Raw genomic sequence first — 57,671 nt, 5'->3', positions numbered from 1 at the left:
CCTTGGTAACGGCGTTGAGCCCGTCTGGCGTACCGTCGACACCGGCGACTAAAACGCTGCCTTTAGCCACATCCACGCCTGCCTGCTTCAGCGCCATCGCCGCGCCAATGGCCATTTCATCGTTGTTGGCCAGCACCGCGTTGAATTTACGGCCCTGGGTAAGCCAGTCGTTGGTCAGGTCCATGCCCTTCTGGCGTAGCCAGATGCCGGTCTGCTCCTGATCTATCTTGATGTCCGGGTACTTGGCCAGCACCTCTTTGATGCCCTTGGTGCGGTTTTGCGTGGAGTTGTTGGCCAGGTCACCCAGAAGAATCATGACACTGCCCTTGCCTTTCATTTTGTCGGCGATGTATTGCGCCTGAAGTCGACCTGCCTCCATGTCATCCGACGTAACGGTGGCGACGCCTGCAGGCAGTTTCGGATCGTCAGGGCGGCGGTTGACGTAGACCAGCGGGATGCCGGCGGCGACCGCGTCCTTGGTGATCCGCGCAGTGGCAGCGGTGTCGACAGGATTGACGATCAGGGCGTCGACTTTCTTGTTGACCAGGTCCTTGACCTGGTCGAGCTGTTTGTTGACGTCCGCGCGGGCATCGACGAACTGCAGGTCCACTTTCTCGGTCGTGGACATGGCTTTGGCCTTGGCATTCATGTCGTCACGCAGGTAGGTCAGCCAGGTGTCATCGAACTGCGACATGGCCACACCGATCTTGATATCGGCCAAAGCTGCACCGCTGCCCAACATCAGCGCAATGGCCAATGAGGTCAAAGCAATCTTGGTCTTCATGAGGATCTGTCTCCAGATTATTGTTGTTCGGATGCAGCGAATCAGCGTGACAGGCGGATCCCGGTTGCTCCGGGAATGCAGAACAGTTGCGCGTCCTTGTGTTGCACGCACATGCCACGGGCAACGATTGTGAGAAATCGCTCCATGGTCCGAATCCAGAATGAAGAGGTGGCAGAACGCTTGGCGGTGAGGCCAGAGGTAGGGGTTTTCATCGACAGTACCTATCTTTTGTTTTGTTTTTGTTGGTGTGCATCTCGTGACTTGAAAGACCTTCAAAGCCCGAGTGATTCGATAGTCGGTAACCTGAAAAAGACTCTATTGGAAAATATTTTCCAATTCAACTGGTTTTAGAATTTTATTCCATTTCATTTTTATTCGGCTGCAGATACGACAAAGCCCGACGCTTGTCAGGCGTCGGGCCTTGTCCGATGGCAGGCTTTTATATGCAGCGTGGCACACGATGATTACAGCACCACAACCCGCCCTTCACTGGCGCTCAAGCGGGCTGCATCCATGACCTGTGCCGATGCAATGGCATCATGAGGATCAACCGGATTACCGCCCTGCTCGTCAACGGCGCTCTGCAACAGGCGGTAGAACTCAAGCCAGCAGCCGCGCTCCGAAGGCACACGCTCGCGGTGCTCACCCTGCTCGAACCAGCCCCAGCGCCGATGCTCTTCGACACCCCAGCGCTCGCCCTCGGACCGTGGCGTGAGGCCGGCAAACGCAGCCTCCTCCTGACCGTCCAGCCCTTCGACGCTGTAACAACCCTTGGTTCCACTGACCCTGAAACGCGGCTTGGGGGTATTTTGCAGACAACTGCCTGACAGGTGCGAAGTCACACCGCTGGCATGACTCAAGGACACGAAGAACGTGTGGTCCAGTACGTCTTGCGGCGTAGCGAACTGCAATTCTGCGTACACCCGCTCGACCGGCCCGAACAGTACCAGTGCCTGATCCACCAGATGACTGCCCAGATCACGCAGCATGCCACCACCGCTGGCCTTGCCGACAGAGCGTGGCGAATAGCGCTCGATACTGGACTCGAACCGGCTGATCTGCCCCAGCGCCTTGTTGTCGATCAATTTGCGCACGGTGAGGAAGTCGGAATCCCAGCGCCGATTCTGATAAACGCTAAGCAGCACGCCCCGCCGTTCGGCCGCTTCCACCAGCTCGCGCGCCTGGGCGGCGTCGCTGGCAAAGGGTTTGTCGCTGACCACCCCGACGCCCAGCTCTATCGCTTCAAGGATCAACGCTCGGCGCGAAGCCAGGGGCGTGGAAATCACCACGACATCGACCCCGGCAGCGACCAGCTCAGCCAGCGTGTCGAAGGTTGCCACGCCGGGATGATCGTTGGCCACTTCCTGCTTTCGCTCGGGTGAACGGGTGACAACGCCTGCAAATGTGGCACCGGGCAAACTCGAAATCAGCGTTGCATGAAAGTAACGCCCGCCTTTGCCGTAGCCCACCAGCCCTGCTCGCATGGATATCTCCTGTAGTCCATGAACCTCATGGCCGCAGCCCTCGGTCGTGTATTGGATGCCGCCGTTTCAACGAAGCAGCTCGCTTTTGACCCGCTCCAGCATGAATCGGCTCGATTCATCTGCGCGCTCCTCCCAGGCAAATACGGCCACTGTGGCAATACCGTCGAAATTGATGTCCCGCAATGTCGAGAAGAACGCGTCCCAGTCCACCTCGCCCTGCCCGATGTCCAGATGCTGATGCACCGTTGCCGTGACGCCAGGCGGGTTAACGATGTAGCGCAGGTTGGACGAAGCCCGGTGATTATAGGTATCGGCAATGATCAGGTGGGTGAGCTTGTCACCTGCGTACCGCAGCATGGAGGCAATGTCCCCGACGCCATCATCGTAGAAAAAGGTGTGTGGCGCGGCATACAGGTAATTGATCCAGTCCCGGTCCAGGCCGCGAATGATATCGACTGACTCGTTGTTGCGTTCGCAGAAGTCATAAGGATGGGCCTGGATATCGAGCCGGATGCCTTCTCGCTCGAAGTGCGGCATCAGTTCATCCATGGATTTCATGAACTGGTTTTCGCACACCAGTGCATGATCGGATTGCCCACTGAACTCGGTGTTCATCAGGTCGCAGTCCATTTCCACGGCCACCTGAATGGCGCGTTTCCAGTTGCGCACCGCTGCAATACGCAAGTCTTCATCCGGCGCGGCCCAGTGGTACAGCGGCAGCAGCGAGGAGAGTTTCACACCGGCATCGCTCAGGGCTTTGCGAAACTCCCTGATCCGCGCACGATCCACGCGCGGGTAATTGTAGAACGGCATGAAATCTTCGCGCGGTGAAAGCTCTATATAGTCGTAGCCCAGTTCCGCGGTCTTATCGACCATCGCACCCAGCGACAGGTGGCGATACATGTAAGGATCCAGTGCGATGCGCATGATGCCCTCCTTTTTATTGTTTGAAAAACAACCCGACTCCAGACACCTCTGTCAGTCATAAAACGCGGGACGCATCTCCAGGGCAATCGGTACGACCGCTCCGCTGTTCTGCGCCTGAACACAGGCATCGGCGGCCACCGCAGCGGCATAACCGTCCCAGGCAGAAGGCCCGTAAATCGTGCCCGCGTTGACGCCATCGATGAAGTCCTGCAACTCGACGTCATAGGCAGCAATGAACCGGTCTTTCCAGTCCATCAGGATCGCGTTGGACAATTTCGCTTCGCTGCGCAACTGCACCTGAGAAGGCTCGGGCAGTTTGGCAATGCCGCTCTCGCCGACCACTTCACACTGGATGTCGTAGCCGTACTGGCAGTTGACGAACACTTCGACGTCGATGCGCGTGCCTCTGGCCGTTTCCAGCATCACGATCTGCGGGTCTTTCATGTGCGCGAGGGCCTTGCTGGTCTTGCGCGGGAACACCACCTGCACCGACACATAGTCATCGTTAAGCAACCAGCGCAGCACATTGAGTTCATGAATCAGCGTGTCGGTGATGGCCATGTCGGTCTTGTAGTTCTCGCCGACCCGAGGGTTGCGGTGCGCGCAGTGGAGCATCAGCGGTTCGCCGATCCGGCCGCTGTCGATCACCGATTTCAGGGCGCGATAGCCCTGATCATAGGGGCGCATGAAACCCACTTGAACCAGACGCCTGCCGCTGGCGATCTCGGCCTCGACGATGTGTCGGCAACCTTCGGCGGTTACGGCCAAAGGCTTTTCGCAGAACACCGGCTTGCCTGCGGCAATGGCCGCCAGCACGTACTCTTCATGGCTGGGGCCCCAGGAACAGACCAGCACCGCTTCGACGTCGGGCGCGGCAATCAGCGCGTGGCCGTCGGCATACACTTCGGCACCGATGTCCAGCTCGCGCACCACTTTGGCTGCCTGCTCCAGGTTGATGTCGGTGACGGCTACCACCTGACTGCCAACCAGCGTCTTGCTGCAACGCCGGATATGATCCTGACCGATTGCGCCTGTACCGATCACACCGAGTTTCAATGCCATTTTCATGTTCCTTTTTTTATTGGATGTTGCCGTGAACGGGTCACGGGCGCTGAACGATAAAAAGTGATCAGTACTGACGAGCCTTGGCCAGTTCGCGGTTGAGTTTTTCGTAAACCTGGGCCGTGGTGCCGGTCGTTGATACTTCGGCAACGCCGACACGCCACCACGACAGGTATTTGTGAATCATGGTCTTGGGCAGGACCTTGATGTCGATCAGCGTCGATACCGTTTGACGTTGCGCATCGACAAGCGCCTGGCGCAGTTGTTCGGCGGTGCTGACCTTGTAGGTCTTGCAGCCATAGGCGGCAGCGCTCATGGCGAAATCCACCGGTACAAAGTCGCCGTCGAGCTTGCCTGTGTCGGAATTGCGAAAACGGAACTCGGTGCCGAAACTGTCCATGCCGTGTTCCATCTGCAGGTTGTTGATGCAGCCGAAAGTCATGTTGTCCAGCAACACCACGTTGATCTTGCGCCGCTCCTGAATCGAGGTCGCCAGCTCTGAATGGAGCATCATGTAAGAGCCATCACCGACCAGCGCGAAGACCTCGCGGTGCGGCGCAGCGAGCTTGACGCCCAGTGCCGCATTGACCTCATAGCCCATGCATGAATAGCCATATTCGACGTGATAGGTGTCGACCCCGGTACTGCGCCAGGCACGCTGCAGGTCACCCGGCAAACTGCCCGCCGCCGCAACGATCACTGCATCGGCAGGCAGGTTCTGGTTAAGAATGCCCAGTACGCCGCTCTGGGTCAGACACGAGCCGGTCAGCTCGATGAACTCGCGTAGCACGGCCGGGTCCAGGTGATCGTTGATTTCCGGGACGAAATCCTCGCTCTGGTACTCGACCGCATACAGGCGATCAACCTCGGCATCCAGCTGCGCACGGGCTGTCTGCGGCGCATCGCCCCAGGCAGCACGGTAACCGCTGGCTTGCAGGCTTTCAGTCAGTGCCTGCAATGCCACCTGCGCATCGGCCAGGACCTGCACGCCATCCAGCTTCTGCACATCGAAGGCGCCGACATTGAGGTTGAGAAATTGCACATCCGGGTTCTGGAACAGCCATTTCGACGCGGTGGTGAAATCGCTGTAGCGGGTGCCGACGCCGATGATCAGGTCCGCCTCTTTCGCCAGCTGATTGGCCGCCACCGTGCCGGTCTCGCCGATGCCGCCCATGTTCAGCGGGTGCGCCGAAACGATGGCACTCTTGCCTGCCTGGGTTTCGGCGAACGGGATATCGAAGCGCTCGGCAAAGGCTTGCAAGGCGTCGGCTGCGCTGGAATAACGCACGCCACCACCGCAGATCAGCAGCGGTTTGCGCTTGCCGGCCAGCAGCTTCAACGCATCGTCAAGCATGGCCTTGCTGGGCGGGCGGCGGTCGATACGGTGCACACGTTTTTGCAGGAAGCTGTCCGGGTAATCGTAGGCCTCGGCCTGCACATCCTGAGGCAGCGCCAGCGTGACGGCACCGGTATCAGCCGGGTCGGTCAGTACGCGCATGGCATTGAGCGCTGCGCTCATCAACTGCTCGGGACGGTTGATACGGTCCCAGTATTTGCTCACCGCCTTGAACGCATCGTTGGTGCTGATGCTCAGGTCGTGAAACTGCTCGATCTGTTGCAGCACCGGGTCAGGCTGGCGGCTGGCATAGACATCACCCGGCAACAGCAGCAACGGAATGCGGTTGGCCGAGGCGGTTGCGGCGGCGGTGATCATGTTCGCCGCGCCTGGCCCGACCGAAGAGCTGCACGCGTAGATCTTGCGCCGCAGATGCTGCTTGGCAAAACCGATGGCGGCGTGGCACATGCCCTGCTCGTTACGGCCTTGATGAACCACCAGGTCGCCGCTGTCCTGTTCCAGCGCTTGCCCAAGACCCAGCACGTTGCCATGCCCGAAAATGGTGAAGATGCCAGCGACGAATTTGCTCTGCACGCCGTCGACTTCGACGTACTGGTTATCGAGAAACTTCACCAGGGCCTGGGCCATGGTCAGTCGGGTTGTACTCATGTTCGCACCTTGTTGTTGTTTGAGGTGGCCAGGGTTTGAGGCGGCCTGACGGCTGACGTCAGTGACGCTGCGAAACGGCTCGTGACAGGTGCGTCATGCTCGCCGCTATCGCCTGAGGGATGTCGGCCAGCGCATGGACGCTTTCGGCGAATGGTTCGAACGACAGATGGCCCTCATAGCCGCTGTCCAGCAAACGCTCGATCTGCGATGCATTACCCAGAATGTCAGCTTCGCCGACCAGCACGCGATGGCCATCGCGAATGCTGTTGAGCGGTGCCTGCGCATCCTCGACACCGGAGATATGCACCAGCCCGGTCAACTCTGGAAACAGCTCGACCTCACCGGCCAGGTGGTGGTGAAAGGTGTCATGAACCAGCCGATAAACGTCCAGCCCGCCCACCGCCCGGATTGCCTCGACAGCCTGACGTTTGAGGCGCAACGAGCACTCTTCGAAGCCCAGCGGTTCGACGAAGCCGAGAATTCCGTGCTCACGAAGAATGGGTGCCAGCGCAGTCAAGGCGCTGCGCAACCCCGAAGCGCGCTGCGCGCCGTTACGCGGATCTGCACGGTCATTGAGCGGACATAGCACCAGACCGCGCGCACCGCAGTCGCGAGCGTACTGCGCCAGCTTCGTCGCCTGGGCTGCGCGCTCTTCATTCCAGACATCGAATGGGTACAGGGCGTTGATGGACAGCACCTTTACCCCCCGGGCAGCGCAAAGGTCACGAACGACCTGGGGTGCAGTGCCGTCCTCGATCTCGATACCCTTGAGGTCGTTGCGAATCTCGATGGCATCGGCACCCAGCTTCACCGCCAGATCGACGAAACCTTCCAGAGACAGGCGCGGCGCGACCATTCGATTAAGGGCGAAACGCAGAGGTTGGTTCATTGTTCTTGTTCTCCGCAACATTCCATTGATGAAGGCTATTTGGCAGTCGGCATACTGAACTCGGGGCCTTTGGCAATACTGTCCGGCCAGCGCTGCATGACACTCTTGTAGCGACTGTAAAAGCGCAGGCCTTCTTCGCCGTACGCGTGGTGATCGCCAAACAGTGAACGTTTCCAGCCGCCAAACGAATGCCAGGCCATGGGCACCGGGATAGGCACGTTGATACCGACCATGCCGACCTTGATGGTCCGCGCAAACGCACGGGCCACTCCACCATCGCTGGTAAAGCACGACACACCGTTACCGAATTCGTGTGCGTTGATCAGCTCGACGGCGCTGGCGAAATCCGCGACGTGAACGATGCCCAGCACCGGGCCGAAGATTTCCTCCTTGTAGATCTGCATATGCGGCGTGACGTGGTCGAACAGCGTCGCGCCGACGAAAAAGCCCTGCTCGGCACCCGGCACCTTGAAGTTGCGGCCATCGACAATCAGCTTCGCGCCCTCTTTGACGCCCTGATCGATGAAACCCTCGACCTTGGCCTTGTGCACGGCGGTGACCAGCGGCCCCATGTCCGAATCGGCCTGCATGCCGTTGCCGACCTTGAGCTGGTCGATGCGCGGCAGCAGCTTGTCGATCAGTTGCTGGCCGACATCGCCCACCACCACTGCAATGGAGATGGCCATGCAGCGCTCACCCGCCGAACCATACGCCGCCCCGATCAAGGCATCAGCGGCTTGATCCAGGTCCGCATCGGGCATCACGATCATATGATTCTTGGCCCCACCCAGCGCCTGCACGCGCTTGCCGTGGGCCGTGCCCTGCTGGTGAATGTACTCGGCAATCGGCGTCGAACCGACGAACGAAATGGCCTCGATGTCAGGGTGTTGCAGCAACGCATCGACCGCCACCTTGTCACCCTGCACCACATTGAATACGCCATCAGGCAGACCGGCTTCCTTGAGCAGGCGCGCCATCAGCAGACTGGCAGACGGGTCGCGCTCGGAAGGTTTGAGGATGAAACAGTTGCCGGTCACCAATGCCATGGGGATCATCCACAGCGGCACCATGACCGGAAAGTTGAACGGCGTGACCCCGGCGCAGACGCCCAGAGGCTGACGCAGGTTCCAGTTATCGATACCACCGCCAATGTTGTCGCTGAAATCACTTTTCAGCAGGCTGGGCGCACCGCAGGCAAATTCGACAATCTCGATACCGCGCACCACTTCACCACGCGCATCAGACAGCACCTTGCCGTGCTCGCGGCAGATGATCTGCGCCAGCTCGTCGTGGTGCCGGTCCAGCAATTCCTTGAACTTGAACATGACCCGCGCCCGGCGCAGCGAGGACTGATCGGCCCAGCCGGGAAAAGCAGCCTTGGCCGAAGCGACCGCTTCATCCACGGTTTTCACGCTGGCCAGCGCAACGCGCGCTTGAACAGTGCCGATTGCCGGGTTGAAGACATCGCTGTAACGCTCACCATCGCCGTCATTCAGGTGTCCGTTGATGTAATGGCCGATCACCGGTGACTCGTTCATCTCATGCCTCCAGAGTAAAAAGGGGAAATCAAAGATCCAGCAGCCAGCTGTGCTGCGGGTCGTTATGGAACTGCCAGGCGCGCGTCGGACCGGCCATCACGTTCAGGTAATACGATTCGTAACCGTAGGGCACGGACACTGGGTGATAGCCTTTGGGCACTGTCACCAGATCATTGTTTTCCACGGCCATGGCCTGATCGATACTGCGGTCATCGGTGTAAACCCGCTGGAAAACGAAACCCTGCGGCGGGTTGACCTGGTGGTAATAGGTCTCTTCGAGAAAGCTTTCGTGGGGCAGATTGTCCCGGTCGTGCTTGTGTGGCGGGTAGCTGGACGAATGCCCTGAAGGAGTCCGCACCTCGACCACCAGCAGCGAATGCGCCGGTTCACTGTCCGGCAGGATGTCGCACACGTAACGGGTGTTGGCCCCTTTGCCGCGTACGCTGCGTTTCATGCTGCCCGGCATGATCAGCCGTGCCGCAAGCTGTTTGCGCGCATCGCCCGGTGCCGTGCATACCGCCAGGTGCAGCGGCCCACGCGCAACGAACTCTGCCTGACTATGCGGTGGCAGGTAGACCGCAAACGGCGATTTTTCCTCGAAAACTGATTGCCGGTCGCCGATGTTTTCCCAACTGAAAGCGCCCTGCCCCGGTGCTTCGCCATTCACGCTGGCGTGCCCGGCCAGCAAGACCACGCACAGTTCGTTTTCTTCGGCACCGAGAGGCAGGCGCTCTCCGGCTTCCAGACGGTAGGCGGCAAAGTTCACGTACTCGAGCGAACCGGGCGCCAGCGCCACGATGTCACGGCCCTGGGGTTTGCTTTTGGTCAGCAGATTCATGGATAGATCCTCCTTATCGCGCATCGGCCAGCAGTTGGCGCAGGGTGTCATAGCCCTTTTTGGCATACACATAACTCGGCGCTACCGCTGGGTCCTGTTCGGCCTCGACCACCAGCCAGCCGCTATAGTTGGATTGCAACAACACCTTGAGCAGCGCTGAAAAGTCGATATCACCATCACCTGGCACCGTGAACGTGCCATTGATGATGCAGTCCGGAAAGCTCCAGAGATTGTTGCGTGCCAGTTGCACCACAGGTTTGCGCACATCCTTGAAATGCACATGGCAGACACGCTCGATGTGCTTGCTCAGCACCTGCAAAGGCTCGCCGCCGCCCATGTAACAATGCCCCGAATCGAACAGCAGCCCGACTTCCTTGCCGGTCAGTGTCATCAGCCGATCAATATCCTGTGGCGACTCGACGTAAGCGCCCATGTGGTGGTGATACGCCAGGCGCACGCCTCGGGATAGAGTGAAACGCGCCAGTTCGGTGAGTTTTTCGGCATATTCATGCCAGGCTGCATCGCTGTGAAAACGCGGGCGCTCAACCAACGGAATGCGCTGCCCCTGAATCGAGTCAGCCACTTCACCGTACACCAGCACCGACGCGCCATTCTCGGCGAGCAATTGCACATGCGGGGTAATGGCTTCGATTTCTTCGGCCACCGAGCGCCGCGCCAGACGGCTTGAATACCAGCCGGACACCAGCGCCAGATCATAGGGCCGCAGCACATCACCGACCCCCTTGGCATCTTTCGGAAACTTGCCGTTGAGCTCAAAGCCTTCGTAACCAATGGCTTTGCCTTCGCTCAAGGCGGTGCTCAGAGGCGTCTCTCCGCCGAGGGCCGGCAAGTCATCGTTGCTCCAGGAGATCGGGTTGATGCCGATGCGGATCCTGGGTGTGGAAATGGAAACGGGCATGGCTGCACCTTTTTTGTTGTTATCGCGACGTCAGATCAAGAAAGAGTCAGGCGCGGCTTTCGCGCCAGGACTCGATCAACCAGTTGAAGGTGCTCTGCACCCGACTGACCAGCGCCGCATCGTCTATTTCCCCGGCCATCCAGGCCCGGCTTGGCTCGCGGAATATGGTCCGGCCCACGGCAAAACCCTGGCAGACGCGGCTGTGTCGTGCTTCGGCAAAACCGGCAGCGAGGTCTTCGACAGGCGCATTGAGCCCGAGCAGTACCACGCCACGGCAATACGGATCGCGCTGCTGGATCAATTCGTCCAGTTGCTGCCAGACCTGCGCACTCTGCGCCTCGATCTTCCACCACGCAGGGTAGATGCCCAGGTTGTACAAACGCTTCAGCGACCGAACCATCACGTCGGGATGAGACGAGGGGTGATCCTTGGGCGGAATGATTTCCAGCAGCAGTTCGTGACCACTGACTTTCGACGCGTCGTAGAGCGCCTTGATCTGCGCTTCCTGCTCCAGGCGCAGCATGGGCTCGTCATCGGGGTGATATTGCACCAGGCACTTGATGATCTGTTCTTGCGGCCAGGCGAGCAGATTGCTGCCGATGGAGCGGCCATGCTCGAACGCCAGCGGTCTTGAACCCTGCACTTCCACCGGACGCGCCACCCACCAGCCGCGACCGGTCGCAGCGTTGAGCGAATCCTGACCGAAGCGCTGGTCGGCAAGCAGCCCGACATCGGCGTCGATGCCGCGCTGGCGCAGGCCGGCTTCGACCCGCTCAACCGCCTGCACGAACAGTTGCTTGAGCTGGCTGATGCTGCTCAGATCACGCCCGGCCTGCTGGGCCAGCTCGACCAGTTGACCGCGATGATCGAAGGCGAAGATGAACAACTGCCGCCACTGCTTGCGCGGCACGCTGACCTGATGCAGCCGTTGCAGGGCGACATCCTGATCAGGCCGGGTAATGGGGTGTGGGCTGTTGAACAGGTAGTCGAGTTCTGCAGGCGTCGGCATCGCGGGCGCACAGGCATGCCGCGACACCACCAGCCCGCCACAGGCATTGGCCAGCTGGCAGCAGCGCTCGTCGCTGGCATCCTTGAGCCAGCCGCTGAGAAAACCGGACATGAACGCATCGCCAGCGCCCAGCACGTTGAGCACTTCCACCCGCACGCCAGGGTAGATTGCGCCGTCTTCAAGCCGGGCAGGAATGGCGCCGTGAATCACTGTGCAACCTTGCGGGCCGAGCTTGACCACAAGCGTCGCGGCAGTCAGTTCGCGCACGGTACGCAGGGCCGTGAGCAAATCGGTAGAGCCGCCGGCAATCTGAAATTCTTCTTCAGTACCGACAATCAGATCAAAACGCGGCAGGATGCGCTGCACATGCTGGCTGACCTTCTGATCGGCAACAAAACGTGTCTCGCCATCAGCCTTGCCCGCCAGGCCCCAGAGCACCGGACGATAATCGATATCCAGCACGCGTTTGACGTCATGTTTTTCGGCGTAGTCGAGTGCCTGGCTGCTGGCCTTGAACACTTGATCGGTAGAGAAATGCGTGCCGGTGATCAGCAGCGCCTTGCTCGACGCGATCTGCTGTTCGTCGATGTCCTCGGCACGCAAGGCCATGTCGGCGCAATTTTCGCGGTAGAACACCAGGGGAAACGTTTCACGATCCTTCAGCCCCAGCAGCACCATGGCGGTCAGGCGCTCGGGATCGCGCTTGATAGCGCTGACATCACAGCCTTCGCGGGCCAGCGACTCGACCAGAAAGCGGCCCATGTGGTCATCACCTACCCTGCTCAGCATGGCTGACCTGAGCCCCAGCCTGGCAGTGCCGAATGCGATGTTGGCCGATGAGCCGCCCAGGTATTTGGCGAAACTGGAAACGTCTTCCAGCCGCGCACCTACTTGTTGCGCATAAAGATCGACGCCCAGGCGTCCGAGGCAGATCAGATCCAACTGACGCCCAGTGGCAAAGCGTGTCTGGCCCATGGTGGCTCCTGTTATTTTTATCAGCCTGCAGCGCCTGCATCATGTGTACACGCTGCTTTGTGAATGCAGCGTAAAACGTCGAGCCTCATCAATCAATATTTATTCTATAATTATTTTTTGTGGAATATTTTTTCCATACTGCTATTCAAGTGCTGGCACAATGTACAGGCGGGTAAGCTATAGTCGTCCCCGCCCAAGGCAGCCCAAATCGTCGGACGCACAACTGCGCTACCCTGAAAGACGTTGCGCTGTAAGAAATTGCCCTGAAAGAACATGTGCCCTGAAAGAACAAGTAGAAAGGATTTGAATATGACCAGCGCCGATCAGCCCACTCTGCCCGAGACGAGCGTCGACATGCCGCCGACCAATGCCGAAGGCCTGCTAAGGCTGATCACTGATGAGTACGACGGTTTACCGCGTCAACTCAAGCGCATCGCCAGCTATATGAGCCAGCAGAGCGACCGGATCATGGTTGACCGGATCAGTGACATTGCCCGCGAGTGCGAAGTCCACCCGTCGGCCATCGTGCGCTTTTCCCAGCGTTTCGGGTTTAGCGGCTTCAGTGAGATGCAGGCGTTGTTTCGCGAGGCTTACACGCACAAGACCACGCCGGTGCAGAACTACCAGCAACGCATCCGCAGCATGATCGCCAATAAGTCTCAGAAGGCCCACTCGGGTGATCTGGCACGCGAATGCGTGAGCGCAACGCTCTCCGGGCTGGAGCGTTTGAGTGCAGAGCTGGACGACGATGAGTTCGAAAAGGCTGTAGATCTGGTGGTCAACGCCGACAATATCTACGTGGTGGGTGTGCGCCGCTCATTTGCCGTGGCGGATTATCTGGTCTACAACCTGCAACACACCAACAAGCGTATTCACTTGATATCGGGCCTGGGGGGCAGCTATCGAGAGCAGATGCGCAGCGTGCGTGCCAACGATCTGGTGATTGCCATCAGCTTCACGCCCTACGGCAAGGAAACCCAGCATTGCCTGCGCATCGCCCAGCATCATCAGGCCAAGACGCTGATCATCACCGACAGCAATCTGTCGCCGCTGGCCAAGCGTGCCAACTCGGTGTTGCTGGTCAATGAAGGCAGCTCGTTCGCCTTCCGCTCGCTGAGCGCCACCCTGTGCCTGTGCCAGGCACTATTCATTGCAGTGGCGTATCGGCTGGAGCTGAAAGTCGACGAGATCCACGAGCAGGTCGGGTTTGATGATTGAGGGCTGAGATTCCCGGCCCTCAGGTCTTCGCTTCCTGCCCCATTCGCTGCTGGTTCTTCTGGCCCATTTTCTTCGCGCGTTTTTCCAGCACCAGATACACCACCAATGCAATCAACAGCGGCAGCAGGAAGTAAATGGCGCGGTAGCCAATCAGAGCTGCCAGCAGACTGCCCTTGGAGAACTGGTGAGCCAGCAAGGTAATGAATACAGTCTCAAGCACGCCCAGCCCGGCTGGAATGTGAGTAATGACACCCGCGATGCTGCTGATCAGCAACACACCGAGAATCGCCGGGTAAAACGCCTTGTCGGGCAGCAGCGTGTAAATCACCGCAGCCATCAGCGACCAGTTCAGAGCCCCCAGGCTGGCCTGCATCAAGGCCTGCTTCATCGACGGTAGATTGAATTCCTGATCACGAACGGTCCATGAGCGCTTTTTGGAAAAGCGGCAGGCCAAGAGGTAGGCAAAACACACTGCCAGCAGTCCGAAACCGATCAATTGCAGGGTCGTGGTGCCGATCGACCATTCCTCTGGCAACTCCAGAAAACGCATCGAAAACACGAAACCGGCCAGCAGCATGTAACCCAGCCAGTTGGTAATCAGGCTGAGGCTCAGAATCCGGGTAATGGTCGAAACGTCCAGCCCCAGCCGGGAATACAACCGGTAACGCAAGGCGATGCCGCCAACCCATGAACTGAGATTGAGGTTGAATGCGTAGCAGACAAAGGTCACAGGCACGATCTGTTTGATCGACAATGTGTGGCGGGTGTAATACCGCGCCAGTACATCAAAGCCGCAATAGGTCGCGTAACTGGCAAAGGCCACAACGGCGGCAATGGCCAGAGTGCTGGCCTTGTAGGACGACAGCGCCTGCTTGACCTCTTGCCAGTCAAGGTTCTTGACCAGCAGAAACAACAGGACCGGTACGGCGATAAAGAAAAACAGATTGAATATCCGCTTTGCCCATTTCCATTTGGCTCCCTGCGCACTTCGCGGCGCTGCACTTGCGGCCTGAGTCATGAAGTTTTCTCCTGGTCCATGTCGTGGTTGTTCTGCTGCTGTTCGATGACTTTCGCTTCCGGCACCACGTCACCGGCCCGTAACGGCTTGAGGCGCACACCGTGAACCGGGAACAGACCGGCAATGGCCGGAAAACGCCGCAGGAAAAAGAAGCTCAAGACGATCATCGGCGCACGCCACCACTGACCACGCGCCGCGCCCTTGAGGCTCATCTGCTTACTGTGCGCAGCGGCAAGCTCCATCAGATGGTTTTGCAGATGCTCATTGAGCCCGCGATCACGGATGAACAGATTGGCCTCCAGGTTCAGCGCCAAGCTCAGCGGGTCTAGATTGCTGGAGCCCACGGTGGACCAGTCCTGATCGATCAGCGCGACCTTGCCGTGCAATGCACGTTGCTTGTACTCGTGAATGACCACGCCGTCGCGCAGCAGGTAGGTGTAGGTCAGCCGCGAGCAGACCCGCACGAACGGCATGTCGGGCTGACCTTGCAAAATCAGGGTGACCTTGACGCCCCGCCGTGATGCATTGCGCAGCTCACGCAGAAAGCGGTAGCTGGGATAAAAATACGCGTTGGCCAGGGTGATCCGTTGCTTCGCAGCGCGAATCGCCTCAAGGTACTGCTCTTCGATATCGGTACTGTGCTCGTCATTGTCGCGCTCGGCGAGCAGCATGCTGGCGTCACCGGCACGGTCCAGCTTCAGTGCAATGGGCGGCAATTTGTCACGAACGACCTTGCTCAGCATATTCAGCGCGCTCTGGTGGATATCGCCAACAATCGGGCCACGGACCAGAACGGCATAGTCCTGTTTGGCCGTCACCCCCGTGTCAGTCATGTGATCAACGCTGTAGTTGATGCCGCCGATAAAGCCCAGTTCGCCGTCAATGACGACCACCTTGCGGTGCAGACGGCGGAACAGGTTGGTGCGCATACCCATGAATCGCGGACGCGGGTCGAACAGCTGAATCTGAATACCGGCATCGATCATGGTTTTGACAAACACCGAACTCAGGTCCGATGTCCCGTAGTCATCTACCGTGACAACCACTTTCGCGCCGTTGGCCGCAGCTTGGAGCAATGCCTGTTGCAAGCCCTCGCCAATCCGGTCTTCAAAGATGATGAAAGTCTCGATCAACACCTCTTTGCGCGCGGCCCGTATGCACTCGAACACCCGGGCGTAGAAGTCTTCACCGTTGATCAGCAGCTCTACCGAGTTGCCATCACACCACTGCCCTGTCGTATTGCTCATAAGGTCAACTCCACCGCCAGCGGTGCATGATCGGAAAGATGAGACCACGGGCGGCTGGACAATACTTTCGGCCTGTGGGAAGTCGCGTTGCGGACATAAATCCGGTCCAGCCGGAGCAACGGCCAGCGGGCCGGAAAGCTTTTGGCCGGCGCGCCGAAGCGCTCGACAAAAACCTCGTGCAACCCGGTGCCCTCCAGCAAAGCATCGGCGCGCTGACGCCAGTCATTGAAATCACCGGCAACGATCACCGGCTCACCCTCGGGAAGACGCTCCATCAGCTCGGCGAGCAGGTTGAGCTGCTGACGCCGATGGCTTTCACGCAAGCCCAAGTGAACACACACCGCATGCACCCGACCGGCGTATGGCACCTCCAGGATGCAGTGCAGCAAACCGCGCTGCTCGGTGCCATGAATGGAAATGTCGAGGTTCTCGTGCTGGATGATCGGGTACTTGGACAGCAGCGCGTTACCGTGATCGCCATCCGGGTACACCGCATTACGACCATAGGCAAAGTCGTTCCACATGCTGTCGGCGAGGAACTCGTACTGGGAAATCGTCGGCCAGTCCTTGACGCTGCGCGCATGGCTCTGGTGCTCGCCGTGCACTTCCTGAAGAAACACGATATCGGCCGATACAGTACGCACAGCTTCACGCAACTCCGGCAAAATGAAGCGGCGATTGAAAATGCCAAAGCCCATGTGCATGTTCATGGTCAGTACATTCAATGAAACACTGGCGGACACTGGCGTTGCAGGGCCGACAGGCGGATTGGCACTGGTCAAGACTCGCTCCCGGGTGAATATTCACGTCATATGAAGCCACCCATCGGCACAGGTTCCGTCCCGTGTCGCCTGTGCTGCGTATTTGCCATATTCAGTCGGGCATATTCAATGGCACTGATCTGACGCTGAAAAAAACGCGTACAAATGAAACGCAGGATCCTGGCAACTGCCTAAACTGCTTACCGGACCTGTAAAAAAGCGACAAGGAATCCAACCGTGGATGCACCGACCTCTCAACGCTACACCGCACGAGCCAGATGGCTGCACTGGGTCATGGCCCTACTGATTGTGCTGGCGTATACCCTGATTCTGAGCCGCAGTCAGTTTGGCAAGGGTTCTGAATACCGCACACTGGTCGTGCAGAGCCATTTCTGGGTGGGGATTGTGATTCTGGCCATGGCGTTTTTCCGCGTCGCCGAGCGTCGACGGCATCGTCCGCCCGGCATAACGCCGCCGCTTGAAGGCGCGTTGCGCTTAGCCGCGACACTTACGCATTACGCGCTGTATGCGTTTCTGTTCGCTCAGCCTTTATTGGGCCTGCTGACGGTGATGGTGGAAAAAGGCGCGTTACCCATTCCCCTCACCGACCTGCAGATACCCTGGCCCCTGCCGACCTCGGACCGCAGGGCCGAGACGTTCGAAGATGTGCACAAGCTGCTGGGCTCGATCTTCTACTACGTCATCGCCCTGCACGTAGTCGCCGCGCTCTGGCATCACCTTGTGCGCAAGGACAATACCCTCAAGCGCATGCTGTAGGTCAGGAGGCGGAAAGAACCCGGGCAAGTGTGGCTTTTACCTTGCCCATGCCATCGCGCAGGGCCTGTTCGATTTCTGCCATGGTTATGACAGTGGTCGACTTGCCCGCTGCCGGATTGACTACCAGCGCCAGGCAGGCGTATTCAAGCTCCAGCTCACGGGCCAGAGCGGCCTCGGGCATACCGGTCATGCCAACAATGTCGCAGCCATCGCGCTCAAGGCGGATGATTTCGGCGACCGTCTCCAGGCGCGGCCCCTGGGTACAGGCATAGACACCCCGATCAGAGAACGCGCACCCCTCAGCGGCCAGTGCTGCAACCAGGCGCGCCCGCAGCGCTTCGCTGTACGGATAGCTGAAGTCAATGTGCGTGACCTCTTCCAGATCATCGGCAAAGAATGTGTGCTGGCGACCACTGGTGTAGTCGACCAGATCATGCGGCACGCAAAAGTGCCCGGTGCCCATCGCTGGATGTATGCCACCCACCGCATTGACCGCCAGAATCGCTTCGGCACCGGCCTGCTTCAAAGCCCAGATGTTGGCCCGGTAGTTGACCTGATGCGGTGGCAAACGATGCGGATGGCCATGCCGCGCCAGAAACATCACTTCGCGACCGGCATAATCGCCGATCTGGATTTCGCCGGAAGGTGCGCCATAAGGCGTGTTCATCGGCAAGGACTGCCGAATGTTCAGGCCTTCCAGCTGGGTCAGGCCAGTACCGCCAATAATCGCGTAAACAGTCATCGCAAATCCTTAATCGATCAGTTGAGCAGCGCGCAGGGCCTGAAGCGCGGCCTGCCAGCGCGGGTGTTGCCGATAATCGGTACTGGCTGATGTCTGACCGCGCATACGCGCGATGCGCGGCGAAGGCCTGACTTTCAAGCGCTGGGCCGCACCGAGGGCCAGTTCTGCCGCAGCACGGTCATTGCATACCAGACCCATGTCGCAACCCGCCGTCAGCGCAGCCTCGATACGGCTGGCGGCATCACCGACCACGTGGGCACCGGCCATCGACAGATCATCACTGAAAATAACACCGTCAAATTTCAGTTCGTCGCGCAGGATGTCCTGCAGCCAGCGCTTTGAGAAACCGGCGGGCTGCGAATCGACTTTCGGGTAGATGACATGAGCTGGCATCACTGCGGCAAGCTGCCCGCTCAGGCGTGCGAACGGCACCAGATCGCTGGCGCGAATCTGTTCCAGGCTGCGCTCGTCATTCGGGATAGCCACGTGAGAGTCGGCTTCAGCCCAGCCGTGGCCGGGGAAATGCTTGCCGGTCGCAGCCATGCCGGCCGCGTTCATGCCACGAATAAACGCCCCTGCCAGCAATGCCGCACGCTCCGGGTCGCCCTCGAACGAACGCGTCCCGACGACCGCGCTGCGCTGGTAGTCCAGATCCAGCACCGGAGCAAAACTCAGGTCCAGGCCGACAGCCAGCACTTCGGTAGCCATCAGCCAGCCGCAATGCTCGGCCAGCAGCACGGCATCTGGCTTGTCGGCAATGGCGCGCATCGGCGGTAGACGCACGAACCCCTGCCGCAGGCGCTGGACCCTGCCGCCCTCCTGATCCACTGCCAGCAGCAAGTCCGGGCGAACGGCGCGAATCGCCGCACTCAGCTCACGAACCTGACGGGGATGCTCAATGTTTCGGGCAAAGATAATCAAACCGCCCACTTCGGGCTGACGCAGAAACTGACGGTCTTCGCTGGTCAGCCAGGTGCCGGCGACATCGACCATCAGGGAGCCTTGCAGGCCAGAACTCATAGAAAAAACCCTTACACACCAGTGCCCATTTGCAATCCGGGCATGGTGCTTGATCCTGAAGCCTGACGCAATGCGATGCGCCGGTACATTAAGAAGGCTTTGAGCGTCAGGCCTTGGCGACCGCAGGCGTGCCGGTGCTGCTCTTGCTGCGCGGCCTGAGTTGAGCGGCGATCATTGTCGGGTCACTGACGCCTGTGTCAGCACGCATGCCTGCGGCCAGAAACGGCACCATCAGGCGCATGACCTGCTCGATGGAGGTATTGACGCCAAAATCGGTTTCGGCAATCGCACGCAAGGCCTTGATGCCGGACATGCTGAATGCAGCGGCACCGAGCATGAAGTGCACGCGCCAGAACAGCTCGATAGGCGGAATACGGGGGGCGGCTTCGTTGACCAGCGTCATGTAGCGACGGAACACCTTGCCGTACATGTCTTCAAGATAACGGCGCAGGTGGCCTTGGCTCTGACTGAAGGCGAGCCCTAAAAGACGCATGAAGATCGACAGGTCATTACCGCTTCGCGGTTGCACGACAAGCGCCTGCTCGACGAGGATCTCCAGCAGCTCTTCAAGGCTTGGCTTGTGTTCGGGTTTTGCCTGACGGCGCTCCAGCTCGCGATCGAGACTGATGCAGAACGGGCCGAGAAAGCGCGAGAACACCGCCTGAATCAGCGCCTTCTTCGAACCGAAGTGATAGTTCACCGCAGCCAGATTGACCGAAGCCTTGCTGGTGATGAGACGCAAGGAAGTTTCAGCGAATCCTTTTTCTGCGAACAACTGCTCGGCAGCATCAAGAATGCGTTCAACGGTTTCCGACTGGGCCATGGCTCTCTGCCTAACAAACGAACGTTTGAAACATACGTATCAGGCGCCCTGCTTGTCAAGCGGACCCGTTCATTTTGTGGCCGAACAGTCACGAAAATGGATGTTAAATGACAACAGACAGCTTATGCAGCGCTTTTTGAAGCAAGGCTCCGCAGCCATCCGCTGCACCGCCTGGCGGCGAAAGTAAAAAGGATGATTGCCAACGCGCGTTCACTGTATATAATCCCAGTCACTGTATAAAAAGCCAGAGCGCCCATCATGATCAAACTGACGCCACGCCAGGCTGAAATCCTGGGTTTCATCAAACGCTGCCTGGAAGACAACGGCTTTCCACCTACACGTGCGGAAATCGCCCAGGAGCTGGGTTTCAAATCGCCCAACGCAGCGGAAGAACACCTCAAGGCATTGGCTCGCAAAGGCGCCATCGAAATGACCCCTGGTGCCTCACGCGGCATCCGCATTCCCGGCTTCGAAGCTCGGCCGGATGACAGCAGCCTGCCGGTCATTGGCCGCGTTGCAGCTGGTGCGCCGATTCTGGCTCAGCAACATATCGAAGAGTCCTGCAACATCAACCCTTCCTTCTTCCACCCCAGCGCCAACTACCTGCTGCGCGTTCACGGCATGAGCATGAAGGACGTCGGGATTCTGGATGGCGACCTGTTGGCGGTGCACACCACTCGCGAAGCACGCAACGGCCAGATCGTGGTTGCCCGGATCGGCGACGAAGTCACCGTCAAGCGTTTCAAGCGCGAAGGCAGCAAAGTCTGGCTGCTGGCCGAAAACCCTGATTTTGCCCCCATCGAGGTCGATCTCAAGGATCAGGAACTGGTGATCGAAGGTTTGAGCGTCGGCGTCATTCGCCGCTAAGGAGGCGTTATGCAGTTCCATCAAGCACCGCATTCACAATTGCCACTGTTCGAGGCGTTTCTGGCTCAGCCCATCGCCCCGCTGCTTGCCGATGCAGTCGAAACACCCTGGGGCAACGAGCCAGAACTGTTCAGTGAACTGTCTTTGCGCGGTGCCGCCGGGAACTGCCTGAGCCTTCTGGCCCCTATCCTTCGGGAACTGAGCGAAGAAATCAACGCACGCTGGCTGACGCTGATTGCGCCACCCTCAAGCCTGACCCAGACCTGGTTGCGCGATGCAGGACTCAACAGGGAACGGATTCTGCTACTGCAGCCGCGCGGCACACAAAGTGTACTGGAGCTGACTCGCGAAGCACTCAGACTTGGCCGTAGCCATACGGTTGTGAGCTGGATCAATCCACTTGGCACCGCAGCGCGTCAGCAATTGATCAGTGCTGCAAAAATCGGGGAAGCACAGAGCCTGAACATCCGGCTGGGCTAAAAAGCCCGCTCGTCGATCAGTGCAGGACGTGGGGCACGTCATCCTTCTCGACTTCGCCCTCAGCCAGACGGCCAGCCATCTGTACGCCCACACTCAACATGGCCTTGGCGACTTCAACATGCTGACCTTGCATGAACGCTTTGGCATCCGCAGAGAAATCAAGCGTAACCAGAGAACCCTCGTCATCGGCACGACGCAGTTCAATACGTCCGTCAGGCAGTTCGACAATTTCCAGGAAAGAGGTAGGCATTACAGTTACTCCGCAAGAGGCGGGCATTGTAACAGCCTGCCAGCCTGCACTTCATTGGTTTTCAGCACTCGCTCAGGCCTTCACGAAAACGGATGGCCAACCCTTTGAGTTGTTGACGCCAATTTTCAAGCTCTTCACGTGTCAGTTCAGACTCCGGCTCGGCGTCCAGGTTCACTGCCTGTATCATCGGCTGCGTAACATCACCCTTGAGCTTTTTCGGTGCCCGTGGCGGCTCGTACAACGCGTTATAGGCCGTCAGCAACTGCGCCAGCCATGTCTGGCGGTTCTGGGCAAGCTCTACCAGCTCGGCCATTTCGGGAATTGCGATGGCGTTCAGCACTTCCGGAGTCAACAAGTCCTCCGCACGACGCGCGCCAGCCTGCGGCAGGCGGTAGAACCCTGCAATCTCGTGGCACAAGCCCAGCAGCGCGCCATACAGATGAAACAGAGCCGACTCACGCTCGGCCTGCAACAACGCAGGGGCGTTGACCGCCTGCCCCTTCTCCGCCTTCCCCAACGCTTCGAGCGCAAGCCCTGCGAAATAGATCTTCTGGTTGGTACGGGTATAGAGCTCATGAGCCATGGCGAGACTCTCCATAACAATGGGATAGAGAACAGCATAGCCTGTGGCACCGGAACATTCTGGCACCGCAGGCCGTACCTATCGAAAACAGCGCCCGACCCGTTTGCGTCGGACGCTTGCGATCAACGCTTGTCTTCAACCTTCCAGGCGCTGCCGTCGTAGAACGCACGCCAGCCCGTAGGCTTGCCCTCTACTTCGGTCTGGACATACTGCTCTTTGGTCTTGCGACTGTAACGGATCACTGTCGGACGACCGTCCGGATCCTTCTTCGGCGCTTCGCAAAGGAAGTGGTACTTGGGATCGATTTCGTCCTTGTGCGGCGCGATTTCGATAACCAGCGGGGCGCGGGTTTCACGGTTTTTCGGGAACTGGCTGGCAGCCAGGAACAGGCCCGAAGCGCCGTCACGCAGAATGTAGGTATCGTCGACCTTGTCGCACTTGAGCTCCGGCATCTTCACCGGGTCCATTTTCGGCGGTGCTGCGTCGCCGCTTTTCAGCAATTTGCGGGTGTTCTTGCACTCGGGATTGGTACAGCCGAAGAACTTGCCAAAACGACCGGTCTTGAGCTGCATCTCGCTGCCGCACTTGTCGCATTCCAGACTCGGGCCTTCGTAGCCTTTGATCCGGTAAGTGCCTTCCTCGATCTCGTAACCCGTGCAATCGGGGTTATTGCCGCAAATGTGCAATTTGTGCTTTTCGTCGAGCAGATACGCGTCCATCGCCGTGCTGCAGATCGGGCAGCGATGCTTGCCACGCAGAACCCGCGACTCGGACTCGCCCTCGTCATCGTCGGCAATCTCGTCGCCGGGGGTCAGATTGACAGTCGCCTTGCAGCGCTCCTTGGGTGGCAGGCTGTAGCCGGAGCAACCCAGAAACACGCCCGTCGAGGCGGTACGGATCTGCATCGGGCGGCCGCACACCTTGCACGGGATATCGGTCATTACCGGCTGGTTGGCACGCATGCCGCCATCAGCGGCCTCGGCCACGTCGAGCTTTTTACGGAAATCACCGTAGAACTCGTCCAGGACGTTTTTCCAGTCGCGCTCACCCTGAGCCACGTCGTCGAGGTTTTCCTCCATCCCGGCGGTAAAGCCATAGTCCATCAGGTTGGAAAAGCTTTCGGACAGACGTCCGGTGACGATGTCGCCCATCTTTTCCGAGTAGAAGCGGCGATTGTGCAGCGCCACGTAGCCACGGTCCTGAATGGTCGAAATAATCGCGGCGTAGGTCGACGGGCGACCGATACCGCGCTTTTCCATTTCCTTGACCAGACTGGCTTCGGAATAACGCGCTGGCGGCTTGGTGAAGTGCTGGCTGGGGTCGAGCTTGTTCAGCTTCAGCGCTTCGCCCTGCGCCATGTCCGGCAGAACGTCGTCATCGCCCGGCTTGGCCATCTGTGGCAACGCACGGGTATAACCGTCGAACTTGAGAATGCGACCCTTGGCACGCAGCTCGAAGTCGCTTGCGGCGACCGTGACGGTGGTCGACAGGTATTGTGCAGGCAGCATCTGGCAAGCCACGAACTGGCGCCAGATCAACTCGTAAAGGCGCTCCGCGTCACGCTCCATCCCTGCCAGCTTGGTCGGGTGGGTGTTGACGTCGGAAGGTCGAATCGCTTCGTGAGCCTCTTGTGCGCCTTCCTTGCTGCTGTAGACATTGGGCGATTCCGGCAGGTACTTCTTGCCGAACTCGGTTTCGATGTAGTCACGCGCCATGCTTACCGCGTCGGCCGATAGATTGGTCGAGTCGGTACGCATATAAGTGATGTAGCCAGCCTCATACAAGCGCTGTGCCATCATCATGGTTTTCTTGACGCCGAAGCCCAGGCGATTGCTCGCCGCCTGCTGCAGGGTCGAGGTGATGAACGGCGCCGATGGCTTGCTGCTGGTCGGCTTGTCTTCACGCTTGACGATGCTGTAGCTGGACGCCTTGAGCTTTTCAAGGGCCGCCATGGCCTGGGTTTCGTTCAGCGGCTTGAACGCTTCGCCGTTTTCACGCGCCACTTCGAACCGCACATTGGCGCCCTTGGCGGTGCCCAGATCGGCGTGGATTTCCCAGTATTCTTCAGGGTTGAACGCGCGAATTTCGCGCTCACGCTCCACCACCAGCTTCACCGCAACCGACTGCACGCGACCGGCAGACAGACCACGGGCCACTTTCTGCCAGAGCAACGGCGAGACCATGTAGCCTACGACGCGGTCAAGGAAACGACGCGCCTGCTGAGCGTTGACCCGGGCAATGTCCAGTTCGCCTGGCTTGGAAAACGCTTCCTGAATGGCTTTCTTGGTGATCTCGTTGAACACCACGCGCTTGTAGCGGCTGTCATCCCCGCCGATGGCTTCGCGCAGGTGCCAGGCAATGGCTTCCCCTTCGCGGTCCAAGTCCGTCGCGAGATAGATGGTGTCGGCATCCTTGGCGAGCTTGCGCAGCTCTTCAATGACCTTTTCCTTGCCAGGAAGGATCTCGTACTTGGCCTTCCAGCCATGTTCCGGATCGACTCCCATGCGCGAGACCAGCTGGCGCTGCGCCTTTTCTTTAGGCGTCAGTACCGGGCCCTCGCCTGCAGCAGCCTTGCCACGCTTGGCGGCAGGGTCTTTGGCGGCACTAGCCGAACCGCTGGTGGGCAGGTCTCGGATATGGCCGATACTCGACTTCACCACGTACTGGTTGCCCAAATACTTGTTGATGGTCTTGGCCTTAGCCGGGGATTCCACGATGACCAGCGATTTGCCCATGGATCAGAAAATTCCTGAATAACTAGATGAAAGACAGTGAGGAGCTTGTAAAGGCCACGCTATATATAGTGGCTACAAGGTGAGGTCAAGCACAGCCTGTTGTGCAATTCCCTCTCACGTTCGTGAAAACAGGCTGGGTTCAGCCTCAACCAGAGCAAAGCGCGGGACGTGCTCGCCGTCAACCTCGACCGACTCCAGAAACATGCTCAAGGGACGCACCCACATCCCGAAATCGCCGTACAGAGCCTGATAGAACACGACTTCCTCTTCGGTTTCGGAATGCCTGGCAACACTGAAAACCCGGTAATGCGGGCCTTTGTAATGGCGATAGAGCCCTGGTTGCAGTTGCATGCTGCGGTCCTCTTGTAACACGTTCAAAAAATTTGGCTGAAAACCTTTTTTTCAAAAAACAAAAGCCGGGGCACCAAGCCCCGGCTCGCATCACACACAGGAATCAGACGCGTTCGAAAACGGTCGCGATGCCCTGCCCCAGACCAATACACATGGTAGACACGCCGAAGGTGCCGCCATTTTGCTTCATGACATTGAGCAAGGTGCCGGAGATGCGCGCGCCGGAACACCCAAATGGATGCCCCAGAGCGATGGCGCCGCCGTGAAGGTTAACCTTCTCGTTCATCTTGTCGAGCACTTTCAAATCTTTCAACACCGGCAAGGCCTGTGCAGCGAAGGCTTCGTTGAGCTCGATGAAGTCGATATCGGCGATCGTCAGGCCTGCACGCTTGAGCGCTTTCTGAGTTGCCGGAACCGGACCATAGCCCATGATCGCGGGGTCGACACCGGCCACGGCCATCGAGCGAATCACCGCCAGAGGCTGGATACCGAGGTCCTGGGCGCGCTGCGCAGACATGACGATCATGCACGATGCACCGTCGGTAATCTGCGACGACGTACCGGCAGTCACGGTGCCGCCTTTTGGATTGAACGCCGGCTTTAGCGCGGCGAGACTTTCCAGGGTGGTGTCCGGACGGATGGTCTCATCGTAGTCAAAGACCTTGAGGAAGCCGTTCTCGTCATAACCCTGCATCGGGATGATCTCATCCTTGAACTTGCCTTCCAGCGTCGCCTTGTGGGCCAACTGGTGGGAACGCAGGCCGAAGGCATCCTGCTGCTCGCGGGTGATGCCATGCATTTTGCCGAGCATTTCGGCGGTAAGGCCCATCATTCCGGAGGCTTTGGCAGCGTGCAGGGACATGTGCGGGTTCGGGTCCACGCCATGCATCATGCTGACGTGGCCCATGTGCTCCACGCCACCAATGACAAACACGTCACCGTTGTTGGTCATGATCGCCTGTGCAGCGGTGTGCAGCGCGCTCATGGACGAACCACACAGACGGCTTACCGTCTGCGCAGCCGAAGTGTGCGGGATCTGGGTCAGCAACGACGCCATGCGCGCAATGTTCCAGCCCTGTTCGAGGGTCTGGTTGACACAGCCCCAGATCACGTCCTCGACTTCCGCCGGGTCAACCTTGTTGTTGCGCTCGAGCAATTTGCTGATCAAGTGCGCGGACATGTCTTCAGCACGGGTGTTGCGGTGCATGCCGCCCTTGGAGCGACCCATCGGGGTACGACCGAAGTCGACAATCACGACGTCTCTTGGATTAAGGCTCATTCGTTCATTCCTCGGAAGACGCTTGACCGAAGAAGCTCTGGCCTTTACTGGCCATTTCACGCAGCTTCGCGGTCGGTTGATACAGGGCACCCAGCTCGGCGTATTGGTCAGCCAGGGCAACGAATTCGGCAACACCGATGGAGTCGATGTAGCGCAGCGCACCGCCACGGAATGGAGGGAAACCAATACCGTAGATCAGGCCCATGTCGGCTTCGGCAGCGGTTTCGACGATGCCGTCTTCCAGGCAGCGAACCGTTTCCAGGCACAACGGGATCATCATCCAGTTGATGATGTCTTCATCACTCACTTCACGCTGTTCGTAGACGATCGGCTTGAGCACATCCAGCACAGCCGGGTCATTGACCTTCTTGGGCTTGCCCTTCTTGTCGGTCTCGTAGGCGTAGAAACCCTTGCCGTTCTTCTGCCCCAGACGATTGGCTTCGTACAGCGCATCAACTGCAGAGCGGCGATCATCCTTCATCCGGTCAGGGAAACCTTCGGCCATGACATCACGGCCATGGTGGCCGGTGTCGATACCGACAACGTCCATCAGGTAGGCAGGCCCCATCGGCCAGCCGAATTTCTCCATGACCTTGTCGATGCGCACGAAGTCCACGCCTGCGCTGACCAGCCTGGCGAAACCGCCGAAGTACGGAAACAGCACGCGGTTGACCAGAAAGCCCGGGCAGTCGTTGACCACAATCGGGTTCTTGCCCATTTTCCTGGCGTAGGCAACGGTCGTAGCGACCGCTTCTTCGCTGGACTTCTCGCCACGAATCACTTCCACCAGCGGCATCATGTGCACCGGGTTGAAGAAGTGCATGCCGACGAAGTTTTCCGGACGCTTGAGGGCCTTGGCCAACAGGCTGATCGAGATGGTCGAAGTGTTGGACGCCAGAATAGTGTGCTCACCCACATTGGCTTCGACTTCCGCCAGTACCGCCTGCTTGACCTTCGGGTTTTCGACAACCGCTTCGACCACCAGGTCGACGTTGCCGAAATCGCCGTAGGAAAGCGTAGGACGAATCGCGTTAAGCGCTTCGGCCATCTTCGCCGCAGTCAGACGGCCTTTTTCCAGACGACCACCAAGCAGTTTGGAGGCTTCGTTCAGCCCCAGCTGAATGGCTTCTTCGCGGATATCCTTCATCAGAATCGGCGTGCCCTTGACTGCCGACTGATAGGCAATGCCGCCGCCCATGATCCCGGCGCCCAGTACGGCGGCCTGTTTCACGTCCTTGGCGACTGCGTCGTAGCCCTTGGCTTTCTTTTTCAGTTCCTGATCGTTCAGAAACAGACCGATAAGGCTCTGCGCAGCAGATGTCTTGGCCATTTTCACGAAACCGGCGGCTTCGACTTCCAGCGCCTTGTCACGACCGAAATTGGCGGCTTTCTGGATGGTCTTGATCGCCTCGACCGGTGCCGGATAGTTCGGTCCGGCCTGACCTGCGACAAAACCTTTGGCGGTTTCGAATGCCATCATCTGCTCAATGGCATTGAGCTTGAGCTTGTCCAGCTTGGGCTGGCGCTTGGCCTTGTAGTCGAACTCGCCGGAAATAGCGCGCTGAATCAGGTCAAGCGCTGCGGCCTGAAGCTTCTCGGGTGCAACTACCGCATCAACGGCACCAACCTTCAGAGCATCCTCTGCGGAGCTTTCCTTGCCTGACGCGATCCATTCGATTGCGTTGTCAGCACCGATGATGCGCGGCAAACGCACAGTACCGCCGAAACCAGGGTATAGGCCCAGCTTGACTTCGGGCAGACCGATGCGAGCACTGCTGGAGATGACCCGATAGTCTGCGGCCAGGCACATTTCCAGACCGCCGCCCAGCGCAATACCGTTGATAGCGACAACGGTGGGCACGCCCAGATCTTCGAAATCGCTGAAAATCCTGTTGGCTTGCAGATTGCCCGCAACCAGTTCGGCTTCCGGCAACTTGAAGTTGTCGACGAACTCGGTGATGTCGGCACCGACGATGAACACGTCCTTGCCACTGCTGACGATCACGCCCTTGACCGAGGCATCGGCCTTGATTGCATCGACTGCCTGACGCAATTCATTGAGGGTGAGGCGGTTGAACTTGTTGACGGACTCACCCTTGAGATCGAAATTCAATTCGACGATGCCACTTTCAAGAGCCTTAACCGTGATGGCTTTACCTTCGTAAATCATCAACTGATCTCCACAATATGGAAGCTGAACAATACCCGCCGGACATTAATGTCCGACGGGGCTACGACGTCGCCGTCGATGAACTCGCCAAATCACACGTTTACCCGCCGCGACGTGGTAGCCAGGATTCTGTCAGAGCCTTCTGACGACCAAACGATCATTTCATACGCCCGTTTGATTTGGGTACGCACACCATCAGGCATAACCGAGAGATTGTCAATTCGACAAAACACTCGAAAATATTCGTTTTCGCAGGAATATGCAGGCACTCCATAATGCCCACGCCTGTGTGCGATCCGCCATCATTCGCCAGCGTGATAGTAGCCGCACTCAGGTGCTGTAGCCCGATTTAGAGAACGTGGCATGAGGCAGTTGTAGGCCAGGAAAGTCAGGTGCGGACGCACCGCCTGAGGGCATGTACAAAAAATATTTGCAGGAATCGCGACAAAATGGAGCAAAAGGGCTAGAGTCGCAACACTGCGCCACAAGAGGCTCGCAATGCAGCTGATTTGCGGGTGCGCAACAGCGAAGGCCGACATGGCAGCGAAAGCCTGTCGGCACGCGACGAATTATCGGCCTGCCTGGCCAACCCCGGCCCGATGTTGTTATCGGGCTTTTTAATGCCTGCGATTTAATGCCTTTGATTCAGGCTCAGGCCAATTCCTTGAGCAGCTTATCAATACGCTGCAACACTTCTGCCTCGCCCCGCTCCGCCCAGTACACGGCAACCATCTGCCCGTCAGCCTCGACCTTGTAGGCATCTGCGGGTAACGTCTGCAGATGAGGCAGCAGCTTTGGATCTTCGCAGACCTCACGCCAGCTGTTGCGCCAGACGCCCGGCTCGCTCTGCCAGTAAACCCAGGCATCTGCATGCGAGCCCAGCCGCGGGCGATGGTACTGCGCGCAAGGGCTTGGCGGCTCTTTCGTCAGCCAGTGCGGCCACTCTTGCGGGGCAAGCTGCATACCCATTCCCAGACGGCGCGCCTCCATGCGCAATGCCATCCTGCCGCTCTGATGACGCGACGGGCGCAACCACACAAGCGGGCTCAGCATCACACCAATGATTGACAGGACTATCCAGACCGTCATATTTCTTGCCCCCCACCCGATCTCGGACTTCTCACAACATTTTTGAAAACAATGGCTTGCACAAGGGTCTGCCCAGATGCGAACGAAAGAGCCATACTCCCACCATCGCAATGTTCCCGGAGGACACCCTCATGCCATACGAACACATTCTGGTTGCTATTGACCTCACCGATGAGTGTGACCCGGTCATCCGTCGCGCCAGCTTGCTGGCCAAGGCCAGCGAAGCAAAACTGTCGGTCGTGCACATCGTCGAACCAATCGCCATGGCGTTCGGCGGTGACGTCCCGATGGACCTTTCGCAATTGCAACAGCAACAGATGGATCAGGCCCAGGAGAAGCTCGAAAAGCTCAAACTCAAGTACCCGCAGCTGAAAACCAGCGAAAACCACATAGTGATTGGTCAGCCACGGCAGGAAATCCACAAACTCGCCAAGAGCAAGGCTTGTGACATGATCGTCGTCGGCAGCCATGGCCGCCACGGCCTGGCCTTGTTGCTTGGCTCCACTGCCAACGACGTCCTGCACGGCGCACCATGTGACGTGCTGGCAGTGAGCCTTAAAAAGCCCGAGTAATCTGGCCTGCTACAACGAAAAGCCCGGTTACCCGGGCTTTTTTGCATCACACGAACGCGTCAGCGATCACTCGTCCAGTTCGGCCCAGCGCTCCAGCAGCTTGTCCAGCTCGGCCTGCAGGTTTTCCAGCTGCGCCAGCACGGCAGCAGTCTGTTCCGCAGAACGCTGGTAAAAGCCCGGCTCGGCCATTTCTGCAGTCAGGACGGCCATCTTGCCTTCAACCTCATCGATCTGTGCAGGCAGCGCCTCCAGCTCGCGCTGAAGTTTGTAGCTAAGCTTCTTCTTGGCGACCGGCATGTCCTGCGCGGCAACCGGTGCGGCCTGCACCACAGCGCTGGCCAGTTCGGCCTTGCCCGACTTGGTGTCGGCAACACCCAGAAGACGCGGCGAACCGCCCTGACGCAGCCAGTCCTGATAACCGCCGACGTATTCGCGAACCTTGCCTTCACCTTCGAACACCAGAGTACTGGTGACGACGTTGTCGAGGAATGCCCGGTCGTGGCTGACCATCAATACGGTGCCCTTGAAGGTCAGCAGAACCTCTTCGAGCAGCTCCAGAGTTTCGACGTCCAGGTCGTTGGTCGGTTCGTCGAGCACCAGCAGGTTGGCAGGCTTGCTGAACAATTTGGCCAGCAACAGACGGGCACGCTCGCCACCGGACAGCGCCTTGACTGGCGTGCGGGCACGTTGCGGGCTGAACAGGAAGTCACCCAGGTAACTCAGGACATGACGGCTCTGGCCATCGATGTCGATGAAGTCACGCCCCTCGGCAACGTTGTCGATCACGGTCTTTTCCAGGTCGAGCTGGTGACGCAACTGGTCGAAATAGGCCACATCGAGACGCGTACCGACTTCAACCTTGCCACCGGTCGGCTGGAGGTTGTCGAGCATCAGCTTGAGCAATGTGGTCTTGCCGGTGCCGTTCGCGCCGAGCAGACCGATACGGTCTTCGCGCTGCAGGACCATGGAGAAATCCTTGATCAACATCGGGCCACCCGGATGGGCAAAGCTGACGTTGTCGAGAACCATGACCTGCTTGCCGGATTTCTCGGCAGTATCGAGCTGGATATTGGCCTTGCCGGTACGTTCACGGCGCTCGCTACGCTCTACACGCAGCTCCTTCAGGGCACGCACGCGGCCCTCGTTACGGGTACGTCGAGCCTTGATGCCCTGCCGGATCCAGACCTCTTCCTGGGCCAGACGCTTGTCGAACAGTGCGTTGGCAGTCTCTTCGGCTGCCAGTGCGGCTTCCTTGTGGACCAGGAAACTGGCGTAATCGCCGTCCCAGTCGATCAGTCCACCGCGGTCCAGCTCAAGAATACGGGTCGCAAGGTTTTGCAGGAATGCCCGGTCGTGCGTGATGAACAGCACCGCACCCTGGAAATCCTTGAGGGCTTCTTCAAGCCAGGCGATAGCGCCGATATCCAGGTGGTTGGTCGGCTCGTCGAGCAGCAACAGGTCGGGCTCGGAAACCAGCGCCTGAGCTAGCAGAACACGGCGACGCCAGCCACCGGACAACTCGGCCAGGGTCTTGTCGGCAGGCAACTGCAAGCGGCTGAGAGTGCTCTCGACCAACTGCTGCAGGCGCCAGCCATCACGGGCTTCGAGGTCCTGCTGAACATGCATCAGCTTGTTCAGGTCTTCCTCGGTGACGCAGTTCTGCGCCAGATGGTGGTATTCGGCCAGCAACGCACCGACGCCATCCAGACCTTCGGCTACCACGTCGAAGACAGTCCGTCCGTCGGCTACCGGCAATTCCTGGGGCAATTCGCCGATCTTGAGGCCGGGCGCACGCCAGACAGCCCCGTCATCAGGCTTCTGAACGCCTTTTACCAGCTTCAACATGCTGGATTTGCCTGTGCCGTTACGGCCGATGATGCACACCCGCTCACCACGGGCGATCTGCCAGGACACCTTGTCCAATAACGGCATGGCGCCGAAAGCAAGGGACACATCGCTGAATTTGAGCAGGGTCATGAGCTTCTCCAAAAACCGGGCGCGCATTCTACCTGAGATAACCGGCGGATGTCGGGAATCGTGGCACCCGTGACAACTTCCACATACCCTTCATAACCGACAATTATTTCCATATGAGACAAGCTCGTCGGCAATGCTTTCACCATGAGCTGGCAAAAGGCTAAGCTAGCAATACTTTTCACGACTCATCTGCTCGGAAGTCTCATGCGCAGTCGTTTGTTCAGCTTTTTATCGTGCCTGCTCCTCTCCACTACCGCCATCCAGACTGCTCATGCGGTAGACCTCAACCAACAACGCAAGTATTACGACGAAGCCAAGCGTGCGCTGGCCAAGGGCGATTCAGGCCCGTATCAGATGTACAGCACGGCGCTGGCCGATTATCCGCTGGAGCCTTACCTCGAATACGACGAGCTGACGGCTCGCCTGAAGACTGCCAGCAACGCGGAGATCGAGAAGTTTCTTGCCGAGCATGGTGACCTGCCGCAGGCCAACTGGATGAAGCTGCGCTGGTTGCGCTGGCTGGCGGAACGCGGTGACTGGCAACCGTTCGTCAAGTACTACGACCCGAAAATGAATTTCGTCGAACTGGATTGCCTGTACGGGCAATACCAGTTGAGCAACAACAAGCGCGCCGAAGGCTATGCCAGCGCAGAAAAACTGTGGATGACCGGCAAGACACTGCCAGCCGCCTGTGACGGCTTTTTCGCACAATGGGCAGCCGCAGGCCAGTTGACGGAGCAGAAACGCTGGCAACGGGCCAAACTGGCCGCTCAGGCACGCAATTACAGCCTGGCCAACACGCTGGTCAACAGTCTCAATTCGCTGGCCCCGCAAGGTCGCCTGCTGCTGGCTGTCGCCCAGAAGCCGGAAATGATCAACAACCCCGCACAGTTCGCGCCGGTGGATGAAGCCATGTCCGATGTGGTCGGCCTTGGCCTGCGCAGACTGGCCAAGGAAGACCCGCAGAAGGCCCTGTCGATGCTTGATGGCTACGCGGCAACCATGCACTTCTCCCGCGAAGAGCAGGTGGAAATTGCCAAGGAAATCGGCCTGACCCTGGCACGTCGTTATGATGACCGCGCCCTGGAGGTCATGACCCGATACGACCCGGAACTGCGCGACAACACGGTTACCGAGTGGCGTATGCGTCTGTTGCTGCGACTGGGTCGCTGGGAGGACGCCTACGAACTGGCGCGCCGACTGCCCAAGGACCTTGCTGCGACCAATCGCTGGCGTTACTGGGAAGCCCGCTCTCTGGAACTGGCGCAGCCCAACAGCCCGCTGATTGCCGCTCTGTACAAGGACGTGGCCAAAGAGCGCGACTTCTACGGTTTTCTGGCGGCCGATCGCACACAAAGCCCCTATCAGCTCAACAACAAGCCCCTGGTGCTCAGCCAGGCGCTGATCAACAAGGTACGCAATACACCCGGGGTGCGTCGTGCGCTGGAGTTTCATGATCGCGGCGAAATCGTCGATGGACGACGCGAGTGGTATCACGTCAGCCGCCAGTTCAACCGTGACGAAATGGTTGCCCAGGCCAAACTGGCCTACGACCTGAAATGGTATTTCCCAGCCATTCGCACGATCAGCCAGGCGCAATACTGGGATGATCTGGACATCCGCTTCCCGATGGCCCATCGCGACACACTGGTACGCGAAGCCAAGGTGCGTGGGCTGCACTCAAGCTGGGTATTCGCCATTACGCGCCAGGAGAGCGCCTTCATGGATGACGCTCGCTCGGGCGTCGGTGCCAGCGGGCTGATGCAGTTGATGCCTGCCACCGCCAAGGAAACTGCCCGCAAGTTCAGCATCCCGCTGGCATCGCCGCAGCAGGTGCTGGACCCGGACACCAACATTCAGCTGGGCGCTGCCTACCTGAGTTCGGTGCATGCCCAGTTCAACGGCAACCGCGTGCTTGCTTCAGCCGCCTACAACGCCGGGCCAGGCCGCGTACGCCAATGGCTGAAAGGTGCCAATCACCTGGCCTTCGATGTCTGGGTAGAGAGCATACCGTTCGATGAAACCCGCCAGTACGTACAGAACGTGTTGTCCTATTCGGTGATCTACGGCCAGAAGCTCAACTCGCCTCAGCCGCTGGTTGACTGGCACGAGCGGTTTTTCGACGATCAGTGACCGGTCGGCAGGAGTGCTTCTCAGAGCACTCCTGCCGCCACGCAACACCTATTCCAGCACTTCGACCGGCATACCCACTTCAAGCTCGCCCAGCCCCTCGTTGACCACGTTCTGGCCAAACAGCACGTTACCCTCCACCTCCCGATAGGTCTTGAGTGTGGCGAAGGGCTCGCGATCCGCGCTGCGCTCGCCGGTAGCCGGGTCGATAGTGGTGAGAATGCAGCGCGCGCAAGGCTTGAGCAGCTGGAATTCGATGTCGCCGATACGGATACGCTTCCAGCCATCCTCGGCAAAGGCCTCAGCCCCTTCAACCACCAGATTGGGCCTGAAGCGCAGCATTTCCAATGGCCTGCCCAGGCGCGACGACAGGTCATCGAGCGAGCCCTGACCAATCAGCAGCAACGGGAAGCCATCGGCAAAACTCACCCGGTCGTTAATCGTCTGATAGCCCCCGGGCAGCCAGCGCGCACGCTCCACCGGCAGATAGACCATGCGGGTGGGCTTGCCAATAAACCGGCTGACCCATTCGGCAGCCACATCGCCAGCGTCCGGCACCTGCAACGAATCACGCCAGACTGTCACACCGCGCAGGTTTGACTCGATATCCAGCGGAACCGCGACGTCCAGAGGCTCGAAACCGGGTGCCGAAAGGGTTACACCGCCGCGGGCATTCCACAACACCGTCAGTTGGGACATGTGCGACAGGGCGCGCTGGGTGAAGAACCGACCGTTGCTTTCGTCGACCAGCATCCAGCGTCGGTCCCCCGCCAACCCCAACTGGTCGAACGACGCGCGTTGCAGCGTCTCCGCCTTGCAGGATTTGAGAGGGAAACGATAGAGAGAGCTGAGACGCAACATGAGAGCCGGTTCCTTTGATGGCGGGATAAGCTTTGACGAAGACATCGAAGCTTATCCGAAGCCGGAGCGGCAGGCATCCGCGATCAACAATCGCGCAAGGTATCAGCCAATCATCAAAAGACGTTCGCGCACTACTTCGACCAGCTTGTCGGGCTGGAATTTGGAGAGGAAGTTGTCGCAACCGACCTTCTTGACCATCGATTCGTTGAAGCTGCCGGACAACGAGGTGTGCAGAACGATGTACAGACTGCGCAAACGCGGATCGTTGCGAATCTCGGTGGTCAGGCGATAACCGTCCATTTCCGGCATTTCGGCATCGGTGAATACCATCAGCAGCTTTTCATGGACGTTCTCGCCCGCGTCCGCCCAACCCTTGAGCATGTTCAACGCCTTGAGACCATCACTGGCCACGTGCAGCTTGAGGCCCAATTGAGACAGCGTGTCGCGCAACTGCGCCAGCGCCACCTTGGAGTCATCGACCAGCAACACCTCACGACCACGGGCATTTTCCAGTACCGGGTCTTCGAGCTTCTCGCGGGACACCTTGGCGTTGTACGGCACGATCTCGGCAAGTACTTTTTCGACGTCGATGATTTCTACCAGTTGGTCATCGACCTTGCTGATCGCCGTCAGGTAATGCTGACGACCGGCGCTGGCCGGCGGAGGCATGATCGCATCCCAGTTCATGTTGACGATGCGGTCCACACCACCGACCAGGAAGGCCTGAACCGAGCGATTGTACTCGGTGACGATGATCGTGCTGCCAGGCCCCGGCACCAGCGGCCGCATACCGATGGCCTGGGAAAGATCGATCACCGGCAGGGTCTGGCCACGCAGGTTGACCACGCCGCAGACGAACGAGTGGCGTTGCGGCATGAGGGTCAGCTTGGGTAGCTGCAATACTTCCTGGACCTTGAACACGTTGATCGCAAACAATTGCCGACCGGCAAGGCGAAACATGAGGATTTCCAGGCGATTCTCGCCCACCAGTTGTGTGCGCTGATCTACTGTGTCGAGAATGCCTGCCATTATTAGCTCCTGAAGCAATGGTCACGATGAGTCTGTTGAGCCTGTATCGGCTGAAACCAGCCGGACCTTAATAGCGATGAAAGGCTATCCTCAGCATTGATGTCACTTTACCATCATGGTTTACTGGTGTCGCTTTCCAGCCAGACAAATACGACGATGGGCGCGTCCTGAAAAAGCCTGAACATACCCAGTCGCTCAAGGTAAAAATCAAAGAACCACAAAAAGTCAATCGGGGATAACCTGATATGATCGACATCTAATTGCCACTATTGTGACGCCATTCTCAATACAAGAATGGCGTCAGGTTCGTGTCCGCTTTTCAAACCTTGTAATCAAGCGGCGCTGGCAACATTCAGAAATGCCCTACATACTTTTGTTTGAAATCGACATTAACTGTCAGCCATTCGCCGCGGGCGGAAGTTCGCTATCCATGATCAGTGGAGACACAGGATGCTGAGCAACAACGATTGGCAGCATAAGCACGACCAGTTCCTGAGCACCTCTCAGGCACTTCTGTACAAGTCGGAAGAATGTCTTTCGCACCTGGAGTTGATCCCCAACGACGAGGACGCCACCGGCTGCCTTCTGACCACCCTGCGCACTCTGGCCCAGGAGGCGGAAGCCGCGCCTGTGCCGTGCATTGCCGAGTTTTCACGTCAGCTGTGTCAATTATTGAAAAGCGGTGGCCAGGCCAACGAACTCTCACAGGAAACCCTGCTGACCGTTAAAAACTGCCTGATGCTCATGTCCTGGCAGGTCGAGCTTCTCGATCCGCAAACGGGTGAGTTGACGATGGACAACAACGAACAGCTGGAGCTGTTGGAAAAACTGGCCAGCGCCTCCTCGCAATCGGCACTGACGAAGGATGCAACCCAACGATAACGCTCGACTGTCGGGCATTACACCGCAATGTCAGTGAAGTGATGTTGTCACGTCAGCGTTTTCCGTCCATTGTCTTCACTGCTTTCAAATCGTCTTAAAGGTTGACCAGGGACTGAACGCACGCCTCGGCGGTCCCATCTACACAAGAAGCCACAATGACCTGCAATCTGTTACTGGTCGACGACCACTCCCTGATCAGAGCCGGCGTGCGAGCGCTGGTTGCAGACATGCCGGGCTATGCCATTCTCGGTGAAGGGGCGGACGGCGCGCAGTTGTCGAGCCTGGCGCAGCGACTCAAGCCCGATATCATCCTGCTCGATATCTGGATGAAGAGCGTCGACGGCCTTGAGGCGCTCGAGCAACTATTTAAAGTACAGCCACATTGCAAGGTCTTGATCCTGTCGATGCACACCGATCCGGACATGATCATGCGTGCGCTCGACATCGGGGCTCGCGGCTATCTGCTCAAGGACACCACCGCGACCGAACTGGAACAGGCACTGGAAGCGCTGCGCAACAACGAACGCTATCTGAGCCCGGCCATCGCTCATACCGTTATCGAGCGCGCCCTGCGCGGAACACGCTCGGACAGGGCCCAGGCGGCCAAGGAGCGGTATCACCTGACCGCTCGCCAGCTGGAAATCCTGCGTCTGATCGTGCGCGGCAAGTCCACGCGTGAGATTGCCGTCGGCCTGGGACTGAGCATCAAGACCATCGAGACCCACCGCTCCCAGGTCATGAAGCGGCTACAGATATTCGACGTCGCCGGGCTGGTACTGTTTTGCGTTCGCGAGCGGATTATCAGTCTGGACGATTGAGCATCGGTGCACGGCTCAGCACCGGTGAATCCGTCGGCAAATGCACCTGTAGCGCGCCCGGTCGTGCTTCGAAGCGCAGATCCTCGCCAGACAACGGCTCACCATCAAGGTTGATATCCAGGCCCTGAGCCGACTTGAGTTCTACCCAGGGCAAACGCGCGCGAATGAACATGTTGTCGATGCCCAGCCCGCCTTCCAGCAGACTCCTCAGCGTGCCGACCACTTCCTGAGGCGCGGGCAGGATACTGATGTCGAGCAGACCGTCATCGGCCAGTGCGGTCGGGCACAGCTCGTGTCCACCGCCTGCCTGCCGGCCATTGCCGATACCCAGCGCCAGCAGGTCTCCACGCCAGTGGAAATCCGGCCCGGTGAGTTCGCCGTGGGCAGCATGCAGCTCGCTGAACCTTGTCAGACCGGTAAACAGATAGGCCGCGCCGCCCAATACCTTTTTCAGGTCTTCGGATGTGTTGGCGGTTACCTGACTGCCAAAACCGCCGGTAGCCATGTTGAGGAACAGCTTGCCACCAACTTCACCCAGATCAACGGCACGCGGTGCTACGTCCATCAGTTGCAGAGCCTTGGAGACCTCAAGAGGCACCCCGGCTGCGCGGGCAAAATCGTTGGCAGTGCCCAGCGGCAAAATAGTCAGGCTGGCTTGTGTTTCAGCCAGCGCCAGGGCCTCGGCGATATCTCGCAAGGTACCGTCACCACCGCCCGCCACGATATGCCGATGCCCGGCGGCCAGCGCTTCGCCAACCAGGCGTTGGGCATCGCCAGCTTCCCAGGTGAGCCTCACGTCCAGCTCCCAGCCCTGCTTGCGCTTGTCTGCAACGGCATCACGTACGTCTTCGTTGAGCGCCTGTTTACCGTGAAGAATGAGCATTGCCCTGCGTTGTGTCATGACACCTCCTCTGACGAACCCTACGAATTGAAGCCTGCGAGCGACGCTCTTTCTGTAGTCAGCGCCCGCATACATTTCGCACGACGCATGACTGTGACCCCGCACATGTCAAAAAGGCCCACCCGTCACAGAAATTTTTTTCACGTCACCAAGAACAGATCAACCCCCGCCAATACTGGGCAAAACCCGGAAGCAGAAGCTCTGGAGCAACGATTGCATCAGAGTTGGCACACTTTTGTACTGACGCTATTTGTTTCATGAGCTTTACTGACAGCAGGACCCTCACTTGAGGGAAGTTTCATCTACAAATGGTTGAAAAGTCTTAAATAAAATTCGGAACAGGACGACATATATAAAGTGATATTCACAAAAGACAGTCCGGATTCGTCATGACCTCGACACGTAACTGGCTACGCTTGGACACTATCTGTGAACAGATGCCTATTTGAAGCTGCAAACGCGTCATCGCAAAACGCCCAGGATCAGCAGGATCCAGACGCATACAGGGAGTAAGGGAGTTCTATGAGGTTGCAGCCGGTCGACAGTCTTTCGCTCACCCGCACCAGTCTGGTCGAATACTTTCTTTTCGGTATTCGGCTGGCCCATGGCATTGCCTGCATTCTGCCCGGCCTTGCAATCATGATGCTTATCAAGCATGACGGCCCGGAAACACAGCAGGGTTATATGACCATGCTGCTGTTTTTCGGCTTTGTCGGCGTGTTGGTGTTTCAGGCCATGGGCGTCTATTCCGAAGCGTTGTTCAGCAACGATCTGCGCATGGGCGCGCTGGCAGTTGCCTGGACCGCAGCCTTCGGGCTATTGCTGTTCATGCAACAGGCAATGGGGCTGTTCGGCTATCTCTCCCCTGAAGAATCGCTGATCTGGTACCTGACCAGCCTGGCGCTGTTCGGCATCATTCGTCTGCTGCTGTTGATGCTGTTCAAGCGTCAGATGCGCAAGGGGGTGTTCCTGCAACATGCCGTGATTCTGGGCGCGACGGAAAATGGCCTGCGCCTGGCCGAGTACCTGCTGGAACATCAGGACATCCGTTCGGGTGTCACCGGTTTTATCGACGACCGGATCGGTCGCATGCCCAAAACCGTGGCCAACCTGCCCCTGCTGGGCAATACCAGCGACCTGGAACGGCTGATTCGCGAAGAGAAAGTGACCCAAGTGCTGGTCGCCCTGCCCTGGACGGCGGAAAACCGCATGGATTACATCATTCGCGAACTGCGCAGGCTACCGGTCAACGTATTGCTGGTGCCGGACATGATTGCCTTCCGGCATACCCACAACCGCATTACCGAAGTGGCCCGGCTGCCGATGTTCAATGCATCGGATCTGCCGCTCAGTGGCTGGTCTCCATTCATCAAGCGCGCCGAAGATATCGTTCTGTCGTCGCTCGCGTTGCTGGTGTTGTCACCGGTAATGCTGCTGGTCGCACTGGCGATCAAGCTCGACTCCCCAGGCCCGGTGTTTTTCCGCCAGAAGCGCTACGGCTACAACAATCGCCTGATCGAAGTATTCAAGTTCCGCTCCATGCATCAGCACCAGGCCGATGCAACAGCCGAGCGCCAGACCACCCGTGGCGATGCCAGAATCACGCGGGTCGGGCGCTTCATTCGCAAGACCAGCCTGGATGAATTGCCACAGCTGTTCAACGTAGCGGCAGGCAGCATGTCAATGGTCGGGCCACGCCCACATGCGACGGCCACCAAGGCTGCAGGGATTTTGTTCGAGCAAGCGGTGAAAGAATACACGTCGCGGCATCGCGTCAAACCGGGGATCACCGGGCTGGCGCAGATTAACGGCTATCGTGGTGAAACCGACACCGTGGAAAAAATCGAAAAACGCGTCGAGTTTGATCTCGAGTACATCGAAAACTGGTCTGTCTGGTTCGACCTGTACATCCTTATGCGCACTGTGCCTGCAGTGCTATTCACTCGCGAGGCTTACTGATGAGCACGCTTATTCCCTGCATCATCGCCGGTGGCTCCGGCACCCGTCTGTGGCCGGTCTCGCGAGAAGCCATGCCCAAGCCGTTCATGCGCCTTCCCGACGGCCAGAGCCTGCTGCAGAAGACCTTCCTGCGTGCGGTCGGCCTGCCCGGAGTCGACCGCCTGCTGACGGTTACCAACCGGGAGGTGTACTTCCGCACAGTGGACGACTACCGCCAGTTGAACAAAGGCAATGCGCGTCTGGATTTCATCCTCGAGCCCTTCGGGCGCAACACCGCAGCCGCGGTCGCCGCCGCTGCGCTGCATGTCAGCCAGCTGTATGGCGATGACGCGCAGTTACTGGTATTGCCTGCCGATCACCTGATTACCAATGTCGAGGAATTCTCCAGAGCAGTGACTGCCGCGCAGAAGCTGGCCTCCGAGGGCTGGCTGGTGACCTTCGGCATCGTCCCGACCGCAGCGGAAACCGGTTTTGGCTACATCGAAAAAGGCCCGGCACTCAGTGCCGACGCCTGTCAGGTCGCCCGTTTTGTCGAAAAACCCAATGCAGTTACCGCCCAGGGCTATGTGGACGGTGGTCTGCATTTCTGGAACGCCGGGATGTTCTGCATGCGTGCCGATGCCGTGCTGCGCGAGCTGCGCACCCACGCGCCTAATGTGCTGAACGCGGTCAGCAACTGCCTGGAATCGAGCCCGCGCAAGGAAGGCAATCGTGAACTGCAGGTCGAACTGGACAGCGAATCGTTTGCTCTGACCCCGGACATTTCCATCGACTACGCACTGATGGAGCGTTCCGAAAAAGTTGCCGTGGTGCCCTGCCAGCTCGGCTGGAGTGATATCGGTTCCTGGCAGGCGGTGCGTGAACTGTCTCCGGTCGATGCTCAAGGCAATTACTGCAATGGCGAAGCTGTGCTGCATGACGTCAGCAATTGCTACATCGACTCGCCCAAACGCCTGGTGGGCGCTATCGGCCTCGACAACCTGATCATCATCGACACCCCCGACGCCTTGCTGATCGCAGACGGACGCCGCAGTCAGGACGTCAAGATCATCGCTCAGGAGCTCAAGCGCCAGGGCCATGACGCCTACCGTCTGCACCGTACCGTCACCCGCCCGTGGGGCACCTACACGGTGCTCGAAGAAGGCAAGCGTTTCAAGATCAAGCGCATTGTCGTTCGCCCGCAAGCGTCACTCTCGTTGCAGATGCACCATCACCGCAGCGAACACTGGATCGTGGTCAGCGGCATGGCAACCGTCACCAATGGCGAGCGTGAATTCATGCTCGATACCAACGAGTCGACGTTCATCAAACCGGGGTTCACGCACCGGCTGGTCAACCCGGGCGTCATCGACCTGGTGATGATCGAGGTGCAGAGCGGTGAATACCTGGGGGAAGACGACATCGTGCGCTTTACCGACATTTACGGACGCGTGCCCGACAAGACGGTGAAGAGCTGATTCACGAGCGGCAGACGCCGCTTGATTCACTCGGTTTTCAATTGATAGCAACCGGAACAGGCAGTACCCGCCAACATGAATTTATTACCCGCAAGGGAGCCGTATTTGTGCTCGACAGGAGTTCAGGACCAATGAAAAGCATGATGCTGATCGCAAGCTTATTGCTGTTGAGTGCATGCAACACCCCGTCCAGGGTGGGCTTGCCGGATGACCGCGCGCAAATTGAAGCCGGTCAGGCGGCAGGTCGCGCACTGGCGGGCAAACCGCTGCCGCCGGAAAGAATCCGTCCTGGCGATACCTTGCGAATCGTGCGCAACAGTGGCGAAGCTCCGTCGATTTCGGCGTTTACCGCCAACTCTATCTACGAGCTGACGCTGTTTCAGGTGCTCAACGACGGCACCTTTTCCTACCCTTACATCGGCACGGTCAAAGCAGCGGGCCTGACACTCCAGCAGTTGAATGACCTGCTGGAAAGCAAGCTGCAGAATGTCTACCGCGAAACGGCACTGACCATCAACATTTCCCAGTCACCGGGCAACACCGTGTTTGTCGGCGGCGCCGTACGTAACTCGGTAACGTTGCCGGTCAACGTTGCTACCAATCTCGATCAGGCGATTGTCGGCGCGGGCGGTGTGGCGCTGGATGCCGATGCCGGTCAGGTCGCGCTGCTGCGTCAGGAAGAAAACGGGCTCTACAAGACCTATTTCTTTGATTACAGCAAGTTTCTCTGGGCGGGCGGTGCGGGTGGCCCTACAGCGCCGGTGCTGCTCAAACGTGGCGACATCGTGTTCGTTCCCAAATCATCGGTCGGCAACAAGGTTGACGGCGTATCCCTGTATTTCAACCAGCTGATTCCCTTCGCGAAGTCGATCGGCCTGGGCATGAACTACGAGCTGCGCAACAACAATTAATTGTCAGGGAAACAGACATGATCAACATCCGCTCATTCCGCGACCTGCTGCGCCTGCTGTTCATTTTCAAGCGCGAAGTCAGGATCACCGTGGTGGCGACCTTCGTCATCATCCTTCTGGGCGCTTTTTTGCTCCCCAACCGCTACGAGTCCACAGCTTTGCTGCTGGTCAAGCCCGGCCGTGACAGCAGCACTGTGCCTATCGAGCTGTCCGACCGTCAGGCTATCGTTATACCGAGCGGCCTGCGTGATCCGCTGCTCGACGAAGAGCGCATGCTCAGCGGGCGGCCGATCATGCGTGCCGTGTCCGAAAAATACCTCGCCGAGCTGTCTATGGTGCCGCCTGAAACCGGCGTTCTGGCGTCGGTGAAAAACGGCCTCAAGGCAGTCGTCGGGGCAGTCGTCAACGGCGTACGCAACGTTCTGCAATTTATCGGTCTGGTGGAGCATCGCTCGCAGGCCGAACGCCTGGCCGAGGATCTGGAGAAAAACTTCAAGGTCAGCCACGAACCGGGCTCGTCGGTGATGGAGCTGAGATTTACCTGGAACGACCCGGACATCGCCCAGACCGTGCTCAGGACCTGGATCACCGAGTACCAGTTGCAACGCACAAAGACACTGGGCCGGGTCAGCCTGTACGCGTTCTATGAATCGGAAGTGAAAACGACCGGCGCGAACATCATCGAGTACAAGAAGCAAATCCAGAATTACCTGAACCAGTTGAGCGCAGTGAGCATTTCCCAGCGCCTGGCGGATACCTCGCAGGGGCTCAACGACCTGCGTACCGAGCGCAACAACACAACCCGTTCCATTGCGTCTACCAAGGCCGGCCTGGACCTGCTGAAAAAGCAGTTGGCAGAGCAGCCCAAGACAGTCTCGGCAGGTCGCGAACTGGCGTTGAACCCCAATCGCCAGGACTTGCAGAACCGCATCAATGGCAAGGAAGTGGAGCGTCAGGAAATGCTCCGCTCGTTCAAGGAAGAGGCGCCGCCAATCCGGGCGATCAATGAGGAGGTCAACAACCTCAAGAAGCTGCTCAAGGAACAGGAAGCCACCGTCCAGCGCTCTGAAAGCATCACTCCCAACCCCATCTACAACCGCATGCAGAACGTGTACGCCGATCAGCAGACCAGCTACGCGCGCCTGCAAACCCAGCTCGTTCAGCAAAATGCGCAGATCGCGCAGCTGGAAAGCGACCGCCAGCAGGCATTGAATCTGGAGCCGGAGCTTTCGCGCCTGCAGAACGAGCTGGATGCGGCCGAGAAGAGCTATGCGCTGTACAAGGACAGCCTGGAAAAATCGCGTATTGACCGTGAGCTGGACAACAGCCAGATCAGCAATATCGCGACCATTGAAGACGCCACCTTCAACCCCAGCCGGGTGTTCCCGAAAAGCCTGCTGATGCTGCTGCTGGCTTTTCCGCTGAGCCTTGTTGTGGGCGCTGTGGCGCTGTACTTCTTCTACCTGCTGGACCAGCGCATCCACGACGGCGACAAGATCGAGAGCAACTTTGGCGTCCCGGTCTGGACCAGTCTGCCCGACCTGGAGCGCGCTCAGGAGCGCAGTGCAGCCTTCACCTCCAATTTGCACCGGGTATACGGTATTTTGCCGCTCGATCAGGTAGATGAGCGCGGCCTGACCATCGGCTTCACCTCAGTCAAGTTCGGCGCAGGCGTGTCGTTCGTGATCGAGCGGCTGAGCACATTGCTGACCGAGCAGGGTCATCGGGTCCGCACCGAAGGCCGCGGCCCGGCCAGTCCTGGTGAAATCGTGCTGATCAACGCCTCGGCACTTTCCGCCAATCAGGATGCCTTTGTGCTGCTGCGCAAGGCTGACCTGATCGTGCTGGTGGTGCGTGCCGAAGACACCACCGTGCCGATGCTTGAGGACACCTTGAATAACCTCAATACCGCATTCAAGAAAGTCGACGGCATCATTATCAACCGCCGTCGTTTCGAGGTGCCGGAGCAGGTATTGAACTTCCTCAAGCGGATCGGGAGCCGAGGCTGATGCGCATTGCCCTGCTAGCGCCGCTGCCACCCGAGCAGAACGGCATCGCCGATTATGCCGGGCACCTGCGGCATGCGCTTGAAGGCATCGGCCTGCAGGTCAGCACACCGCTGCTGGGTGTCGGCAACGATCCACGTGCCGCAGAACAGCGTGTTGCCGAAACCGACTGGAGCGAGATCGATCTGGTCCATGCCGAACTGGGCGGCGGACGGCTGGCGGAGTTTCAGGCCCTGCGAGCCTTGCGTCGACGCTTCCCGAAGCTGCCGTTGACCGCGACAGTGCACGATCCCGAGCGACTGGTGTGGCGGCGCGAGAAACTGCCCTGGCCCTTATCGATTGTCAGCGGCATGCGCTCACCGCTGCCGGAAATGGCGACGGTGCTGGCCGACCCGCTGTGCCTGCGTGAAGAACGGCAATTGGCGCAGCACATGACCCGCCTGGTGACACTGACCCAGGCGGGCAGCCAGAGCCTGCGTCAGCGCATGGGGCTGAAAACCGCACAGATGGCGGTGATCAGTCACGGCAACGTCGCCATCGCTCCCGCCCCGTTGCCACCCTTGAAGCCCTTGCGTCTGCTGTATTTCGGCTTCATTTATCGCGGCAAGGGAATCGAAGACCTGCTTGATGCGCTGGCCAGCGTTTTCACCGCACAGCCTGCGTTGCGGTCGACCGTACGCCTGACCCTGGCAGGCGGCAGCGAGCCGGAAATGGCCTTCGGCCCGTCCGGCAGCTACCTGGAGCAACTGCGCCTGCGCATCCGCCAGCTAGGCCTTGTCGATCTGATCGACTGGCAACTGGACCTGCCTGCCGAGCAGATCCCGCAGGTAATCCAGGCTCATCACGTGATGGTTCTGCCTTATCGCGAATCGAGCAAACTGAAGATTCTCGGCAAGCTGCGCGGCACCAGCGGCGCGTTGTCATGGGCGGTGGCGTGTGGCAGGGGCGTGATTACTTCTGATGCACGCTCGTTTGCCGAAGAAGTCTCGCACGGCAACGGCATGATCTATCCGCAAGGCGATGTGGACGGACTGGCAAAGGCTCTGACGCAAGCTTGCGCGGATCCGGAGCTGGTCAAACAATGGGCCGAAAATGCCTCGCACATGGGCAAGGCCAGAGTCTGGAGCCACACCGCAGAGCGTTTTCGGGATGTATTCCGCCAGGCGTGCGAGGAGAAGTGACATGCAGCGTCCATCCAGATTCCGGCAAATCGTCGCGAGCGCACTGCTCAGCGCAGCAATGTGCGGCGCGGCCCACGCGGCAACGGTCCTCAAGGCACCTCGCGAGGTGGTCTGGGCGGACTTTTTGGGCGTCAATGTGCAGTTTCAGTATTTTGCGCCTGACATCTATCAACAACAGATGAGCCGCCTGGACGAACTGGGCCTCAACTGGGTGCGCCTGACCATTCACTGGCCGGTGATCGAGCCGCAAAAGGATCACTACGCACTGACCGAGCTGGATGCCGCCATGGCTGCAATCAAGGCGCACAACTACAACACGGTGGCTTATCTGGTGGGCTCGGCGCCTTTCGCCAGCAGTGCGTCGGCCGGTGCGAAAAGCCGCGATCAGTATCCGCCCACGGATTTCAACGTATTTGCCGCACGCATGACCGCCCTGGCCCAGCGCTATCCGCAGGTCAACAACTGGCAGGTCTGGAACGAGCCGAACATTGTCTGGCTGCCCAAGGAGGACCCTACCGCCTATGGACGCCTGCTGACCACCACTGCCAACGCGATTCGCGCCGCCCTGCCGGACAAGACCATCGTCACTGCGGGCATGGCCTATTACAGTCAGATGCACAGTACCTCTGGCTACATGCTACAGACGCTGCTCGATAATGGCCTGGGCCAGCAGAATATCGTGGCGGCATACCACCCATATTCCGAGTACCCCGAAGGCGATTCACTACCGGACCGCGATTTTCTGGTGCGCGCCAATGCCATGAACCAGTTGCTGCACAGCAATGGCGTCAAGCAGGTGTGGGCCACTGAATGGGGCTGGTCAAGCTATGCAGGTCCGGTCGAGATGCAACATCTGATTGGCACTTCAGGCCAGGCCGACTATACCCTGCGGCGTCTGGCGCTGATGAGTGCGATGGATTTCCAGCGCATCTTCCTGTTCAATCTCAGCGATCTGGATGAGCGCGCCTCGGCCCGCGATCAGGGTTACGGCCTGCTTGACCTGCAAGCCAGCCCCAAACCGGTCTACACCGCACTGCAGAATTTTCTGAAGATCACCGGCCCGCGACTGCAACCCGCCGAACCGCCGGCAGTGAGCCGTGTACCGGACGATCTGTACGCAGTGCCGTGGACCCGTGAAGATGGCACTCATCTGCTGATGTTCTGGAGTGCGACCGGCACCTCGTTGAACTTCCCGAACATCACCGACGCGGTCGTGCATGACCCACTGAGTGGCAGCCGCACCCCATTGTCCGCCAGCCAGGGCGTCACCCTACTGCTGAAGCCGACTCTGCAAATTCTGGAATGGAAGCCCTGAGTATGCGAATTCTATGGACGCTCCCTTACCTGCCCTGGCCTACCACCAGCGGCGGCAAAACCCGGGAATACCATTTGCTGCGCAATCTGGCAGCGCGCGGCCATCGCATCACCCTGCTGGTGCAGTCCAAGAACGCGCTGGACGATAGCGCTCGTTCGGCACTGGAACCCTGGCTGGAGCGCTTGATCGTGATCGATCGACGCCCGCTGTTAAGCCTGCGCACGTTGCTGGCCGTGGCGTTTGCACCTGCGCCGATGCTCGCCAGCGTCAACGGCTACGCCCCGAAACTGGAAAAAGTCTTCGAGCAATTGCTTGAAGAGGACTGGGACATCATCCAGTTGCAGCACACCTATTTCTTTCAGCCATTCGAACGCCTACTCAAGCGCTCGGGCAAACCGTTCGTGCTGACCGAACATAATGTTGAATCAGACCTTGGCGCCGCCAGTTACGACCGTCTGCCACGCTGGGCCAATGCCTTCGCCGTGTACGACCGCTGGCGCTACCGGCGCTGGGAAACCCGGGTATTTCGCCAGACCGGCGAGTTGATCGCGGTCACCGAAGACGACGCCAAAGTACTTTCGCGTTTGAGCGGCAGGGCCACGTCCTATGTCGTCAACAGTGTCGACTGCGCTTACTACGCCAGCGTTCATGCGGACCGTAACAGCCATCGCCTGCTGTTCATCGGCAACTACGAATACGGCCCCAATATAGATGCCATCGAGTGGGCACTGGACGAAATCATGCCACTGGTCTGGGCTCAGGCACCCGATGTGCGTTTTGCCATCGGCGGCTTCGGTTTGCCTGAAGCCTGGCGTGAACGCTGGCCTGACCCGCGTATCGAATGGCTGGGTTTCGTACCTGACCTGCGCGTCTTGCAGGCCAGTGCCTCAATGTTCTTCGCGCCCCTGCGCCAGGGCGGCGGCTCCAAGCTCAAGACGCTGGAAGCCATGGCCGCCGGCCTGCCGGTGGTCACCACCGCGCAAGGCGTTTCCGGGTTGTCGGTCACTAATGGCGAACATTACCTGGGCAGCGAAGACGCGTCCGGGCTGGCAACGCTGATCGTTGAATACACCGATAAACCATTACGGCTCGACCAGATTGGCGAAGCCGGCCGCGTTTATGTGCGTGCCCGGCACGACTGGTCCGTTTCGGCCGCCCAGCTGGAAGTGATCTACACCCGCTTTTCGCTCCCCAAGCAAGGATCGCGCTCATGCGTATAGGACTCGACTACCGCGCGGCAGCCGGTTACCCCATCAGCGGCATCGGTCGCCAGAATTTCGCGCTGGAACAGGCGTTTCGTGAGCATCCGGACGTGCAATTGCAGCTGTTCGGCGTAGCACCCTACGATCATCCGGTACGCCGCTTGATGCACACCCCACGCTGGGCCGCACCGCTGGACTCGGTGCATCGCCTGCCGGATCGCTTGCGCTTCGAAGGCATTTTCCTGCCGGGTGCCCTGCGTGATGCCGGGGTGCAGATCTACTTCGCCAACATCAACATGGGCCTGCCGCTGGGGCGCAAACCGGCTGACATGCGCTACGTGTTACAACTGCACGATCTGTTTCAGATCACTGAACACAACAGCCACGGCTCGCGACTGAAAGCCAGGATCTACCGGCTGACCGACTACCTGTCGATTGCCTGGTCGCTGAAAGTGGCCGACCAGATCTGGGTGCCGTCGCAATTCACTGCCAACGAAGTCGCGCGCCTGTTTCCCAGGGTCAAAGGCAAGCTGCGCGTGGTGCCGTTGCTGGTAGAAGGTTTCAAGGGTGAACCTGCTGATATCAGCCAACTGCGACTGCCCCTGCGTTACTGGCTGTGCGTGGGCACACGCGAACCGCGCAAGAACATCAAGTGGTTCGTGGATGCCTGGCAGACCGCACGCATGCAATTTGTCGACACCCCGGAACTGGTACTGGTCGGTGGCGACGATCCGCTGACCGAAGCCCAGCGCCAGTTACCGGGCCTGCACGTGCTCAGCGGCCTCAGCGATGCCGAACTGCATGCTGTCTACCAAAATGCCGAGCGACTCTGGCAGCCGTCCAGAAGCGAAGGCTTCGGGCTACCGGTGATCGAAGCACTGAACACAGGCACGCCGGTTGCCGTGGCCACAGGCTCTTCGCTGGATGAAATCGCCCCACCCGACAGCCCGCGCTTTTCACCTGTCGACAGTGGCAACCTGATCAGGCTGATGGGCACGTTGTCGCATGCGCCCGAAGAAGATCCCGCAGTTGCCAGGGAATGGACAGAGCGCTATCAGTTGAAAGCCTTTTGCGAACGCGTACACGCGACGCTGGAGGAATTGCGCTGATGCCACTGGCCTTACCCCTGGGGCTGATGTTCAGCCTGATATTCGGTGTGATGATCTGCATGCTGCCTGCACAATTCGTCGTGGCGGCAGCAATCGGTCTGGCGGCGGCGGCCACCATCATTCGCCGCCCGGTACGCGGGCTCGTGCTGTTCTGCCTGATCGGGACCTTCCTGCCCTACTCTACAATTCAGATTGGCGTTCGTACTACGGTGTCCGAAGCGCTGATCATGCTGACCTGGGCCAGCTACCTGCTGCACGCAGTCTTTCAGGAACGCAACACGGTGCCCAAAATGCTGAGCACCGAAAAACTGCTGGTGGCATTGATGCTGTTCAGTGCGTTCCCGTTTCTGGTCGGCCAGTTGACCGTGGTCGCCGACGGCAACGGCCCGATCAACTGGGTTCGCTGGCTGTTCAACCTGTCTATCCTGTTTCTGGTACCGCGCTTGCTGACCGACCTCAAGACCCTGGAAAAGGCGGTCATGGCGCTGCTCGGCGGGACTTTGCTGCTGTTATTGCTATCGATCACGGTGTATGTGACCAAAGGCTCGGCAACTGCCATCATCCCGATCCTCGGTAGCCTGGGCTACAGCGGTGCAGACATCTTGAGCGAGAGCCTGCTTTCGCTTGCCAGCCGCATGGGCTCGCCGTGGATGCACCCCAACGTGGCGGGCGGTGCTCTGGCCATGTTGCTGCCGCTGGCGTTCTGCTTCGGCATGACGCGCACCGGCTCGGCGCGCAGGCTGGGCCTTACGGTGGCGGCACTGGGTGCCATCGGTCTGTTGCTGACCGGCTCACGCGGCGCGCTGCTGAGCCTGATCGCCGTGATGCTGTTGATGGCCAGGCGACGCATTCCGCATCTGGGACGGCTGTTGATGGGCGGGCTGGTCGCCGGTATTTTCCTGCTGGCGTTCTACCCGCCGCTGCAGGACCGACTGATGGGGTTGTTCACCTCCGACGACGCCAGTACCGCGATTCGCTTCCTGGAATACAGTAATTTTCCCGACGCAGTCGCCACCTTCCCGTTCGGTATCGGCTTCAAGGTCGACCCACCGGTACTGGGCTATACAAAGTTCGGCATTTCCAACCTGTGGCTGAACTTCATCTACAAGATCGGCCTGCCAGGCATGTTGCTGTTTATCGCCGTGACCATCAGTTGGTGGAAAGAAGTTCGCCCAGGCAGCGACCGGGTAGTGCTGACTCGGGAAAACGCCATTGCGCTGGGCTGCACCACGGGTGTTCTATCCGCACTGTTCAGCGGCCTGTTTGACCACTACTTCAGTTTCACCAGCGTGCTGGTTGCCTTGTTCTGGCTATTTGTCGGCATCAGCCTGCACGAAACCAGACGCCTGCGTGCCAGGGCCGAAACGACTCCTCAACACCCTGACGCCTCACCCGAGCCGGGAGCCTCCTCATGAAACACCGCATGATGCATTCTCATAATCTCAGAGAGGCACTGCCCGACTACGCGCGCAAGATGGCGGTGCCGCTCGAAGAGCTGGAAGCCGCCTACCAGTGGATGCTGGACAACGAAGTGTGCTTCGAAACACGTATCAAGGATCGAACCCTGTCGTTCATCTGCTACTTGAATATCGAACCAAGAATCGAAAACCCGCTGGCGCGGCGCTTCTACAAACTGCTGTCCAGCGAAACCCTGGGTGCGCTGATTCCTTTGTACGGAATCAACTGGCCGACCCTGCGTGACCGCATGTTGCGGACCTGGGAACAGGCTTACAACATCCTGATCTGCAAGATCCCCAGCCATACCTTGCGTCTGCTGTGGTTACGCATCGGCGGTGCGAAAATCGGCAAGGGTTCGACTGTGTGGCGCAATACCGAGGTGCTGGGTGTCGACAGCCTGCGCATCGGCAACGACACCACCGTGGGCTGGCATTGCCAGCTTGACGCCCGTGGCGGGCTGGTGATTGGCGATCACGTCACCATCGCTTCACACGTACTGATTATCGCGGGTGGGCACGACCTCGCCGAGCCCGAGTTCTGGGCGGTCGGCGGACCGGTGTTTATCGGTGACTACGCATGGATCTGCAGCCGCGCGTTGCTCTCGTTCGGTGCAGACATCGGCGAAGGCGCGGTAGTGGGCGGCAACAGCGTGGTGTCCAAACCTGTCGCGCCCTATGCGATCGTCAGCGGGCCGAATGCCGAGGTCAAGGGTGAACGCGCCCGCGGCCTCAACTACAAGGTGGGCGGCAAAGGCCTGTTCACCCTGTTTCACTGATCGGCAGGGCGCGCGATGCTGGGCTCGACACTTTGGCTGACACTGGCCACCCTCACCGGCCTGGCAGCCGGTTTTGCCCGTGAATGGCTGTTGGTAGCAGCCTGGGGTGCCGGCAGTCAGAGCGATGCCTTTCTGGTCTCGATGTTTTTGCCCGAAGCGCTGCGCATGTCACTGGCCGCGGGGCTGCTCAGCGCTGCCGCCCTGCCCCTTTATCAGCAACGTCCGGCTGACCGGCAACAACGCTGGCTGGGCGGCATGGCACCGCGTTTGTTATTGACCGGGGTGGCATTGAGCGCAGTGCTGGCGATCGGTGCCGGGTTTCTGGTGCGTCTTATCGGTCCGGGGCTGGACGCCGACGGCTATGCACAGGCAGCCAGCGGCCTGCGCTGGCTGGCCTGGTGCGCACCCGGCTTCATGCTTCACGCGCTGTTCTGCGTACCTTTGCAGGCCCGTTCGCGCTTCGTACTGGCCGGGCTCGGCTCGCTGCTGTTCAACCTGCCGCCGGTCATCTACCTCGCCACGTTCAGCCACGCCGCAACGTCGACCGGGCTGGCCAGCGCGTGCGTACTGGGCAGCGTGCTGATGCCGGGCGTGTTGTTGCCTGCCTTGTATCGTTCGGGATGGCGACCCTGGCAGTGGCAATCGGAAGCCGGTGCCATGCGCGAACTGCTGCAACGCATCGGTCCACTGCTGAGCAGCAACCTGGCCAGCCAGGGCCTTGCCTTGCTCGAGCGAATGGTCGCGTCGTTGCTCGGTGAAGGCGCGGTAACCTGGGTCAATCTGGCGCGTAAACTGATCAACCTGCCGCTTATTGCATTGATGAGCCTGAACCAGGTACTGCTCGGGCTGATGAGCGGCAGCGCGGGCGAGCAGCGTTTGTCGCTACTCAGACGCGGGCTGGGCAGCGCCACATTACTGACCCTGCCGGCCGTAGCCGGGCTGATCGGTGCGGCCGGTGCGCTGGTGACCCTGTTGCTGCCCAATCAGAGCCATGAGGGTCCGCTACCGGAGCTGCTGGCCTGGTTTGCCGTGCCGCTGATGTTTGGTGCCTGGAACGCCTTGCTGGCGCGCTACGCCTACGCCGCCGGTGACACTCGCCTGCCGCTCAACTGCGAGTTGATCGGCAGTCTGTGTAACGCGCTGCTGCTGGCGACGCTGCCCTTTGTCTTCGGACTGACCGGTATCGCCATCGCGGCGCTGGGCGGCGCGCTGGTCACAGGCGTGCTGCTGATGCGCCGTCAGGCGTTGCTCGGCGTTTTGCCGTGGCGCAGTCACTGGCTGCTGGCCAGCCTGCTGATGATCTTCGCCGCCCTGCTCCTGCACCCGCTTCACGACACCTGGCTGCAATTGGGCCTGAGCTGTGTTTACGGCGCTTTGCTGCTGCTCGGGCTGGCGTTGTGGCTCAAACCATGGCGCAACGTGCCTGCCTGATCGGCAGACTGCCGACAGGCCTCCCTGAACCGCTCCAGGCTCGGTGAGACGAACTTGTCGCGGTGAGTGATCATGAAGAACCGACGATTGAGCGGCGGCAGCGGGCTGGCGAGTGTGCGCAACTGCCCGCTCAGCAGCAGATCGGCGACGATACGCCGGGACAGACAACTGATGCCAATGCCTTGAGCAAGGGTGCGCATTATCGCTTCCGAACTGCCTACCTGGCGCATGTCCTGCAGATCGTGCAAATGCCTGAGCAACAAGTGCTCGACCTCCTCCCGGGTCCCCGAACCCTGCTCACGCAACAGCCATTCAGCGTTTTGCAGCTCCCCCAGTGAAACCTGCTGTTGCCGGGCCAACGGATGAGCGCTGCCGGCAACAATGACCATTTCATCGACCAGCCACGGCTCAGCGATCAGCTCTGGCAGATGGCACGGTGCCTCGATGAGGCCCATATCGATTTCAAACTGCGCGACCTTGCGAGCAATCAGTGTGCTGTTGCCGATGTCCACATCGACTCGCAGCAGAGGCGTCGAACTGCGCAGTGCGCCGACTATCTGCGGCACGACGTAATTGCCAATGGTGCTGCTACTGCCGATTCGCAGGCGAGCATTCAAGGTCGCGCCCGGCAATAGAAAGCTGTCTTCGATCTGCTGGGCGTTTTCCAGCATCTTCATGGCACGTGGCAGCAATGTCTGGCCGTTATCGTTGAGGACCAGCCGCTTGCCCACCCGGTCGAACAGCCGGGTGCCCAGCGCACTTTCCAGCTCGTTCAATGCCGCACTGGTAGCCGACTGGGACAAAGACAAGGCATGACCCGCGCTGGTGGTACTGCCACAGCGGGTGATTGCGCAAAAAATCTGTAATTGACGCAGGTTGAGTCTCAAGACTGAACTCCGTAGCCGGGCAAACCTACCTGAAAATCAGGTAACAAGAAGATAGATTACCCGTTTATAAGATTTTCTGTGACTGCGTAGACTGAAACCTGTTCCCCATTCAGCAGCAGGATACGGCCATGAGCAGGTTCGCTATTATCAACAAGGGCAACGCGCCTCTCGCAGCGCTGACGAGCCCGCTGGAGGCCGTTCGACAGTTCACCCCCAACTGGTTCGCAGTGACCATGGGCACCGGAATTTTGTCACTGGCGCTGGCGCAACTGCCGGGGGACATTGCTGCATTGCGCCCGCTGGGTGAAGCGTTATGGTTCCTGAACATAGGCCTGTTCGCCCTCTTCAGCGTCATGTATGCCAGCCGCTGGCTGCTGTTTTTCGACGAGGCGCGTCAGGTGTTCGGGCACTCCACCGTATCGATGTTCTTCGGCACCATTCCCATGGGGCTGGCAACTGTCATCAGCGGCCTGCTGGTGTATGGTCCGGCGCGCTGGGGTACTGCCATCGTGCCGCTGGCCGAAGCATTGTGGTGGCTGGATGTAGCAATGGCCCTGGCGTGTGGCGTGCTGATTCCGTTCATGATGTTTACCCGTCAGGAACACAGTATCGAGAAGATGACCGCTGTCTGGCTGTTGCCCGTGGTGGCAGCAGAAGTTGCAGCAGCCTGCGGCGGACTGCTGACCCCGCACCTCGCAGCCGCTGATTCGCAGTTCACCGTGCTGATCACCAGCTACGTGTTGTGGGCCTACTCGGTACCGGTGGCATTGAGCATTCTGGTGATTCTGCTGTTGCGTCTGGCATTGCACAAACTGCCTCATGAAAGCATGGCGGCGTCGAGCTGGCTGGCACTCGGCCCTATCGGCACAGGCGCATTGGGCATGCTGGTGATGGGCAACGAGGCCCCGGCCATCTTTGCCGCCCACGGCCTGGCGTCGCTCGGCACGGTGGTGGCTGGAATCGGTGTGATGGTCGGTACGCTGTTCTGGGGGCTGGGGCTGTGGTGGATGGCGCTGGCGGTATTGATCACCGCGCGTTACTTCAAGCAGGGTATCGAATTCAATCTGGGCTGGTGGGCATTTACCTTCCCGCTCGGCGTGTATGCGCTGGCGACGCTCAAACTCGGCGCTACCCTGCACCTGAGCTTTTTCGACGTGTTTGGTACCGGGCTCGTCGCGCTGCTGGCACTGATGTGGTCGGTGGTGTCGGCACGTACTCTGGCAGGCGCCTACCGGGGGCATCTGTTCGTCTCGCCGTGCATCGCTTCGAGCCAATGTGTCCGCCGGTAATTTGCCTTGAACTAACCTCGCGGACGAAGCGCCTGAGAGAAACATCTTCAGGACAGAGAGCACTCATGCATACCTCAGAATTTTCCGGTAACTACGGCGCTCGCGATGAAAACATCGTTATAAATTCGTATACCACGGTGTTGCGCAGGAACGGCGTTCCCCATGACCTGTTCGCCACCTACTGGCGCGATGTTCACGGCCCTCTGTGCGCGAGGCTTGAGGGCCTTGGCTGGTATGTGCAGCATCACTTGACGCGTGAAAAGGATGGTCATTTGTGGCCGCTGATCGAAGGCGTCACGCCACTGCCGGGCTACGTGCTGGATGGCGGTGTGGAGATCGGCTTTCTATCCGCCGAAAGTCAGCAACAATTCAAGGATGCCAGCGCTCTGCTGTTCTCCGACGAGCAGAACATGTTTGAGCAAACCATTGCTTACGACGTGCCGGATGGCTCCAGCACACTGGTGGACCGACTGCCCGATCCGATCCCCAATGAAACAGCCACGCTGGACAAAATGCACCTGCATTTCCATCTCGCCAGCGATGACCTGCCCGCCGCCCGCAAGGCCATTGAAAAGCTCGCCAGTGAAATGGCCGCTGCCGATGCCGTACTCAAACTGCGCCTGCACCTCGCGCAGCCCTACGACAACGCCCAGCCGGCACCGCCTGCGCCTGATGTTGATCACAAGGTCGAGGAATCACGCCTGAACATCATCATGATGGAACTGGTGTTCGAATCGGCCTGGGCCCGTCGAACCTATTACGCCAGCGAGCACTTCAAGGCCATCACTCAAGGCATCAGCGAGCACGTGCGTTACATCACTCCGTTTGGCGTCAGCGGTGTCTATACCTACGTGCGCGACGCAGTCATGACCACCGCAGGCATACGTGGCAGCAGGCAGGCCGAGTTGATCCGTCAGTTGGGCGCCATCAATCAGACCCGGCCCGAGATCGAAAGCCTGTTCGGCGCGGCGTCGACATCTTGAAAGACCGTTGAGCTGACCGTTATCTCATCCTGCATGATTCAGGAATCGTGCTTTACTCAGCAAAATGGAATTGGGTGAAGCCTGTGAAAGCTCTGACGACTCGTGAGGTGTATCAGCAAATGCGGGATGCTGCGATGGGCACACGGTCGCTGAAGCTTGTCGGTGCACCCTCCGGCTCCGGGCTGCAACAGGTCGACATCGATGGCTGGCTGCTGACGCTGGAAATAACCGATGGCAGCCCGACTCGCTGTCGTGCATGTTGCTGCCCGCTAGGTCGGGAAGGCTCGTTCGAAAGCTGGCTGCGTACCGACCCGGTCAGTTTGCTCAGTGGCTGGGAGCATGCGTAGATCGAGCGGTTGTTGGGTGAGGCGGCCGATCAGGTTCGGGCTCAGTCACCTGAGTCTCAATGACCGTTCCTGCAACGCCCCCGGTATTAATGGCTGGGTACCGCAGGTTCGAAAACGGGCGTCGGTCAATACAGCGTTGCGGGCCCATGCGCACTTGGGTCACTACACGTTTGGCAGAGGCACCTCTCGTTCCTCACGCTCCGCGTGGGAATGCAGTTCGTGACGCTCTGCGTCACACGGCGGTTCTGCGGCTTGAGGTGGATTGAGGTTCGACTCAGGTCACCTTTTCGCCCCTCGGCGACCTACTTTGATGGGGCCAAAGTAGGCAAATCCCCTCGCTCCTGTTTCCGG

Annotated in this window: 50 protein-coding genes and 1 pseudogene (1 of these 51 running past the window's edge); 22 read left to right on the top strand and 29 right to left on the bottom strand. The window is 59.1% G+C overall.

The annotated features are described in order from the left end of the window. The 11 genes from RYC17_RS23715 to RYC17_RS23665 form a co-directional block, all read right to left on the bottom strand. Nucleotides 1-784, bottom strand: the 5' portion of a protein-coding gene (locus RYC17_RS23715) for a sugar ABC transporter substrate-binding protein (protein WP_058401606.1). 158 nt of this gene lie to the left of the window's left edge; 784 of the gene's 942 nt are visible here — the first part of the coding sequence; the start codon lies at nucleotides 782-784; the stop codon falls past the left edge of the window. A gap of 41 nt (nucleotides 785-825) precedes the next feature. Next, a complete protein-coding gene (locus RYC17_RS23710; protein ID WP_154618444.1) occupies nucleotides 826-996 on the bottom strand; it encodes a hypothetical protein in 171 nt (56 codons plus the stop codon). A 252-nt stretch (nucleotides 997-1,248) separates the two neighbouring features. Then, a complete protein-coding gene (locus RYC17_RS23705) occupies nucleotides 1,249-2,268 on the bottom strand; it encodes a Gfo/Idh/MocA family protein (protein ID WP_058401605.1) in 1,020 nt (339 codons plus the stop codon). A 66-nt stretch (nucleotides 2,269-2,334) separates the two neighbouring features. After that, nucleotides 2,335-3,195 carry a sugar phosphate isomerase/epimerase family protein gene (locus RYC17_RS23700; RefSeq protein ID WP_122258398.1) on the bottom strand — a complete coding sequence of 287 codons (861 nt, stop codon included), beginning with the start codon at nucleotides 3,193-3,195 and terminating at the stop codon, nucleotides 2,335-2,337. Nucleotides 3,196-3,246: 51 nt separating this feature from the next. Next, nucleotides 3,247-4,257: a Gfo/Idh/MocA family protein gene (locus tag RYC17_RS23695; protein ID WP_002554084.1), complete on the bottom strand. Its 1,011-nt coding sequence runs from the start codon at nucleotides 4,255-4,257 to the stop codon at nucleotides 3,247-3,249. Between the two features lie 67 nt (nucleotides 4,258-4,324). After that, on the bottom strand, nucleotides 4,325-6,262 hold the full coding sequence (gene iolD / locus RYC17_RS23690) for a 3D-(3,5/4)-trihydroxycyclohexane-1,2-dione acylhydrolase (decyclizing) (RefSeq protein WP_316904573.1): 1,938 nt from the start codon (nucleotides 6,260-6,262) through the stop codon (nucleotides 4,325-4,327). A gap of 58 nt (nucleotides 6,263-6,320) precedes the next feature. Further along, nucleotides 6,321-7,151: a TIM barrel protein gene (locus RYC17_RS23685; RefSeq protein WP_316904572.1), complete on the bottom strand. Its 831-nt coding sequence runs from the start codon at nucleotides 7,149-7,151 to the stop codon at nucleotides 6,321-6,323. Between the two features lie 35 nt (nucleotides 7,152-7,186). Beyond that, nucleotides 7,187-8,689, bottom strand: coding sequence for a CoA-acylating methylmalonate-semialdehyde dehydrogenase (locus RYC17_RS23680; protein WP_122258396.1), 1,503 nt, complete (start codon nucleotides 8,687-8,689; stop codon nucleotides 7,187-7,189). Nucleotides 8,690-8,717: 28 nt separating this feature from the next. After that, nucleotides 8,718-9,527, bottom strand: a complete 810-nt coding sequence (gene iolB, locus RYC17_RS23675; protein ID WP_058401599.1) for a 5-deoxy-glucuronate isomerase — start codon at nucleotides 9,525-9,527, stop codon at nucleotides 8,718-8,720. Nucleotides 9,528-9,540: 13 nt separating this feature from the next. Continuing rightward, nucleotides 9,541-10,446, bottom strand: coding sequence for a myo-inosose-2 dehydratase (gene iolE, locus RYC17_RS23670; RefSeq protein ID WP_058401598.1), 906 nt, complete (start codon nucleotides 10,444-10,446; stop codon nucleotides 9,541-9,543). A gap of 46 nt (nucleotides 10,447-10,492) precedes the next feature. Next, on the bottom strand, nucleotides 10,493-12,430 hold the full coding sequence (locus tag RYC17_RS23665; RefSeq protein ID WP_058409050.1) for a bifunctional 5-dehydro-2-deoxygluconokinase/5-dehydro-2-deoxyphosphogluconate aldolase: 1,938 nt from the start codon (nucleotides 12,428-12,430) through the stop codon (nucleotides 10,493-10,495). Between the two features lie 309 nt (nucleotides 12,431-12,739). Between RYC17_RS23665 and RYC17_RS23660 the strand changes: the two genes are divergently transcribed. Further along, nucleotides 12,740-13,648, top strand: a complete 909-nt coding sequence (locus RYC17_RS23660; RefSeq protein WP_010212666.1) for a MurR/RpiR family transcriptional regulator — start codon at nucleotides 12,740-12,742, stop codon at nucleotides 13,646-13,648. Between the two features lie 19 nt (nucleotides 13,649-13,667). On the opposite strand, the gene RYC17_RS23655 is transcribed toward RYC17_RS23660, so the two are convergent. Genes RYC17_RS23655 through RYC17_RS23645 form a run of 3 tightly spaced genes read right to left on the bottom strand, consistent with a single transcriptional unit; the run spans nucleotide 13,668 to nucleotide 16,695 of the window. Then, the gene (locus tag RYC17_RS23655; RefSeq protein ID WP_316904571.1) at nucleotides 13,668-14,666 is read right to left on the bottom strand and encodes a lysylphosphatidylglycerol synthase domain-containing protein; all 999 of its coding nucleotides are present in this window, start codon (nucleotides 14,664-14,666) and stop codon (nucleotides 13,668-13,670) included. After that, complete coding sequence (gene clsB, locus RYC17_RS23650) at nucleotides 14,663-15,913, bottom strand: cardiolipin synthase ClsB (RefSeq protein WP_230016473.1); 1,251 nt, start codon at nucleotides 15,911-15,913, stop codon at nucleotides 14,663-14,665. The genes RYC17_RS23655 and clsB overlap by 4 nt, the downstream gene beginning before the upstream one ends. Further along, nucleotides 15,910-16,695, bottom strand: coding sequence for an endonuclease/exonuclease/phosphatase family protein (locus RYC17_RS23645; protein WP_002554095.1), 786 nt, complete (start codon nucleotides 16,693-16,695; stop codon nucleotides 15,910-15,912). The genes clsB and RYC17_RS23645 overlap by 4 nt, the downstream gene beginning before the upstream one ends. 216 nt (nucleotides 16,696-16,911) lie before the next feature. On the opposite strand from RYC17_RS23645, the gene RYC17_RS23640 reads away from it, so the two are divergent. Continuing rightward, nucleotides 16,912-17,451 carry a cytochrome b gene (locus tag RYC17_RS23640; RefSeq protein ID WP_058401595.1) on the top strand — a complete coding sequence of 180 codons (540 nt, stop codon included), beginning with the start codon at nucleotides 16,912-16,914 and terminating at the stop codon, nucleotides 17,449-17,451. A 1-nt stretch (nucleotide 17,452) separates the two neighbouring features. On the opposite strand, the gene RYC17_RS23635 is transcribed toward RYC17_RS23640, so the two are convergent. The 3 genes from RYC17_RS23635 to psrA all read right to left on the bottom strand — a co-directional run bounded on the left by RYC17_RS23635 (nucleotide 17,453) and on the right by psrA (nucleotide 20,036). Then, nucleotides 17,453-18,193 carry an S-methyl-5'-thioinosine phosphorylase gene (locus tag RYC17_RS23635; RefSeq protein WP_058401594.1) on the bottom strand — a complete coding sequence of 247 codons (741 nt, stop codon included), beginning with the start codon at nucleotides 18,191-18,193 and terminating at the stop codon, nucleotides 17,453-17,455. Between the two features lie 9 nt (nucleotides 18,194-18,202). Next, nucleotides 18,203-19,201, bottom strand: coding sequence for a beta-N-acetylhexosaminidase (gene nagZ, locus RYC17_RS23630; protein WP_177342383.1), 999 nt, complete (start codon nucleotides 19,199-19,201; stop codon nucleotides 18,203-18,205). 118 nt (nucleotides 19,202-19,319) lie between these two features. Next, a complete protein-coding gene (psrA, locus tag RYC17_RS23625; RefSeq protein WP_004665746.1) occupies nucleotides 19,320-20,036 on the bottom strand; it encodes a transcriptional regulator PsrA in 717 nt (238 codons plus the stop codon). A 258-nt stretch (nucleotides 20,037-20,294) separates the two neighbouring features. On the opposite strand from psrA, the gene lexA reads away from it, so the two are divergent. Together lexA and sulA are read left to right on the top strand one after the other, a co-directional pair. Continuing rightward, entirely contained in the window at nucleotides 20,295-20,903 is a 609-nt protein-coding gene (lexA, locus tag RYC17_RS23620) for a transcriptional repressor LexA (RefSeq protein WP_003315796.1), read from the top strand. 9 nt (nucleotides 20,904-20,912) lie between these two features. Further along, on the top strand, nucleotides 20,913-21,383 hold the full coding sequence (sulA, locus tag RYC17_RS23615) for an SOS-induced cell division inhibitor SulA (RefSeq protein ID WP_122281084.1): 471 nt from the start codon (nucleotides 20,913-20,915) through the stop codon (nucleotides 21,381-21,383). Nucleotides 21,384-21,399: 16 nt separating this feature from the next. On the opposite strand, the gene RYC17_RS23610 is transcribed toward sulA, so the two are convergent. The 7 genes from RYC17_RS23610 to RYC17_RS23580 all read right to left on the bottom strand — a co-directional run bounded on the left by RYC17_RS23610 (nucleotide 21,400) and on the right by RYC17_RS23580 (nucleotide 29,840). Beyond that, nucleotides 21,400-21,633: a hypothetical protein gene (locus tag RYC17_RS23610; protein WP_002554102.1), complete on the bottom strand. Its 234-nt coding sequence runs from the start codon at nucleotides 21,631-21,633 to the stop codon at nucleotides 21,400-21,402. Nucleotides 21,634-21,694: 61 nt separating this feature from the next. Further along, nucleotides 21,695-22,216 (bottom strand): DUF6586 family protein, encoded by a 522-nt coding sequence (locus RYC17_RS23605; RefSeq protein ID WP_058401591.1) that lies wholly within the window; start codon nucleotides 22,214-22,216, stop codon nucleotides 21,695-21,697. A 122-nt stretch (nucleotides 22,217-22,338) separates the two neighbouring features. Further along, nucleotides 22,339-24,951 carry a type I DNA topoisomerase gene (gene topA / locus RYC17_RS23600; protein ID WP_058401590.1) on the bottom strand — a complete coding sequence of 871 codons (2,613 nt, stop codon included), beginning with the start codon at nucleotides 24,949-24,951 and terminating at the stop codon, nucleotides 22,339-22,341. A 114-nt stretch (nucleotides 24,952-25,065) separates the two neighbouring features. Then, nucleotides 25,066-25,302, bottom strand: coding sequence for a DUF1653 domain-containing protein (locus RYC17_RS23595; protein WP_219169453.1), 237 nt, complete (start codon nucleotides 25,300-25,302; stop codon nucleotides 25,066-25,068). Between the two features lie 103 nt (nucleotides 25,303-25,405). Next, nucleotides 25,406-26,581, bottom strand: a complete 1,176-nt coding sequence (fadA, locus tag RYC17_RS23590; RefSeq protein WP_004656895.1) for an acetyl-CoA C-acyltransferase FadA — start codon at nucleotides 26,579-26,581, stop codon at nucleotides 25,406-25,408. 4 nt (nucleotides 26,582-26,585) lie between these two features. Then, nucleotides 26,586-28,751, bottom strand: coding sequence for a fatty acid oxidation complex subunit alpha FadB (gene fadB / locus RYC17_RS23585; protein ID WP_316904570.1), 2,166 nt, complete (start codon nucleotides 28,749-28,751; stop codon nucleotides 26,586-26,588). 651 nt (nucleotides 28,752-29,402) lie between these two features. Beyond that, nucleotides 29,403-29,840 (bottom strand): hypothetical protein, encoded by a 438-nt coding sequence (locus RYC17_RS23580; protein WP_058401588.1) that lies wholly within the window; start codon nucleotides 29,838-29,840, stop codon nucleotides 29,403-29,405. A 131-nt stretch (nucleotides 29,841-29,971) separates the two neighbouring features. Between RYC17_RS23580 and RYC17_RS23575 the strand changes: the two genes are divergently transcribed. Beyond that, nucleotides 29,972-30,412 (top strand): universal stress protein, encoded by a 441-nt coding sequence (locus RYC17_RS23575; protein ID WP_004665751.1) that lies wholly within the window; start codon nucleotides 29,972-29,974, stop codon nucleotides 30,410-30,412. Nucleotides 30,413-30,478: 66 nt separating this feature from the next. Here RYC17_RS23575 and RYC17_RS23570 read toward each other — a convergent pair whose 3' ends face one another. Continuing rightward, complete coding sequence (locus RYC17_RS23570; protein WP_002554111.1) at nucleotides 30,479-32,389, bottom strand: ATP-binding cassette domain-containing protein; 1,911 nt, start codon at nucleotides 32,387-32,389, stop codon at nucleotides 30,479-30,481. Nucleotides 32,390-32,593: 204 nt separating this feature from the next. Here RYC17_RS23570 and RYC17_RS23565 point away from each other — a divergent pair, with 204 nt between their 5' ends. After that, nucleotides 32,594-34,522 carry a transglycosylase SLT domain-containing protein gene (locus tag RYC17_RS23565; protein ID WP_054996501.1) on the top strand — a complete coding sequence of 643 codons (1,929 nt, stop codon included), beginning with the start codon at nucleotides 32,594-32,596 and terminating at the stop codon, nucleotides 34,520-34,522. Between the two features lie 48 nt (nucleotides 34,523-34,570). Here the strand turns inward: RYC17_RS23565 and RYC17_RS23560 are convergent, their stop codons facing one another. Together RYC17_RS23560 and RYC17_RS23555 are read right to left on the bottom strand one after the other, a co-directional pair. Then, nucleotides 34,571-35,380: an MOSC domain-containing protein gene (locus RYC17_RS23560; RefSeq protein ID WP_057404139.1), complete on the bottom strand. Its 810-nt coding sequence runs from the start codon at nucleotides 35,378-35,380 to the stop codon at nucleotides 34,571-34,573. A gap of 102 nt (nucleotides 35,381-35,482) precedes the next feature. Beyond that, nucleotides 35,483-36,409, bottom strand: coding sequence for a chemotaxis protein CheV (locus RYC17_RS23555; protein ID WP_002554114.1), 927 nt, complete (start codon nucleotides 36,407-36,409; stop codon nucleotides 35,483-35,485). A gap of 450 nt (nucleotides 36,410-36,859) precedes the next feature. Between RYC17_RS23555 and RYC17_RS23550 the strand changes: the two genes are divergently transcribed. Then, nucleotides 36,860-37,291 carry a hypothetical protein gene (locus RYC17_RS23550; RefSeq protein WP_058401586.1) on the top strand — a complete coding sequence of 144 codons (432 nt, stop codon included), beginning with the start codon at nucleotides 36,860-36,862 and terminating at the stop codon, nucleotides 37,289-37,291. A 155-nt stretch (nucleotides 37,292-37,446) separates the two neighbouring features. After that, a complete protein-coding gene (locus tag RYC17_RS23545; RefSeq protein ID WP_058409056.1) occupies nucleotides 37,447-38,109 on the top strand; it encodes a response regulator in 663 nt (220 codons plus the stop codon). Here RYC17_RS23545 and yegS read toward each other — a convergent pair. After that, the gene (gene yegS, locus RYC17_RS23540) at nucleotides 38,093-39,010 is read right to left on the bottom strand and encodes a lipid kinase YegS (RefSeq protein ID WP_316890098.1); all 918 of its coding nucleotides are present in this window, start codon (nucleotides 39,008-39,010) and stop codon (nucleotides 38,093-38,095) included. The two genes, RYC17_RS23545 and yegS, sit on opposite strands and share 17 nt — an antisense overlap. Before the next feature lie 522 nt (nucleotides 39,011-39,532). Between yegS and RYC17_RS23535 the strand changes: the two genes are divergently transcribed. The 11 genes from RYC17_RS23535 to RYC17_RS23485 all read left to right on the top strand — a co-directional run bounded on the left by RYC17_RS23535 (nucleotide 39,533) and on the right by RYC17_RS23485 (nucleotide 53,814). Continuing rightward, on the top strand, nucleotides 39,533-40,969 hold the full coding sequence (locus RYC17_RS23535; RefSeq protein WP_004665755.1) for an undecaprenyl-phosphate glucose phosphotransferase: 1,437 nt from the start codon (nucleotides 39,533-39,535) through the stop codon (nucleotides 40,967-40,969). Next, the gene (locus tag RYC17_RS23530) at nucleotides 40,969-42,426 is read left to right on the top strand and encodes a mannose-1-phosphate guanylyltransferase/mannose-6-phosphate isomerase (RefSeq protein WP_122281087.1); all 1,458 of its coding nucleotides are present in this window, start codon (nucleotides 40,969-40,971) and stop codon (nucleotides 42,424-42,426) included. Before RYC17_RS23535 ends, RYC17_RS23530 begins: the two co-directional genes overlap by 1 nt. Nucleotides 42,427-42,557: 131 nt before the next feature. Next, on the top strand, nucleotides 42,558-43,337 hold the full coding sequence (locus RYC17_RS23525) for a polysaccharide biosynthesis/export family protein (RefSeq protein ID WP_004656922.1): 780 nt from the start codon (nucleotides 42,558-42,560) through the stop codon (nucleotides 43,335-43,337). 17 nt (nucleotides 43,338-43,354) lie between these two features. Then, nucleotides 43,355-45,346, top strand: coding sequence for a lipopolysaccharide biosynthesis protein (locus tag RYC17_RS23520; protein ID WP_316904569.1), 1,992 nt, complete (start codon nucleotides 43,355-43,357; stop codon nucleotides 45,344-45,346). Beyond that, nucleotides 45,346-46,524: a glycosyltransferase gene (locus tag RYC17_RS23515; protein ID WP_058401582.1), complete on the top strand. Its 1,179-nt coding sequence runs from the start codon at nucleotides 45,346-45,348 to the stop codon at nucleotides 46,522-46,524. Before RYC17_RS23520 ends, RYC17_RS23515 begins: the two co-directional genes overlap by 1 nt. A 1-nt stretch (nucleotide 46,525) precedes the next feature. Beyond that, nucleotides 46,526-47,839 (top strand): cellulase family glycosylhydrolase, encoded by a 1,314-nt coding sequence (locus tag RYC17_RS23510; protein ID WP_122258388.1) that lies wholly within the window; start codon nucleotides 46,526-46,528, stop codon nucleotides 47,837-47,839. A gap of 2 nt (nucleotides 47,840-47,841) precedes the next feature. After that, nucleotides 47,842-49,059: a glycosyltransferase family 4 protein gene (locus RYC17_RS23505; RefSeq protein ID WP_058401580.1), complete on the top strand. Its 1,218-nt coding sequence runs from the start codon at nucleotides 47,842-47,844 to the stop codon at nucleotides 49,057-49,059. Continuing rightward, nucleotides 49,050-50,150 (top strand): glycosyltransferase family 4 protein, encoded by a 1,101-nt coding sequence (locus tag RYC17_RS23500; RefSeq protein ID WP_058401579.1) that lies wholly within the window; start codon nucleotides 49,050-49,052, stop codon nucleotides 50,148-50,150. Before RYC17_RS23505 ends, RYC17_RS23500 begins: the two co-directional genes overlap by 10 nt. Continuing rightward, nucleotides 50,150-51,565 carry an O-antigen ligase family protein gene (locus tag RYC17_RS23495; RefSeq protein ID WP_058401578.1) on the top strand — a complete coding sequence of 472 codons (1,416 nt, stop codon included), beginning with the start codon at nucleotides 50,150-50,152 and terminating at the stop codon, nucleotides 51,563-51,565. The genes RYC17_RS23500 and RYC17_RS23495 overlap by 1 nt, the downstream gene beginning before the upstream one ends. After that, nucleotides 51,562-52,383, top strand: a complete 822-nt coding sequence (locus RYC17_RS23490) for an acyltransferase (RefSeq protein ID WP_005732638.1) — start codon at nucleotides 51,562-51,564, stop codon at nucleotides 52,381-52,383. Before RYC17_RS23495 ends, RYC17_RS23490 begins: the two co-directional genes overlap by 4 nt. Nucleotides 52,384-52,398: 15 nt before the next feature. After that, nucleotides 52,399-53,814: a lipid II flippase MurJ gene (locus RYC17_RS23485; protein WP_058401577.1), complete on the top strand. Its 1,416-nt coding sequence runs from the start codon at nucleotides 52,399-52,401 to the stop codon at nucleotides 53,812-53,814. Here RYC17_RS23485 and RYC17_RS23480 read toward each other — a convergent pair. Next, nucleotides 53,748-54,701 (bottom strand): LysR family transcriptional regulator, encoded by a 954-nt coding sequence (locus RYC17_RS23480; protein ID WP_016982106.1) that lies wholly within the window; start codon nucleotides 54,699-54,701, stop codon nucleotides 53,748-53,750. The genes RYC17_RS23485 and RYC17_RS23480 overlap by 67 nt on opposite strands. 128 nt (nucleotides 54,702-54,829) lie before the next feature. On the opposite strand from RYC17_RS23480, the gene RYC17_RS23475 reads away from it, so the two are divergent. From RYC17_RS23475 to RYC17_RS23465, 3 genes and pseudogenes are all read left to right on the top strand, one after another. Next, complete coding sequence (locus RYC17_RS23475) at nucleotides 54,830-55,990, top strand: TDT family transporter (RefSeq protein WP_058401576.1); 1,161 nt, start codon at nucleotides 54,830-54,832, stop codon at nucleotides 55,988-55,990. A gap of 65 nt (nucleotides 55,991-56,055) precedes the next feature. After that, entirely contained in the window at nucleotides 56,056-56,973 is a 918-nt protein-coding gene (locus RYC17_RS23470; RefSeq protein ID WP_058401575.1) for a hypothetical protein, read from the top strand. 83 nt (nucleotides 56,974-57,056) lie between these two features. Further along, a pseudogene (locus tag RYC17_RS23465) lies at nucleotides 57,057-57,383 on the top strand (hypothetical protein). Nucleotides 57,384-57,671: the final 288 nt, after the last annotated feature.

The sequence above is a fragment of the Pseudomonas syringae group sp. J248-6 genome (assembly GCF_032586995.1).
In the GTDB taxonomy this organism is placed as follows: Bacteria; Pseudomonadota; Gammaproteobacteria; order Pseudomonadales; family Pseudomonadaceae; genus Aquipseudomonas; species Aquipseudomonas amygdali.
Note: the sequence above shows the minus strand (reverse complement) of the source record. Positions and strands in the feature narration are given on the sequence as shown.

Coding starts and splice junctions, on each gene's coding strand:
- RYC17_RS23575 (WP_004665751.1), top strand. CDS start 29,972: ATGCCATACGAACACATTCTGGTTGCTATTGACCTCACCGATGAGTGT.
- RYC17_RS23560 (WP_057404139.1), bottom strand. CDS start 35,380: ATGTTGCGTCTCAGCTCTCTCTATCGTTTCCCTCTCAAATCCTGCAAG.
- RYC17_RS23485 (WP_058401577.1), top strand. CDS start 52,399: ATGCTGGGCTCGACACTTTGGCTGACACTGGCCACCCTCACCGGCCTG.
- RYC17_RS23680 (WP_122258396.1), bottom strand. CDS start 8,689: ATGAACGAGTCACCGGTGATCGGCCATTACATCAACGGACACCTGAAT.
- RYC17_RS23515 (WP_058401582.1), top strand. CDS start 45,346: ATGCGCATTGCCCTGCTAGCGCCGCTGCCACCCGAGCAGAACGGCATC.
- clsB (WP_230016473.1), bottom strand. CDS start 15,913: ATGAGCAATACGACAGGGCAGTGGTGTGATGGCAACTCGGTAGAGCTG.
- iolE (WP_058401598.1), bottom strand. CDS start 10,446: ATGCCCGTTTCCATTTCCACACCCAGGATCCGCATCGGCATCAACCCG.
- RYC17_RS23520 (WP_316904569.1), top strand. CDS start 43,355: ATGATCAACATCCGCTCATTCCGCGACCTGCTGCGCCTGCTGTTCATT.
- RYC17_RS23685 (WP_316904572.1), bottom strand. CDS start 7,151: ATGAACCAACCTCTGCGTTTCGCCCTTAATCGAATGGTCGCGCCGCGC.
- RYC17_RS23525 (WP_004656922.1), top strand. CDS start 42,558: ATGAAAAGCATGATGCTGATCGCAAGCTTATTGCTGTTGAGTGCATGC.
- yegS (WP_316890098.1), bottom strand. CDS start 39,010: ATGACACAACGCAGGGCAATGCTCATTCTTCACGGTAAACAGGCGCTC.
- RYC17_RS23490 (WP_005732638.1), top strand. CDS start 51,562: ATGAAACACCGCATGATGCATTCTCATAATCTCAGAGAGGCACTGCCC.
- RYC17_RS23705 (WP_058401605.1), bottom strand. CDS start 2,268: ATGCGAGCAGGGCTGGTGGGCTACGGCAAAGGCGGGCGTTACTTTCAT.
- RYC17_RS23595 (WP_219169453.1), bottom strand. CDS start 25,302: ATGCAACTGCAACCAGGGCTCTATCGCCATTACAAAGGCCCGCATTAC.
- RYC17_RS23570 (WP_002554111.1), bottom strand. CDS start 32,389: ATGACCCTGCTCAAATTCAGCGATGTGTCCCTTGCTTTCGGCGCCATG.
- topA (WP_058401590.1), bottom strand. CDS start 24,951: ATGGGCAAATCGCTGGTCATCGTGGAATCCCCGGCTAAGGCCAAGACC.
- RYC17_RS23665 (WP_058409050.1), bottom strand. CDS start 12,430: ATGGGCCAGACACGCTTTGCCACTGGGCGTCAGTTGGATCTGATCTGC.
- RYC17_RS23495 (WP_058401578.1), top strand. CDS start 50,150: ATGCCACTGGCCTTACCCCTGGGGCTGATGTTCAGCCTGATATTCGGT.
- RYC17_RS23565 (WP_054996501.1), top strand. CDS start 32,594: ATGCGCAGTCGTTTGTTCAGCTTTTTATCGTGCCTGCTCCTCTCCACT.
- RYC17_RS23700 (WP_122258398.1), bottom strand. CDS start 3,195: ATGCGCATCGCACTGGATCCTTACATGTATCGCCACCTGTCGCTGGGT.
- iolD (WP_316904573.1), bottom strand. CDS start 6,262: ATGAGTACAACCCGACTGACCATGGCCCAGGCCCTGGTGAAGTTTCTC.
- RYC17_RS23610 (WP_002554102.1), bottom strand. CDS start 21,633: ATGCCTACCTCTTTCCTGGAAATTGTCGAACTGCCTGACGGACGTATT.
- RYC17_RS23470 (WP_058401575.1), top strand. CDS start 56,056: ATGCATACCTCAGAATTTTCCGGTAACTACGGCGCTCGCGATGAAAAC.
- RYC17_RS23530 (WP_122281087.1), top strand. CDS start 40,969: ATGAGCACGCTTATTCCCTGCATCATCGCCGGTGGCTCCGGCACCCGT.
- RYC17_RS23550 (WP_058401586.1), top strand. CDS start 36,860: ATGCTGAGCAACAACGATTGGCAGCATAAGCACGACCAGTTCCTGAGC.
- RYC17_RS23695 (WP_002554084.1), bottom strand. CDS start 4,257: ATGGCATTGAAACTCGGTGTGATCGGTACAGGCGCAATCGGTCAGGAT.
- fadA (WP_004656895.1), bottom strand. CDS start 26,581: ATGAGCCTTAATCCAAGAGACGTCGTGATTGTCGACTTCGGTCGTACC.
- RYC17_RS23545 (WP_058409056.1), top strand. CDS start 37,447: ATGACCTGCAATCTGTTACTGGTCGACGACCACTCCCTGATCAGAGCC.
- RYC17_RS23660 (WP_010212666.1), top strand. CDS start 12,740: ATGACCAGCGCCGATCAGCCCACTCTGCCCGAGACGAGCGTCGACATG.
- iolB (WP_058401599.1), bottom strand. CDS start 9,527: ATGAATCTGCTGACCAAAAGCAAACCCCAGGGCCGTGACATCGTGGCG.
- RYC17_RS23500 (WP_058401579.1), top strand. CDS start 49,050: ATGCGTATAGGACTCGACTACCGCGCGGCAGCCGGTTACCCCATCAGC.
- lexA (WP_003315796.1), top strand. CDS start 20,295: ATGATCAAACTGACGCCACGCCAGGCTGAAATCCTGGGTTTCATCAAA.
- RYC17_RS23655 (WP_316904571.1), bottom strand. CDS start 14,666: ATGACTCAGGCCGCAAGTGCAGCGCCGCGAAGTGCGCAGGGAGCCAAA.
- fadB (WP_316904570.1), bottom strand. CDS start 28,751: ATGATTTACGAAGGTAAAGCCATCACGGTTAAGGCTCTTGAAAGTGGC.
- RYC17_RS23710 (WP_154618444.1), bottom strand. CDS start 996: ATGAAAACCCCTACCTCTGGCCTCACCGCCAAGCGTTCTGCCACCTCT.
- RYC17_RS23505 (WP_058401580.1), top strand. CDS start 47,842: ATGCGAATTCTATGGACGCTCCCTTACCTGCCCTGGCCTACCACCAGC.
- RYC17_RS23580 (WP_058401588.1), bottom strand. CDS start 29,840: ATGACGGTCTGGATAGTCCTGTCAATCATTGGTGTGATGCTGAGCCCG.
- RYC17_RS23605 (WP_058401591.1), bottom strand. CDS start 22,216: ATGGCTCATGAGCTCTATACCCGTACCAACCAGAAGATCTATTTCGCA.
- RYC17_RS23555 (WP_002554114.1), bottom strand. CDS start 36,409: ATGGCAGGCATTCTCGACACAGTAGATCAGCGCACACAACTGGTGGGC.
- RYC17_RS23475 (WP_058401576.1), top strand. CDS start 54,830: ATGAGCAGGTTCGCTATTATCAACAAGGGCAACGCGCCTCTCGCAGCG.
- RYC17_RS23510 (WP_122258388.1), top strand. CDS start 46,526: ATGCAGCGTCCATCCAGATTCCGGCAAATCGTCGCGAGCGCACTGCTC.
- sulA (WP_122281084.1), top strand. CDS start 20,913: ATGCAGTTCCATCAAGCACCGCATTCACAATTGCCACTGTTCGAGGCG.
- psrA (WP_004665746.1), bottom strand. CDS start 20,036: ATGGCCCAGTCGGAAACCGTTGAACGCATTCTTGATGCTGCCGAGCAG.
- RYC17_RS23535 (WP_004665755.1), top strand. CDS start 39,533: ATGAGGTTGCAGCCGGTCGACAGTCTTTCGCTCACCCGCACCAGTCTG.
- RYC17_RS23635 (WP_058401594.1), bottom strand. CDS start 18,193: ATGACTGTTTACGCGATTATTGGCGGTACTGGCCTGACCCAGCTGGAA.